This window comes from Amycolatopsis sp. MJM2582 (assembly GCF_000754115.1).
Lineage (GTDB): Bacteria > Actinomycetota > Actinomycetes > Mycobacteriales > Pseudonocardiaceae > Amycolatopsis > Amycolatopsis japonica.
In genome coordinates this window covers 1,111,726-1,167,757 of record NZ_JPLW01000002.1, presented here as the reverse complement: position 1 = coordinate 1,167,757, position 56,032 = coordinate 1,111,726, and the positions used below count along the sequence as shown (strand labels likewise).

Here is a 56,032-nt window from a genome sequence, read left to right as displayed (position 1 = left end):
GCCCCGAGAAGCGCACCGAATGGCTCGCGGGTATCGAGCGCTACACGCAGCAGGTGCGTAGCGAACCGGGCAACATTTCGTTCGACTACTACCAGAACGCCGGCGACGAGAACGAATTCGTCCTCGTCGAGGTCTTCGCCGACAGCGCCGCCGGTGACGCCCACGTCGCCACGCAGCACGCACAGGAGTTCTTCCCGTTCATGGCGACCGTCGTCGCCGAGAAGCCCCGGATCAACTACCAGAACCTCGACGGCGACGCGTGGTCGGAGATGGCCGAGGTCACACCGGTCGACTAGCGGCCTCCGTGGCGGTGCGGTCGATGATGGCGGCGAGCGTCGTGGCCGCTTCTTCGGGCACCCAGTGGCTGACACCGGTCAGGATTTCGAGCCGGTAGGCGGCGTCGACGTACTGGCCGGCGAGTTCGGCGCTGCGCCGGGACAGGGCGGTGTCGCCGTCGCTCCAGACGTGGGTGGTCGGCACGGTGACCCGGGCGCGGAGGGCGGCCGGGTGGTTGAAGACCATCGCGCGGTACCAGTTCAGTCCGCCGGTGAGGGCGCCGCCGCGGACGATGTCCTGGCGGACCTGGTCGATCTGGGCGGGTGTCATCCCGGTGCCGGCCAGCGTGCGTTCCAGTACGCGTGGCCGGCTCCGGATGGCGAGTTCGGGCAGCCAGGGGAGCTGGAAGAGGAACATGTAGTACGACCGGATCAGCTGATCGCTGCCGAGCATCGCGCGGAGGAACGCCCCGGGATGGGGGACCGACACGGTGGTCAGGGAGGTGACCAGGTCGGGTCGCCGGGCCGCGGTCGACCAGGCGGCGACGGCACCCCAGTCGTGTCCGACGAGGTGGACCGGGCCGGTGCCGAGGGTGTCGATGAGGGCGACGGTGTCCGCCACCAGACGGCTGGATCGGTAGGCGAAGCGGCCCCGCGGGCGTGCGCGGGGTGAGTAGCCGCGCTGGTCGGGCACGATCGTGCGGTATCCGCGCTGGTGGAGCAGGGCGGCGGTGTCGGCCCAGGAGGCGCCGGTCTGCGGGAAACCGTGCAGCAGGACGACGACGTCGCCGTCGAGCGGGCCGGTGTCCCGGACGTCGAAGACGAGTCCGTCGTGGTCGAAGGTGGCGATGCGGCGGGGCGCGGTCATGGGCGGATTTCCCCTTCTTTCGTGGACTGCTCGTATATGTTACCTTGAGTAACAGTGAATCGCGGTAACAGGTAGCCGCGCACTCTGTCGACGTCGTCAGGGAGGTCCGTATGACCAGCACCGATGTGCCACGAACGGCCGGGGCAGGCCGCCACGAGACCGCGCAGCGGCTCCTCGATTCGTCCGCGATGCTGTCCTACGACCCGGCCACCGAGGTGGACTGGGAGACGCCGCTGGACAAGGACTTCCACGGCGCCAGCCCGGAGTGGAGCACCCTCTACGGCACGAGCTACTGGGCCGAGATGAGCCCGGAGCAGCAGAAGGAGCTCACGCGCCAGGAAGCCGCTTCCGTGGCGAGCACCGGCATCTGGTTCGAGATGATCCTGCAGCAGATGGTGCTGCGCGACTTCTACGCCAAGGACCCGACCGATCCGGCGTTCCAGTGGGCGTTGACCGAGATCGCCGACGAATGCCGTCACTCGATCATGTTCGCCCGCGGCGCGGCGAAGCTCGGCGCGCCGCCGTACCGCCCGCGCAAACTCGCCGTCGAACTCGGCCGGATCTTCAAGGCGACGGCCGGCGGCGAAGCGGCGTACGCGGCGATCCTTGTCGCCGAGGAAGTCCTCGATGTCATGCAGCGCGACTGGATGCGCGACGAGCGCGTGGTCCCGTTCGTGCGCACCATCAACAACATCCACGTGGTCGAAGAGTCCCGGCACATGAAGTTCGCCAGGGAGGAGACGCGTGAGCAGCTGGAGGGCGCGGGTTTCCTGCGCCGCCGGATCAACGCGCTGGTCATCGCGATCGCTTCGTACTTCATCGTCAGCAGCATGATCAACCGCGACGTGTACAAGCACGCGGGACTCGACACCAAGCGCGCCTTGCGCGAGGCGAAGGCCAACGAGCACCACAAGTCGATGATGCGGTCGAGCTGTGCCGGGCTGATGGAGTTCCTCGGCTCGTGCGGCCTGCTCACCCGCCCCGCGCTGGTGTTCTACAAGCGGGCGAACCTGATCTGACATGGCCTTCGCGATCACCCAGACCTGCTGCAACGACGCCACCTGTGTGTCGGTCTGCCCGGTCAACTGCATCCACCCGACGCCGGACGAGCCCGATTTCGGCACCACCGAGATGCTCTATGTCGATCCGGACACCTGCATCGACTGCGGGGCGTGCGCGGACGCCTGTCCGGTGGACGCCATCTTCCCGGCGGATCTGCTGACCGGACCGCTCCAGGTCTACGCGGGAATCAACGCGGCCTTCTACGCCTCCCGCGAGCCCGTCGCCTCGGTGGATCCGGCACCGAACTTCCACCGGTGGAGTCCGCCGACGTTCGACCGGGCCATCCCGAGCGACTTCGCGCCGCCGGACATCGCCGTCGTGGGCACCGGCCCGGCCGGTATGTACGCGGTGGAGGACCTGCTTCTCCACACGAACGCGCGGGTCACGCTGATCGACCGGCTGCCGGTCGCCGGCGGGCTCGTCCGCTACGGCGTCGCCCCTGACCATCCCGCCACGAAGCGGATCGGCGAGACCTTCTCGCGTCTTCACGAGCATCCGCGGCTGAAGATACGCCTGGGCACCGAGATCGGGCGCGACGTGTCGGTGGACGAGCTGGCCGAGCGGCACGACGCCGTCGTCTACGCGGTCGGCGCCTCGTCCGCGCGCCGGCTCGGCTTGGACGGCGAGGATCTGCCCGGCAGTATCGCCGCGACCACCGTCGTGGCCTGGTACAACGGCCATCCGGACGTGCCCGCGAACGCGGTCGACCTGTCCGCGGAACGTGTCGTGCTGGTCGGCACGGGCAACGTCGCGCTGGACGTGGCCCGGATCCTCACCGCCGACCCCGACGACCTCGCCGGGACGACGATCGCCCCGCACGCCCTGGAACGCTTGCGCACCAGCAAGATCCGGGAGGTCGTACTGCTCGCCCGGCGCGGACCGGAGGACGCGGCCTACACGTCACCGGAGCTGCTCGCCCTGGCGGGACGCGACGGTGTGCCGCTCGTCGTCGATGACGCCGACCCGCGCACCACGGCCGCGATCGACGCGGGCACCGGCAAGGCGGCGCTGCTGCGCGACGTCGGCCGGGAGACCGTCGACTGGACCGTTCCGCCGGGTTCGGACGCTCGCCGGATCGTCCTGCGGTTTCACTCCGCGCCCACCGAGATCGTGGGCGACACCCAGGTGCGGGGCGTGCGCGTCACGGGGCAGGAGGGGCCTGTGGAGATCGCCGCCGGTCAGGTCGTCCGCGCTGTCGGCTATCGAGGTGTGCCGGTGCCAGGGCTTCCGTTCGACGACGACCGCGGCACCATCCCGAACACCGCCGGTCGCGTCGACGGGCGCAGCGGCGCGTACGTGGTCGGCTGGATCAAACGCGGTCCCTCGGGCGGGATCGGCGCGAACCGCACTTGTGCGCGGGAGACCGTGGCGACGTTGCTGGAGGACATCACTTCCGGCGCGCTTCCGGTGCGGGCGCGGCGATCGCCGGTGGCCGCGCTGGCCGCACGGTTCCGTGGACGGTGACGCGACGGTTTCGACGTCCGATGTCGCTGCGGGTTTGATGCGCGGGCGGCGATGTCGCGTGACTGGATGGCCGACACGTGTGATCAGGTGGACGACACGCGTGTCCAGGCGGACGGCTCGGCGCCAGGCCACGGCCACGCGTGTGTCGTCCGTCCAGTCACGCGTGTCGTCCGCCTGAGCACGCTTGCCGTCCTCTGTACCTACTGGTCCGGAGTCCGTGAAGGCCTCCTTGAGGGACCCAGAGTCCCTCAAGGAGGCCTTCACGGACTGGGCGCACAGGACGCGGCGTGAGCGGAGGCGTGACTCACGTGATTAGAGACGTGACTCGCGTGATTGGACGCCGCACTCGGTGTTCCGCCTCTGATCACGCGAGTTTCGGCTTCGATCACGCGTGTGCGGCTTTCGTGACGCCGACCTGACCGGGTCCGACAAGACTCGCTCGACATCTGGCGGAATCGGCCACATCATGGGCGGATGGATCCACTCGATCTCCGCATCATCGGCGCCCTGCAGGTGGACGGCCGGGCGTCGTGGCGGCGTATCGCCGAAGCGCTCGGCGCCCCCGAGCGCACCGTGGCCCGGCGCGGGGTTCGGTTGCTGGAAACCGGGATCGTCACGGTGACGGCGGTGACGCCCTACGGCGTGCCGATGCTGGTGCGCGCCAAATGCACCGCCGGGCTCGCCAGGACGGCCGCGACCGCGCTGGCCCGCCGCGCCGAGGCGAGCTTCTGCTACCTGCTCACCGGTCAGGCCGAGGTCGCCGCCGAGGTGTGCTGCTCGCGCGAGCGGCTCGCGGCCTATCTGTCGGAGGACATCGCCACGACCCCGGGACTGCACGAGATCACCGCGGATCCCATCACGAAGTACTACCGGACCGTGCACGAATGGCAGCCGGGGATCCTGACCTCGGCGGAAGTGGCCGAACTCAGCGAACTTCCCCAGCTGACGCCGCAACCCCGGCATCCGGACGGTGACGTCTTCACCCCGGACGAGCGCGCGCTCGTCCGGGCGTTGCGCGAGGACGGCAGGCGGACGCACGAGGAACTCGCCCGGCTGGTCGGGGTGTCGGAGTCGACGGTGCGCCGCCGGGTGGAGTCGCTGCGCCGGAGCGGGGAGATGTTCATCCGCGCCGTCGTCGAACCGGCGGTGCTCGGTCTGCCGATCGAGGCCTTGCTGTGGATCCGCAGCCGTCCGTCCGATGTGGACGGACTCGGCCGGGAGCTGCTCGCCTCGCCGTACGTCCGGTACGCCGCGGCGACCATGGGGGAGCACCAGCTGATGGCCGACGTGACGTTGCCCGATTTCGAGACCCTGCACCGGTTCGTCGCCGAATCGGACTGGGCGCGGTTCGCGGTTTCCGTGCACACCGGGCTGGTGACGAAGGGCCTGAAGCGGAGCAGCGTGCTGACACCCGAGCTACAAGGCTGAAGCTGGGCTCTTGAGCCGGACCGGTAGCGATCGATGGCCGTTGGAGATGAACGAGTCGAGATGCCGTAAGGCCTCCGGTGGCGTCGCGAGAGTCATGTCCGGGAAACGCTCGAACAGGGCCGGTAGGGCGATCGCCGCCTCCAGCCGGGCCAGCGGCGCGCCGATGCAGAAGTGCGCGCCGTACCCGAACGCGATATGCGCTTTGTCCTTCCGCGTCACGTCGAACGCGTCGGCGTCGTGCCCGTGCAGCGCCGGGTCCCGGCCGGCGGCGGCGTAGCCCGCCAGAATCGCGTCGCCCTGCCGGATGACCACACCGGCGACGGCGATGTCCTCGACGGCGTAGCGCAACGGCAGGTTCGCCACGGGAGCCTGCCACCGCAAGGTTTCCTCGATCGCGTCGGTCCAGGGGAGCTGCCCTGCGCGCAGCAGTGCGAGCTGATCGGGATGGGTCAACAGCGCGGTGATGGCTTGGTCGAGGAGATTCACGGTGGTTTCGTGACCGGCCGAGATGAACAGGATCAGGGTGTCGATCAGTTCGGTTTCGTCCAGCCGGGCGCCGTCGTCCTGTGCCGCGATGAGCGCTGTGGTGAGATCCTCGCCGGGGTTCTCCCGCTTGGCGGCGACGAGCTCGGTGAAGATCGAATGGATGTCCTGGTACGCGGCCAGCATCGCCTCCTGGCTCGCCGAAGTCCGGAAGAAGACGTCGACCGAGTGCCGCAGTCTGCCGCGGGCCGAGTCCGGTACGCCGAACAGGTGGCAGATCACTTCGATGGGCACCGGATAGGCGAAGTTCTCCCGCAGGTCCACGGGTTCGTCGGTGGGCAGGGCCGCGAGCCCGTCCAGCAGATCGGTGACGATCCGGGTGATCCAGGGCTCCAGCGTGGCGATCCTGCGCGCTGTGAAGGCCTGCGTCACCAGCGAGCGGAGCCGTCTGTGGTCGGCGCCGTAAGCGGTGAACATGTTCCGCACGTTGACCCACACCAGCAACGGCCAGTCCGCGCTGACCTCGGCCAGCGCCGGCCAGTGCTGCCGGGCGTCCTTGGACACCCGCAGGTCGCTGAGCAGGTCACGCAGGAGTTCGTAGCCGGTCACCGACCAGGCCACGACACCGCCAGGCAACTCGACCTGGGTGATCGGGCCTTGTTCGCGAAGTCGTTCGTTCTCGGCGTGGATGTCTTGGCCGTTCGGGTCCAGAACCAGGGGACGCGTCACCGGGGATCACCCTTTCTCGGCGGAGCGGACCGGGTCCAGCGTGCCAGCGGCGGCCGTCGCCCGGCTATTCGCCAAACGGTGGTCGCCCAAACGGTGGTCGCTCAGTACAACTCGATGACGAGCCGGTCGGTGAGCGCGCGCGAAACGCAGAGTGCCATCTGGCCCTCGCGGTCGGCGGCGGTCAGGCAGTTGTCCCGATGATCCGGGGTGCCTTCGAGCACGCCGGACACGCACGAGCCGCAAATCCCTTCCTCGCAGGACTTGAAGACCTCGATGCCGTTGTCCTCGAGCACCGCCAGGATCGATTTCCCGGCCGGTACCTCGAATTCCTCGCCGGTGTCGAGTTCGACGGTGAGGGGACGGTCGCCGGAGGTGTCCACCTCGGCGGCTTCGAAATGTTCGACGTGCACGTGGTCCGCGCCGACGACCGGGCCGAGCACGTCGCCGACCTGTCGCATGAAACCGTCGGGTCCACAGGTGTAAACGTGGGTCGACGGGGTGAGGCCCTCGGCGATCGTCCGCAGTACGGCGGGATGTCCGGCGCGGGGGACGCCGAAATGAAGCCGGACGCGGTCGGCGAACTCGACCCGTTCTTCGAGAAGTTCCACGAACGCCGCGGTTTCCCGTGAGCGCGCGAAGTAGTGCAGCTCGAATTCGCTGCCCCAGGTGTAGAGCTCGTAGGCCATCGAAAGCAGCGGCGTGATGCCGATGCCGCCGGCGACGAGGACGTGCCGCTCCGCGTCTTCGGCGACGGTCAGCAGATTGCGCGGCTCGCTGATCTTGAGGTGGTCGCCGACCGAGACCTGGTGCATCGCCACGGATCCACCGCGCGAGGCCGGTTCCCGTTTGACCGCGATCAGGATCGAGCGCGGGTCGTCGGGAGCGCCGCACAGCGAATACTGCCGCAGCACCCCCGTCGGGCCGACCACGTCGACGTGCGCCCCGGCCCGGTAACGGACGCGCAGCGGCTCGTCGTCCTGCCGGACCAGCCGGAGGGTACGGATTTCCGGTGTCTCTTCGATGATTTCGACGACGCGGAAGAGGACGTTCGTCATCTGGATGCCTCCTGGTCAGCGCATGAACAGGCCGCCGTTCGCGTCCCAGCAGGCGCCGGTGACGGAGGCGGCTTCGGGGGAGGCGAGCAGCGCCACCATCTCGGCGATGAACGTCATGCTGCCCAGCCGTCCGACCGGGATGCCCGCCGTCAGCTTCGCGAGGTTCTCCTCACCGACGATCCGGTGGACCATGGGGCTGTCCTGCGGTCCGGGGGAGACCGCGTTCACGGTGACTCCCCGTGCGGCGAGCTCGCGGGCGAACACCTTGGTCGCGGTCAGGATCGCGCCCTTGGAGGACGCGTAGTGCCCGCCGGTCGAGGTGCCGCCGTTCTGCCCGGCCAGCGAGGCCAGGTTGACGATCCGGCCGTACCCGGCTTCGGCCATGTGCGCGCCGAACAGCTGGCAGGCGTGGAAGGTGCCGTTGAAGTTCACCGCCATCACCTCGTCGAGCTCCTGCGGCGTGATCTCCAGCAACGGCCGTGCCTGGGTGCGGGCGGCGTTGTTGACCAGCACCTGGACGCCGCCGAAATCGCCGAGCACCGACGCGAGCAGTTGGTCGATGTCCGGGCGGCTGGCGACGTCCACGCGGTAGCTCTGGGCGTGCGCCCCGGTCCGGTCCAATTCGGTCGCGAGCCGTTTCGCGGCCGCCTCGTCGAGGTCGGCGATCGCGACGCGGTGGCCGCCGCCGTGCAGGCGCCGGACGATCCGCTCGCCGAGCCCGGTCGCCCCGCCGGTGACCACGGCGACCGGCGCGTTGCCGCTCACAGCAGGAATCCCGCGGCGGGAACGGCTTCGTCGGCGTTGATCAGCCGGACGACCTTGCGGGCGAAGCGGTCTTCGTCGGCACTGGCGCCGAGGCGGACGACGTAGTCGACGTCCGCGGCCCAGAGGTCGTGACGGCCGCGTTTGTACGCCACGATGATCTGGGCGGCCTTGAGCGTGACCGACCGGTCGTCGACGTCCGTGGGGATGAAGCGCGAGACGGTCCGCACGGTGATCGCCGAGTCCACCGCGGCGATCGCGTAGCCCTCGGTCATCCGCCGTACCCGCAACCCGCGCATCCGGGCGTCGTCGTTGACCATGTTGAGGACGTCGTCGAAATCCTCGGCGTCGCGTTCGATCGGGATGACGTACATCGCGTCTTCGGCGTAAAGCCCTTGCCAGGTCTCGTAGTCCTTGCCGTCCAGCAGCGCGGCTTCGCGCCAGGCCAGCTCGATCGCGCGGACCACCCGCGGATCGGTGAGGGTCTCAGTCATCGCTCATCATCCGCTTCCATTGGGCGTACGCCGCCCGCATCCCGGTCTCGTCGGTGACATGGCTGGTCGGCCAGCCTTCGGCGGAGGGCTTCTCGCGACCCAGACCGCGGTTGACCATGATCGGCAGCTCGGGCGCGCCCTGGGCGCCGCGCTGCACCCGGTCCCAGCCCTCGGAGTCGTCCGGGGTGCCGAATCCGAACGGACCCTGGAAATGTTCGTGGGCGCGCAGCCGCTCGCGGTTGACCGGCCCGACGATCTCGGCCGGGCCGTCGCTGCCGAGGGCGACGTGCTCGATGACGGTCTCGTCGACGCTGATCGGCCGCAGCACCCGGAAGAACGAGATCGACATCGACACGTTCGGGAACAGGTTGAGGTTGAACCCCGTCCCGTGCACGGCGCGGACGAGCCTGCGGATCTCGGCCTCGCCCGCCCCGGCCTCTCTGAGCCGGGCGACCAGGCCGTCGAACCGCGGCTGGAGCGGCTCGCTGCCGTCGTCCGCCTCCAGATCGGAGTGTTCGGGGACCATCTGCATCACCGAGTGGCCGTTCCCCAGATCGTGGGTGACCGCCGTCGGATCGGTCATGAACGACATCATTTCGGCGGTTTCCGCGTCGACCGAGGCCATCCAGGACCGGTGCACGATGGGGAAGTGGTACCCGTCGGTGGTGTTCTCCAGCTGGATCTTCCAGTTGCCCCGATAGGTGAACCGGTGGGTCCCGAGCACCTTCACCGGATAACCGCCGCCCTGCGCCATGAAGCGATCGATCCACAGCTTGACGTCGCCGAGGAAGTCGGTCAGCGGCTCGGCGTCGGCGTTCAGGGTCGCGAAGATCATCCCGCCGTAGGACTCGGTGCGCAGGGTCTTCAGCCCGAGATCGACCTTGTCCATGACGCCCTCGTACCCGTCGGGGTACGGGATGCCGCGCAGTTTGCCGTCCAGCCCGTAGGACCAGGCGTGATAGGGACAGGTGAAGCCGTTGGCGTGGCCGGTCTTCTTCTCGCAGAGTGACGCGCCCCGGTGGCGGCAGCGGTTCACCAGCGTGCGGATCTCGCCCTTGCGGTCCTTGGTGACGATGACCGGATGCCGTCCGACATGGGTCGACTTGAAACTGCCCGCCTTGGGCAGTTCCGATTCGTGGGCGACCCAGATCCAGGACCGCTCGAAGATCTTCGTCATCTCCTGGTCGAAGATCGCGGGGTCGGTGTACATCCGGCCGGCGACCCGGTCGCCGAGGACGAGGTCCGCGGGCGGCAGGTCGTATACGGTGGCGGCGGTGAAGTCGGTCATCGCGATCAGCCCCGGTATTCGCGCGGAGTGAGGGCGCGGCCGATGCGCGCTTCGATCTTGGCGTACTTCCACAGCTTCCACGGGCTGTCGCCGACGGGTGTGGTGCGCAGGAAGTCGCACGCCTTCTTGACGGTCTCTTGCGTGTCGACGTCGCAGAGCAGGTAACAGGTCCACGGCCACCCGTCGGACGGGCCGACCATATGCGAGTCGTCGTCGATGTCGCCGATGAAGTCCACGCCGGGCAGGCCCTTGATGCCGTCCATCAGCGCGACGAAGGCGGTCCAGACGTCACCGGCGGCGACGCCGCCATCGGGCAGGTCGAAGAAGTTCTGGTTGATACCGATGCAGAACAGCACGCGCAGCGGGGTATCGCTCATGGTGGTGGTCCAACTCCTCGTCAGCGGTCGGTGGTGGGTCACTGGAAGCCGGGAACGGTGGGCGGATGGCCCATCAGCACGGCACCCGCTGCGTCGTACATGGCCGGACCCAGGAAGGCGTGCTGCTGCGGGACGAGGGCGTCGCCGAGCAGCCATTGCAGCGGGTGGTCGTCGGCGATGGCGCCCGTCCCGGACAGGCCGATGACCCGGTTGACGGTGTCGGCGGCCGTCTTCGCGAGATGGGTCGAGGCCAGCCGGAGATGGGCGTTCTGGTGCGGCGCCACGGGATCGCCGCTCAGCACGGTCTGCCACGCCTCGTCGGTGACCTCGTAGAAGTACGCCCGTGCGGAACGCATCGTCGCCTCGGCTTCGGCCAGTCCCGTCCGGTAGTAGGCGCGGTCGGCGAGTTTCGGCGCGCCCGTGACACCCGAACGGCCGCTGCCGACCTCGGTCGCGAAGTCGAGCGCCGCGCGGGCGACACCCGCGCCGACGACCGCCAGCACCTGTGAGGCGTACGCGAGCGTGGGATAGCGGTACAACGGCTCGTCGATGGTGGGCTCACCGCCGCGGATGAACGTCCATTCGCGTGGCACTTCGACCTTGTCGACGACCAGGTCGAAGGAACCGGTGCCCTTCATCCCGACGACGTCCCATTCCTGGACGATCTCGACCTGCTCGGGCCGTAGCAGCGCGGTGCGCGGCTTGCCGGCGGTCGTGTCGTCGCCTGGGATCCCGACGCCGAGGATGTCCGCACCCATGCAGCCGCTCGCGAACTTCCAGCGCCCGTCGACCAGGAAACCGGAGGCGGTCGGCTCGGCTCGTTGGACGGGGAAGAGACCACCGGCGAAGCACACGTCGGGACCATCGGCGTACAGCTCGGCCTGCGTCTCGACGGGCAGCGCCGCGAGGTACACCAGCGCGGAGCCGAAACTGGCCACCCATCCGGTGGATCCGTCGACGACGGAGATCCGCTCCACCATCCGCAGGAATTCCGCCGGGGGTAGGGGCCTGCCGCCGAACCGTCCGGGCGTCGCGGACCGGTAGACGCCTATCGCCTTGAGCCGGTCGACGAAGTCGCGGGAGACGTACCTCTGGTCCCGGAACTCCTGACGGCGCTCGAGGAGTTCGGCCAGGACATCGTCGAGTGTCACGGCCGGGCTCTCCTGGATCTGGGCCATCGGGCGCTCCTCGCGTCGTAGGGAAGATGTCTCCGACGCTAGGGATCATCGCCGCGTGTGGCCATTGGTCATTGCCTGCCGGTGGCCGGGGAATCCCACGCAGAGGGGTAGGGGAAATCCTTACCGGAGGGCCCGGCGGCGAACTCCTATGCTGAGGCCGTGGAGGTCGACCCGATCGCGCCCGAGCTGGCCACCGGCGACTTCGTGGCGATGATGAACGCCTCGAAGGTGTGCGTGCTGGTCCACGACGCGGCGACCAAGAACATCCTGTGGGCCAATCCCGCCGCGTGCGAAATGCTCGAATTCAGTCTTTCCGAGCTGCGCCCGCTCAAGGCCAACCACATGAGCAGCTCCGCCCAGCAGTACGACCGGGTGATCGGGCGGGCGTGGCTCCAGGCGGCGGTGGAACACGGTTCGAGCCGGATCGTGTGGCACTACCGGAGCAAATCCGGCCGGGTCATCCCCACCGACGCGGTCGCCATCCGGGTCGAACTGGAGCGCGGGCCCGCGGTGATGGTCCAGTTCCGCGACATCCAGCGCGCGGAGGAGATCGAACGAGAGCTGAAGCTGACGACGTCGTACGTCGACGCGCTGGCAAGGCACACCTCGACCGTGGCGTTCATGCTCGACGCCGCCGGCGCGGTGCGGTTCGCGACGGACAGCGCGCTGACGTTTCTCGGCCTGACCGGCGACGACGACCGCCTGGCAGGCGAGCCGCTGACCGCGTACGCACGGTTGTACCTGGGCGGCAGGCCGGTGCGCTGGGCCGAGGTGGTCGCCGGTGCCGATCCGGTCGGGCCGGTGCAGCTGGAGTTGCCGGGGGAGAGCTCGACCTGGCTGGAAGGGAGCCTGGAGCGGCTTTCCGAGTCCGAGGTCGACGCGTATCTGATGATCCTGCACGACGTCTCCGAGCGCGTCCGCGGTGAAGCACGGCGAGAGCTGGAACTGCGGCACGAGAACTACTTGGCGCGCTACAACGCCATGGGGGACATGGCGATGGCGATCGCGCACGAACTCGGGCAGCCGCTGGCCGCCGCCGCGAACTTCATCGCGGGGATCCGCGCGCGGGCCGCCACGATGGCGGACGGCGGTGCCGTCCGCGAGCAGATGGGCTACGGCCTGGACAGCGTCGCCCGCCAGATCGACCGGGCCAAGGACATCGTCGGTTCACTGCGGTCCTTCGTCGGGCACCTGGAACAGGTCGAGCAGGTGGTCGACCTGAACGAGATCGTCCGGGAGTGCCTGTACTTCATCGAGCTGAGCGCCGCGCCGAACTCCGTCGCCGTCGAGGTCCGGCTCGATCCGGCGCCGGTGCTGGTGCGGTGTGAACGCGTCCTCACCGGGCAGGTGGTGATGAACCTCTGCCTCAACGCGATCGACGAGACCACCGAATGCGAACCCGTGCAGCGACGGATCACAGTGGGCACCGAGGCCAAGGAAGGCGTCGGCGTCCTCACCGTCGACGATCACGGCCGTGGCGTCGCCCGGGATCCGTTCGCCGAGTCCTTCACCAGCAAACCCGGTGGCAGCGGGATCGGGCTGGCGCTGAGCCACCGCATCATCACCCGGCAGCACGGGAGCATCTGGGCCGAGCGGCGGGACGGCGGGGGCTCGCGGTTCGGGTTCGCGCTGCCGCTGGACACGTAAGGGAAATCCTCAGGCGGCGCGGTGGAAGTCGGGATATCGCCGGTTTCGGCCCCGGCTCTAGCGTCGAGGTATGCCCGATGAGCTGACCACCACCCAGCGACGGTTTCGCGCGGCGATGGCGAACCTTTCGACGGCTGTCAACATCGTCACCACCGACGGCGTCAGCGGCCGCGCCGGCATCACGGTGAGCGCGGTCTGCTCGGTCACCGACTCGCCGCCGACGCTGCTGGTCTGCGTCAACCAGTCGAGCTACACGCACGACATCTTCCGGACCAACGGCAGGATGGCCATCAACGTCCTGGCCCCCCAGCACGAGGACCTCGCCCTGCAGTTCGCCGGGGCGACGGACGTGCCGATGCTCGACCGGTTCCGGTTCGAGGTCTGGGACCACGACAGGTTCCGCATCCCCGTCGTCCGCGACGCGGCGGCCGTCCTCATCGGAGGAGTCGGCGCCGAGTTCACCCAGGGCACGCACACGGTGCTCTTCGTCGAGGTCGAGGACGTCTTCGTCGACGAGGACGCCGGGGGCCTCGCCTACTTCCGCCGCGAGTTCCACCGGATCGCGCCATGAGCGAGCGCACGACGTTGATGTGTTACAACGACAACCACGGGTACGGCTGGCGCCACGTGGACCTGTTCGTGCACGACGCCGAGGGCCGTGAGCTGAACTGGGTCCATTGGCAGGCCCCGGCCGACGGTCCCGACGCCGCCGACGAGGTGACGGCGCGGGTCGAACCCAGGCTGAAGCGGACGTCCGAGTGGCGGCACGCGGTCAGCGCCGGCGGTGTCGACTACTGGGAAGCGGATGCCGCTTGGGAGGATGAGTGAACCTCAGGCGCCCGTGGTCGCTGCGGGAACTCGTCCAGGACCTGCGGCAGGGGCGCACCACTCCGGAGGCGGCTTCGCAACGCGCGCTCGCCCGGATCGCCGAAACGGACGCGGAGCTGCGCGCCTGGGTGGACCGGACGGACTTCCTGCCGGGCGCGGGTGTGCCACTCGGGGTCAAGGACATCATCGATCTGGCGGGTGTGCCCACCCGTTGCGGTTCGACACTGCGCGCGGAGGCCGTTCCGGCGACGGCGGACGCGGCGATCGTGACCGCGTGGCGCGCGGCCGGGATGGCTCCGCTCGGAAAGACGGTCACGACCGAGTTCGCGTTCTTCGCGCCCGGCCCGACCCGGAATCCCGCGGCTCTCGGCCATACCCCGGGCGGCTCGTCGAGCGGGTCGGCCGCCGCCGTCGCGTCCGGGCAGGTGCCGTTGGCGCTCGGTTCGCAGACCGCCGGGTCGGTCACCAGGCCGGCGTCGTACTGCGGGGTCGCGTCGCTGGTGATGAGCCACGGCCGGTACCCGGTCACCGGGGTGACGGGATTGAGCCCCAGCTTGGACAGCCACGGCGTCTTCGCGGCCACGGCCGCCGACCTCGCGCTCGCGTGGTCCGCGCTGACCGGCGATCCCGCACGCGAACCGCGTCCGCCGCGGATTCTGGTGTGGTCCGCCGACGCGCTCGACGTCGTCGAAGCACCGATGCGGCATGCGCTGACCCAAGCGGCGAAGCGTCTGCAGGACGCCGGGGCGACCGTCGAGCCGTTCCGCGAGGAACAGCTGATGGTCGAGCTCACGGCCGCGCATCCCGTCGTGATGGCCTACGAAGCAGCGCGGGAAAGGGCCGCGGAACTCGCGGTGGCCGAGCGCTTGAGCGCTCCCTTGGCGCGGTTGCTCCAGATCGGTGCCGCGACCTCGGCCGACGAATACGAAACCGCCCGCGCCACCATCGCCGACGGCGCCGTCCGTCTGGCCGACGCCTTCGACGTCGTACTCGGCCCGGCCGCGCCCGGCGCGGCGCCACCCGGACTGGACGCGACCGGGAACCCGGTGCTGAGCCGAGGCTGGCAGGCGCTCGGCCTGCCCGTGGTCACCATTCCCGGATTCACCGACCCGGCAGGTCTGCCGCTCGGTCTGCAACTCGTCGGCCGTCACGGCGGGGACGACGAACTGCTCGGGCACGCGTGCTGGGCGGAGCGGGTGCTCGCCGGGGATTCATGGTAAGGAGCTCTCCATGGTCACCACCGATTCCGCGTCCGGCGGCGAGACGTCGCCGGTGGTCTACATCGTCGACGACGACGAGGCCATCCGCCAATCCCTGGTGTTCCTGCTGGAGAGCGTCGGGATTCAGGCGCTCGTCTACCCGGACGGGCCGACGTTCCTGGAGGAGTTCGACCCCGACGAGCCGAGCGTGTTGATCATCGACGTCCGGATGCCGGGGCTCAGCGGCCTGCAACTGCAGGAGAAGCTGGTCGCCCGCGAATTCCCGGCCCCGGTGATCTTCTGTTCCGCGCACGGCGACATCCCGATGTCGGTGCGGGCGCTGCGCCTGGGTGCCGTCGACTTCCTCGAGAAACCGTACGAGCCGCAGCGGATGCTGGAGGTCGTCCAGGCGCAGCTGGTGGTCGCGGCGGAACGATTCGCGGAGGCCGCGTGCCGCAAAGCCGTCGCCGAGCGGATCGCGACGCTGACCCCGCGCGAACGAGAGGTGCTCCGGCTGGTGATCGACGGCCTGCCCAGCCAGCTGATCGCGCGGCGGCTGGGCACGAGCGTGAAGACCGTCGACGTGCACCGGGCCCGGATCAAGGCCAAGACCGAGTCGGACAGCCTCGGCACTCTGGTGCGGGATGTCCTTCAGCACCAGGTCACCGTGTAGGTGCGAGCGGGAATTCACGGACTTGGGCACACAGGACGCGCGGCGTGCGGAAAGGCGTGACTCGCGTGATCAGGGACGTGACTCGCGTGATTGGAGGCGGCACTCGGGGTGTTCCGCCGCTGATCACGCGAGTTCCGGCTTCGATCACGCGAGTTTCGGCTTCGATCACGTGAGTGCGGCCGATCGGTCCAGGTGGTCGTGAGTGGCGTTTCGGGTTAGAACACGAATCGCCACTCACGACACGCGATCAAGCCATCAGTACCGAAGTCGCCGGGAAGTCCGAAGCGAACCCCGCGGGCAGCGGCGCGATGAAGACGTTCTCGGTGCGCGTGCGGGTGATCAGCCAACGTCCGTCCTCGCGCCGGAACGCGTTGTTGAGCCTGCTCGACCGCAGCAGCCCCGTCCCGTCGGCGTACAGCCACGGCTGGACGTGGATCCATTGCCCGTCGGCCCGGTCGCCGTCGACGTGGATCTGTTCCGAGGTCAGGTAATGGGCGTTGAGGACCAGCGCCGGGTCCCGCTTCTCGCCCCAGAATCGCCGGAAATGCGCCCGGATCGCGTCCTTGCCCACCGCGCGGCCGAACTGCCCGTTGTAGTGCTCGCCGACGCCTTCCCAGACGGCGTCCTCGGCGTAGAGCTCGAGGATCAGGTCGATGCGCCGGTCGTCGTCGGTGACGCAGTACTCCGGGCACGGCGTGTCGCAGAGGAACATGTAGCGGGCCTGGACGCGGCGTATCTCGGCCTCGGCCTCCAGCACCTCGACGCGGCGCCGGAGTCCGGTGAGTTCGTCGTTCATCGGTGGGTCCTCACGGGTGCGGTTTCGGGAAGGGCCAGCAGGCAGACGACGGTCAGCGCCATCCCGCCCGCCAGGTAGTAGCCGACCGACGTCGACGTGCCCGTCCATTCGATGAGCCGGTTCGCCATCGACGGCGCGAGACCGCCGCCGAGTACCGCACCGATCTGGTACGCGAGCCCGGCGCCGGACTGCCGTTGTTCGGGCGTGAACAGTTCTGTCAGGTAGGTGATCAGCGGGCCGAACAGGAACCCAGTGAGCGCGAAACCGACGGCGATGGCGAGCGCCCAGGCGGTCAGCGTGCCGACCCGCGCGATCGGGAAGAGCACGAACATGTACGCCAGGACCGCGACGGACGCCGCGAGCATCACGGGTTTGCGGCCCAGCCGGTCGGAGAGCCGGGCACCGAGCACGACCGTCACCGCGTGGATCGCGAGGCCGGGCAACGTGCACCACAGCACGTCCTGGATGTCCAGGCCGAGGCCCTTCGGCGCGGGCCCGGCGGCGTAGGAGAGCATGAATCCGGCCAGGACGAACATGACGCCGTTGAGCCCGGTGTTCGCGCCGGCGGCGAGCAACAGCCTGCCCCAGTTGTCGCGGATGACGTTCCAGATCGGGATCTTGACGATTTTCTCGTCCAGTTTGCTGGCCGCGAGCTCGTGGAAGACCGGCGATTCCTCAAGCGCGCGCCGTGCCCAGACACCGATGGCGAGGACGACCGCGCCCGCGATGAACGGGATCCGCCAGCCCCAGCTGGTGATGACCCCTTGCGGCAAATAGAAGATCAGCACGAAGGCGAGGTTCGCCAGCAGCGCGCCGAGCGGCGAGCCCAAGGCGACGAAGGCACCGAACGCCGCCCGTCGTGACGGCGGCGCGTGCTCGACGGCCAGCACCGACGCTCCGCCCAGTTCACCACCCCGGGAGAAACCGTGCACCAGGCGCAACAGGACGAGCAGGAACGGCGCCGCGACCCCGATGGTGGCGTAGCCGGGCAACAGTCCCATCAGGACGGTGGCCGCGCCCATGAGGTAGAAGGTGATGAGCATGGCGCGACGGCGGCCGTAGCGGTCGCCCACCCAGCCCATCACGATCGCGCCGAGCGGCGCGACGACGTAGCCGATCGTGTAGGTCGCCAGGCTCATGAACGAGGCGAACCAGGGATCGGTGTCGCCGGAGAAGAACACCTTCGGGAAGACCAGCGCGGAGGCGACCGTGTAGATGGAGAAGTCGAAGAACTCCAGCGAGGTCCCGGCACCCGCGCCGATCGCGAGCCGGCGGGTCTGGGTCGAAGTGGTCCTGGATGGAGCGGTGGATGCTGTCATGCGCGCTCTTCCTTGAACGGTGACGGGCGGTCGACGTTGCGCCCCTCCCCGGCAACGTTCGTCCCAAGGTAGGAAGGCCGGGATGCCGCGCCTATTGGAGGAAACTGTTGGCGCACTGAAGGATTTCCCTACCGTGGTCCATCTGGAGCCAGAATCGGCCACGGATGTGGCGATAACGGGCAGTTCCCCGCCGCTTCTTGTCCGAAAGGGCCATCGGGTGCGATGGTGTGCGTCGTGAGCGCGATCAACGATCTGCCCGCCACCGTTCAGGCCGGACTGCTGGCCTCCGGAGAGTTGTCGGCGAGGGAACTGCTCGACGCCACCCTCGATCGCGTGGCGGCGGTGAACCCGGTGCTGAACGCCGTCGTCAGTATCGACGAGGAGCGGGCGTGGGCCGCTGCGACGGCGGCCGACGAGGCACGGGCCGCCGGTCGGTCGCTCGGGCCGCTGCACGGGCTTCCACTCGCGATCAAGGACCTCCACGCGACGGCGGGGATGCGCACCACCCTCGGTTCGCCGGCGTTCGCGGACAACGTCCCCGACGCCGACGAACTCGTCGTCGCCCGGATGCGCGCGGCCGGGGCGATCGTCTTCGGCAAGACGAACGTTCCCGAGTTCGGCGCTGGTTCGCACACCTTCAACCCGGTGTTCGGCCTGACCCGCAACCCCTACGCGCCGGACCGTTCAGCGGGCGGTTCGAGCGGAGGCGCGGCCGCCGCGCTCGCGGCCGGGATGACCTCGCTGGCCGATGGCAGTGACATGGGCGGATCGCTGCGGAATCCCGCCTCCTTCTGCAATGTCGTCGGCCACCGGCCGAGCCCGGGGCGGGTCCCGACCTGGCCCGCCAAGGACGCCTGGTTCACCCTCGGCGTGCAAGGCCCGATGGGGCGCACGGTCGCCGACACTGCGCTGCTGCTGTCCGTCCAGGCGGGCCCCGACGAACGCGCCCCGCTGTCGCTGGCCGAACCCGGCAGCGTGTTCACCGCCGGATTGCCGACCCGGTTGGACGGCTTGCGGATCGCGGTTTCGTCCGATCTGGGCGGCCTTGTGCCCGTGGACGCCGACATCGCGACGGTCGTGGAAGGACAGGTGGACGTGCTGCGCCGGCTCGGCGCCAAGGTCGTCTCCGGCTGCCCGGATCTGACCGGGGCGGAGGAGGTGTTCCAGACCTTCCGCGCGCTGAACTACGCGCAGTCCGTCGGCGACCTCGTCGACAGCGAGCCGGACAAGGTCAAGGAGACCGTCCGCTGGAACGTCGCGAAAGGACGCGCGCTCACCGGAGCGGACGTCGCGACCGCCAACCGGCTGCGCACCGAACTGTTCCACCGCGTACGCGCCTACTTCGCCGATGTGGACGCCGTCGTTCTTCCCGCCAGCCAGGCACTTCCGTTCGACGCGGAGCTGGAGTACCCGAAGACCGTCGGCGGGATCGAGGTCGATAACTATCTGCACTGGATGCGCGCGGCCTACCTGATCACGGCCACGGAATGCCCGGCCACGGCCGTCCCGGCGGGGTTCACCGCCGACGGGCTGCCGATCGGGGTCCAGGTGGTCACCCCGCATCATGCGGATTTGCGCGCGCTGGGGATCGCCCACGCGCTGGAGCAGGCGACCGGTCACACCGCTCGCAGACCGGCCTGACCGTCTCATGGTGGTGCCAGCGCTACCACGAATCCTCCCTCACGCGGGATCGATCACCGCCCTCGCCGCCCGTAGGTTTTGGCGAGAGAGATCACCACCGCTAAGGGGAAATGATGAATTCAGGGGGCGCATGCGCCTTGACGCTGGAATCCGTGAGCAAGGTCTACGGATCCGGTGATGGCGCGGTCACGGCTTTGAACGGGGTGACCGTCGATGTGCGCCGGGGCACGTTCACCGCGGTGATGGGACCGTCGGGCTCGGGCAAGAGCACCTTCCTGCACTGCGCGGCCGGGCTGGACAAGCCCAGCTCGGGCCGGGTGCTGCTGGGGGACACGGAATTGAGCAGGATGCGGGAGAAGGCGCTCACCGAGCTGCGGCGGACGCGTATCGGGTTCATCTTCCAGGCCTACAACCTGTTGCCGTCGCTGAACGTGCTGCAGAACATCACGCTGCCGCTGCGGCTGGCCGGGAAGAAGCCGGACCCGCAGTGGCTGCGCGAGATCGTCGAAGGCGTGGGGATCGCGAAGCGGCTCGAACACCGTCCGTCCGAACTGTCCGGTGGCCAGCAGCAGCGGGTCGCGATCGCCCGCGCGCTGGTCACCCGGCCGGAGGTCGTCCTCGCCGACGAGCCGACCGGGGCGCTGGACACCCGCACCGCGAAACAGGTCCTCGACCTTCTTCGCTCCATTGTGGACGGTATGGGGCAGACCGTGCTGATGGTCACCCACGACCCGGTCGCGGCGTCGGCCGCGCACAGCGTCCTGTTCCTCGCCGACGGCAGGCTGGCCGGTCACCTCCCGGCGCCGACGCCGGAGCGGGTCGCCGAGCGCATGACCCACCTCGGGGAGTGGTGACGTCATGTGGGATTTGGCCTGGCAGACGACGAAAACCCGCTTGAGCGGTTTCGTCGGCGCGTTCGTCGCGATCCTGTGCGGGACGGCGCTGGTCGCCGGCTGCGGCGTCCTGATGGAATCCGGTCTGCGCGCCGGTGTCCCCACCCAGCGGTACGCCGACGCGGCGGTCGTCGTGGGCGGCGGGCAGGCGGTCGCCCCGCCCGGGACCGGTGCGCTCGACGGCCAGCAGGTCGCCGAGCAGGCGACGGTGCCGGTGAGGCTCACGGGCGCGATCACCGCGGTGCCCGGCGTGCGTGGTGTGGTGGCGGAGCAGAGCTTCCCGGCCACCGTGGTGACCGCCGACGGCCGGCCGTTGACCGGGCCGGAAGGCGGCCAGTCGCTCGGTCACAACTGGGACGCCGCCGTGCTGGCGCCGTTCTCCTTGCGCGACGGCCAGGCGCCCGCCGGTGCCGACGACGTGGTCCTGGACGCGGACCTCGCGTCACGGAGCGGCGTGACCGTGGGGCAGCGGGTGAAGATCGCCGTCCGCTCGGCACCGGTCGAGTTCCGGGTCTCCGGGATCGCCGCCCCGAAGACGGGTGACGGTCTCACCCGGCAGTCCGCGCTGTTCTTCTCGCCGGAGAAGGCCACCGAACTCGCCGGGATCCCCGGACAGGCGCACGCGATCGGCGTACTGGCGGAGCCCGGTGTCACGCCGGGCGACCTCGCCGAAAAGATCAGCGCCGCGGTCGGCGACAAGGTGACGGTGACGACCGGGGTCGAGCGCAGCACGGTCGAGTTCCTCGACGTCAGCCAGACCCGGATGCTGCTGATGGCGCTCGCGGGCTCGTTCGGCGGGTTCGCGCTCCTCATCGCGGTGTTCGTCGTGGCCAGCACCCTGGCGCTCGTCATCAACCAGCGCCGCCGGGAGTTCGCCCTGCTGCGGGCGATCGCGGCGACACCGCAGCAGATCCGCAAGCTCATCGGCGCCGAGACGATGATCGTCGCCTCGGTCGCGGGGGTCCTGGGCAGCGGTCTCGGGGTCGCGGTGGGCTTCGGCCTGCGGAACGCCTTCGGCGCCATCGGGGTGATCCCGCCCGACTTCGAACTGGCGATCAGCCCGATCCCGCTCGTCGCCGCACTGGTGCTGGGCCTGGGCACGGCGCGGTTGGCCGCCTGGTCGGCCTCGCGGCGTCCGTCGTCGATCCGGCCGGTGGAGGCACTCGGCGAGGCCGCGGTGGAGCGGCGCGAACTCGGCCGGGTGCGCCTGATCGTCGGCTGCGCGCTGATGGCGGTCGGTCTCGCCGGGGCGATGGTCCCCATCTTCGTGCGTGGTGAGGCGGGATTGGCGGCTTCGGGCAGTTCGGCGCTGGTGATCGTGATCGGGCTGGGCGTGCTCGGCCCGAAGGTGGTCGCCCTCATGACGCGGCTGATCGCCCCGGTGCTGAACCGGACTTCGCGGATCAGCGGCTACCTGGCCGCCGCGAACAGCCAGGCCAACGCGCGGCGGCTGGCGGCCGCGGTGACGCCGGTGATGCTGGCGGTCTCGTTCGCGCTGACGATGTTCTACAGCCAGACCTCGGCGGCCGCGGCACGCCAGGAGGAGACCGTCGAGTCGACGACGGCGGACTACGTGCTCGCCAGTGGCACCGGCGGGCTGTCCCCGGAGGTCGCCGAGGCGGCACGGCGTGTCCCCGGTGTCTCCGCCGCGACGCCGGTCGTGCGCACCGAGGTGCTGAACACGGTGCAGGAGCAGGACAAACTGCGCGTCGAGCGGTACGCGGCGCAGGGGCTGGACGGCGCGCAGGTCCGCGGGAACCTCGATCCGGGTGTCGTGTCGGGCAAGATCACCGACCTGACCGGGAACACCGTGGCGATGAGCGAATCGGAAGCCGACTGGTACGAGAAGAAGATCGGCGACGAGGTCGAGTTCTTCTTCGGCGACGGCGCTCCGGCGAAGCTGCGGCTGGTCGCCACGTACACCCGTGAGCAGGCTTTCGGCCGGTACGTGCTGCCCGCCGAGCTCGCGAGGGCGCACACCGGCGACCGGATGGACGATTCGGTGCTGGTGCGGCAGCAACCCGACGCGGATTCCGCCGCCGTGACCGCCGCGCTGAACGAACTCGCGGTCCGCTATCCGGGGCTGGCCGTGACACCGGCATCGGCGGTGGCCGCACCCGCGAACGGGCAGCAGGACGCCCAGTTCTACGTGAACCTGGTCGCCGTCGGGGTCATCCTCGGCTACGTCGTGATCTCGGTGGCGAACACACTGGTGATGAGCACGGCACAGCGCTTACGGGAGTTCGCGTTGCTGCGCCTGATCGGCACGACGAAACGCCAGGTGGTGCGGATGATGCGCTTCGAAGCACTGGCGACGGTCGGGGTCGCGGCCCTGCTGGGCACCGTGGTGGCGGGGATCCCCCTGATGCTGCTGAACCTCGGTTTGCGCGGGACACCGCTGCCGTCGGGCACGGTCACCGTCTTCGGCGGGGTCATCGCCGGGGCGATCCTGCTCGGGCTGGTCTCGCTCGGCCTCGCCACCCGTGTGGCGCTGCGGTCGAAGCCGATCGAAGCGATCGGTCTCCGCGAATAGCCGCTCCCTGTCGTCCGGTCAGCCCTCCGCGGCGGGCCGGACGGCGGGGATCTTCCCGCCGCGGAAGGCGTCCACGAACAACCGGTGGTCGTCCCGCGACTGCTCGGCGTAGGCCATCCCGAACTCGGTCAGCGTGCGGACGAACTCGTCCTCGCGATCGCCGATGACCGCGGCGATGGCCTCTTCGCTCTGGAAATCGACCAGCGTCTGCTCGGAGTCCGAATCGGACACGCAGTGCATCTTCGCGGTGGCGCGGCCGAGATAGTCGAGGACCGGCCCCATCTCCGACGGTTCGGTCAGCTCGGACCAGTCCAAGTCGTCGACGTAGGGCGACAACTCCGAGACGACGAACCCGGTCCCGTCGATCTCCGTGTACCCGAGCCACGGGTCCGCGTGCGCCTGCAACGCGCGCTGGGAGACGGCGGTGCGATGCCCCTCGTTGGTGAAGTAGCCGCGGATGCGCTCCTCGGCGACGATGCGGCTCGGCGCCGCGACGTTCCCCTGTTTCATCGACAGGACGACGTCGTTCTCGAGCGCCTGGGTCCGTCCTTCGACGAGGATGTTGTACGCGGGCAACCCGGCGGAACCGATCCCGAATCCGGTCCGGCCGACGATGTCCTTGACCCGGTAGGTGATGCTGCCGAACCGCTTGTTCTCCGGGATGGTGTCCAAATAGGACTCGAAGGCCCGGGTCGCGATTTCGCGTTCGGCCTCGTCGAGGACGCGGACGCCCGGACCGTGCCGGAACCTGCGGTCGTAGTCCTCCACGGTGGTCAGCTCGTCGAGCAGGTCGATCCGGGTTTTGAGCCGGGCCCTGAGCAGGACGTTGTGCAGGACACCCTCGGTGCTGTCCAGCTGGAGCCGGACGAGTTCGTCGCCGGGCCGCTCGGCGTACTCGCGCACCTGTTTGACGTAGGCGCGCAGATAGGTGCCGATCAGCGTCTCGATGTCGTCGTCGGAGATCGCCTTGCTCCACGCCAGTAGCGCGACACTGGCGGCCAGCCGTTTGAGGTCCCAGGTGAAGCAGCCGAGATAGGCCTCGTCGAAGTCGTTGACGTCGAACACCAGCGTCCCGGACGAATCCATGTAGCTGCCGAAGTTCTCGGCGTGCAGATCGCCCTGGATCCACACGCGGCCGGTCTCGGCGTTCGACCACGGATCGTCCTCGTCCGCCATGTCCGCGTAGAACAGGCACGCCGAGCCCCGGTAGAAGGCGAACGGCGCGGCGGCCATCTTGCGGAACTTGCGGCGGAACGCGTCGGCGTCCGCGCGCATGAGGTCCTCGAAGGCCTCCACCAGCACCTCGACGATCCGCGCCTGACGAGCGTCCTCGCCCTGCTCGCGGATCGACTCGACCACACCTGCCATCACGACCTCCCGACGTCGTTCACGGTGCCACAGGTCGCTTCGCCGGGCAGATCAGATCTTGCGGAAACGCGCGTCCAGGAGCGCGAAAGCGCCGAACGCGGCGATGCCCGCCGAGAGCGCGAGGAGCATCGGACCGCCGTACGGCTGAGCGGAGAGCGTCTTCAACGCGGCGTCGAGGCCGCTCGCCTTGGCCGGGTCGAAGGTGACCGCGGCGACGACCGTCAGCACGCCGATGGTGCCGTACGCGGCGGAGAGCGCGATCCAGCCGATCTGCCCGAGCCGGATCGTCACGGTCCTGGCCGTCCCGGTGGCCCCGCCGAAGTCGAGTTCCCGTACGAAGGTCTTCCGGAAGCCGCGCTGGGCGAGGAACACCGCCACCGCCACGACGGCGACTCCGGCGAGGGTGACCAGTACAGGCCCGTAGGACTCCGCGAGGATCCCGGCCACGAGGGAACCTTGCCCGTCGTCGGCGCCCGCGAGGGCGATCTTCACCGCGCTGTAGGAGACGAGGCCGTACAGCACGACCTCGATCCCGCTGACGATCCTGCGCACGGTCCGCCGCCGCGTCTTCACGTGCCGGTGCCCGGTGATCGCCTCGCCGAGCTGCCACATCGCCAGCACGGCGAGACCGGCCGCGATCAGCCACAGCAGCCACGCGCCCCCTTCGGCGACGACCATCTGCAGGGCGCCCGCCTTGTCCGCCCTCGCGTGATCGCCGAGCGCGACCTGCGCCGCGAGCCAGGCCACGAGCAGGTGCACGACCGCATAGCAGACCAGCCCGCCCCGGGCGATGAGGCCGAACGTCTTGCTGTCGCGCATCGGGCGATCCTCGCCGAGCCGACGTCCGCCCGCCAGGCCCGGCCGGAGCAATGTGCCCGAAATGTCGGGCAGGTCACTCTTGATCTCCACCGAGGTCGAGGGTGAAGGCTGGGTTCATCACCGGCTTTCGAGGAGTGAACATGAGTGAGGACAAGGGTTTCTACTCGATCATCGAGTACGCGGTCGACGGACCGGAGACCCAGGCGGCGTTGGTGGAGGCCTTCGCCGAGATCCAGGACCGCTGGGTGCGGTTCTACCCGGGCTACGTGTCGGCCCGGTTCCACGCGAGCGTGGACGGGACGCGGGTCGTCAACCTGGTCAGCTGGGCGAGCGAGGCGGACTACCGGCATTTCGAGGAGACCTCCGACACCGAAGGCCGGCTCGCGGCCATCCATGCGGCGCTCGACGGGCTGCCCGGCGAGGTCGAGTCGCGGGTCAGCGCGAACCCCCGTTACCGCGTCGTCCGGGAGACCGGCCCCGGCCCGCGGGTGGGTGACTGAGGGCCGAAGGTCCCGAACCGGAAAGGACCACGGCCACTTACGGTCCCGGCGCCCGCGCGAAAGGCTGAGGTGACCTCCACGGGCTAGGGAGCCGCGATGATCCTCACCGAAGCACCGGTCGTCACCGCCGCGCTGGAGGCCGCCGTCCGGGCACCGTCACCGCACAACACCCAGCCGTGGCTCTTCGAGGTCGGACCGGACGTCATCGGCGTCGTCCTCGACGAGGATCGCGTGCTCGAGGTCTGCGACCCGGATCGCCGTGAGGCGCGGTTGTCCTGCGGCGCGGCGTTGCTGAACCTCGAACTCGCGATCGCCGTCGCGGGGCGGTCCTGCGACGTGGAGCTCCTGCCGGAGAAGGACCGGCCGGAACTGCTGGCCAGGGTGGGGATCGGGCCCCGGCACCGGGCGAGCGCGGCGGAGCAGCGGCTGGCGGCGTCGATCCGCGTGCGGTACAGCAACCGGCGGCCGTTCGCCTCGACCCCGGTGCCCGCCGGAGCCCGGCACGCGGTGCGGCGGGCCGCCGGGGAAGAGGGCGCGAAACTGGTCCTGCTCGACGAAGTGGGTCTGCTGGAGGCCGTCGCGGGACTCATCCGGCGGGCGGATCACCTGCAGACCCTCGACGACCGCTTCCAGGCGGAACTCCGGGCGTGGACCAGGGAAAGCGGGGGCAACGACGGCGTCCCGGCCTACGCGGGCGGACCGCGTCCCTCGGGCGGCTTGCTGCCCGTCCGGCATCACGGGGAGAGCGAGCAGTCCCGGGAGTTCGAACGCGATCCGGTCGTCGCGGTGCTGACGACACCGACCGACGGGCCGCTCGCCCAGATCCGGGCCGGGCGGGCGATGCAGCGGGCGTTGCTGACGGCGACTTCGCTCGGCCTCAGCGCGTCGTTCTACTCGCAGCCGATGGAGATCCCGTCCGCTCGCACCGTGCTCCGGTCACTGCTCGGCGAAAACGCGCATCCGCAGGCCGTTTTCCGTCTGGGCTACGGCTTCCCGGGGTCCACCACACCTCGCCGCCCGGTCGGCGACGTCCTCCGGATCATGCGGTAGAGCGCTCGGATCCCGAAGGCCACGAGCAGCCCGAGGACGGCCAGCCCGAACGGGCGCAGCGTGATCGTCCAAGGCCACGCTTCGCCGTCCAGCGCGAGATGCCCCGTCTCGTACTCCAAGGTTCTGGCCGTCCACCGCGTGGTCGCGGTGTCGGTGGTACGCACCAGGTCTTCGAGTACGGCGTCGAACGGGAACCCGGGCCCGGCGTGCAGGTACACCGGTGAAAGCGCGGAGTACCGGTCGGCGGCGTGACTCGCGGCGGCCTCCGCGCCGGGCACGACGAGCCGGTCTTCAGCCGCCGGCGTGCCGCGTGGGACGAAGGTCAATCCGTGCCGGGACCGGATCGGCTCGCCGTCGAGACCGACGGCCGTGGTCTCGACCGCCAGCGACTGGCCGTAGGTGTCGAACACCGCGGCGAGTTCGAGCTCCCGGACCCCGGGAGTCAGCAGGACCCCCAGCATCGGCTTGTCCCACCGGAACGCTGTGTTGAACCCGACGACGGTGTCCGCCGCTTCGAAGCTGTTCTGCGTCATCGGCGCGCTCGAACCGGGGGAGTAGTGGGTCCAGCCGACGGCTTCGGCCGCCGTTCGCGCGACTTCGGTGCCGGCGAACCGCTCGGTGACGTGGAGCGCCCCATCGATCCCGGAGAGGATTCCGGCCGTGGTCACGATGTTCCCGTCGTCGACGTAGCGCGTGCCGCGGATCCAGTCCACGGCGGGGAATTCGTCGTCGAACCCGCCGATGCGGATCCAGTGCGCGGTGGCCTTCCGCCCGTCGAGGAGCCCGGCCGAAGCGAGGACACCCGAACCGTTGCAGACGCTCATGAGCAGCGAGCCCCGTGACGACTGCCGCTTCAGCCACTCGGTCACCGGCCGCGTGGTCGGCTCGCCGAGATCCGGCAACGCGGGGACCACCACGACGTCAGGGGCTTTCGACGAAAGCAACCGATCGAGATCGGCGAAACCCAGGTCCGGGCTCAGATCGAGACCGCCGGTCAAGGTGACCGGCCGGGCCTGCGGCGCGACGGTGTAGACGTTGAACGCGCCGGACGCCGCCAGGACCTCGTACGGTGCGAGCGCATCGGAGACGACGGCGCCTTCGTTCCCGACGACGACCACCGCGGTCGGCTTGGCGGGATCGTGCGCCTTGGATGTCGGCGGCGGCGCGACCCCGTCGGTTCTCTGCGTGTAGCGGTTCTCGAAGCTGGCGCTGAGCGTGACGGCGCCGAGCGTGACCGGGAGGGCCAGCGCGGCGACGGTGAACGCCAGCACGGTCAGCGTGACACGGACGAAGGAGCGCATGGTCAGGCTCCGTACTCGGCGCGGCGGCGGAACATGGCGGCGAGCATCGCGGGCACCATCAGCACGTGCCCGGCCGTCATCAGGGTCGATCCCGAGATCAGGCCGGTCCAGAAGAACGGCAGGAACAGCAGGTAGGGGACGTACATCGCGGCCGACATCTCCGCGATGGACGCCCAGCCGTGGCGCCGGATCCGCATCCACAGCGCCATGCCGAGCGACATGTTCGTCGCCATCACCAGCGCGTTCGCGGTCACGTTCCCGGCGAGGCCCGGCCACAGGAACGACCAGACCGGTTCGAGGACGATCATCCCGGCCACCATCGAGATCAGCATCTCCACGGCGTGGCGGGTGAAGTGCAGGACGGCCTGCTTGCGGGTCTTCTGTTCGGTCGTGTGGTTCATTTCCGGCTCCCTCGGTCGTTGCGACGGGAGCAATGTTCGGCCGCGGCGGGGCACGAGGGCAGGTGCCGGAAGTCATGCGCGAGGTCATGTGACCGGTGTTCGGATCGGTCCAGGTGGTCGTGAGTGGCGCTTCGGGTTCTAACCCGAAACGCCACTCACGACCACCTGCGCTCAGAACAGGCCGAGTTCCTTCGCGCGCAGGGCGGCCTGGGTGCGATCCCGCACCTGGAGCTTGGACAGGACACTCGTCACGAGGTTCTTCACCGTGCCCTCGGCGAGGAACAGCGTCTTGGCGATCTCGCGGTTGCTCCGGCCGTCCGCGAGGAGCCGGACGACTTCCAGTTCCCGTTCCGAAAGCGGTGTCGCCGACGGCCGGGGTGTCTCGGCGGGGAGCCGGGCCACCCGCGCGACGAGTTTCGCCGCGACGGAAGGCTGCAGCACCGACTCGCCCCGTTCGGCCGCCACCAGCGCCTCGACCAACCGCGTCGACGAGACGTCCTTCAACAGATAACCGACGGCGCCCGCGCGCAACGCGGCGAACACGTCTTCGTCGTCGTCGAACGTCGTCAGCGCCAAGACGCGCACGCCGGGCTGCTCGGCGCGAAGCCGCGCGGTGGCCGCGATTCCGTCCAGCACGGGCATCCGCAGATCCATCAGCGCGACGTCGGGGCGGAGTTCGGCGCAGAGCCGCACGGCCTCCTCGCCGTTCGCCGCCTCGCCGAGGACGTCGATCTCGGGCTGGACTTCCAACAGGGTCGCCAAGGCTTCGCGGAACAACGCCTGGTCGTCGACGATCAGCACGCGGACGGTCATCCTGGCACCTCCACGGTGAGTGTCAGGCCCTGACCTTCGGTGGAGTCGACCGAGACCCGGCCGCCGAGGCCGGCGACCCGCTCGCGGAGCCCGACGAGGCCGAAACCCTTGTCCGATGGGGAATCCGCGGCGATCCCGACACCGTCGTCACGGACTTCGAGGCGAACGAGATCGGCGACGGCGTAGTCGAGCACCACGGTCGCGGCCTTGGCGCGCGCGTGCTTGCGCACGTTGGTCAGTCCCTCCTGCGCCGCCCGGAACAGCGACTCCTCGACGTCGGGGCGGGTGTCGCGTGCGGTGCCCTTGATCTCGAACCCGGTCGGCACGCCTGCCGCGGAAGCCTCTTCCGCCAGCGTCCGCAACGCGTCCGTGAGCGGCTCGGAGCGCGGCTCACGCAACGCCGACACCGAGCGCCGGACCTCCGCCAGCGCCTCGCGCGATTGATCCTGCGCCTTGGCGAGCATCCCGTCGGCCCGCTCCGTGTCGCCGGTGCCGATCACCGCGCGGGCGGCCTGCAACATCATCTGGACGACCGTGAGGTGGTGGCCGAGCCCGTCGTGGATGTCGCGCGCGAGCCGGTTGCGCTCCTGGATCGTCGCGAGCTGCTCGGCCTGGGCGGCGTGATCGCGAAGACGTTCGTGTGCCTCGGCGAGCTCCTCCCGTGCCCGCTTCTCACGGACGACCAGTTCGGTCACCACGGCGGCGAAGACCATGACCGCCAGCGTCCCGAGCCCCTCGCGGAGGCCGTCCATCGGCGCCATCGGCAGGTGGATGAGCGGGATCACGACCGCGACCCCGAACGCCACCGGCAACGGCAGCAGCAACACGGTGTGGCAGACGAGGACCACGAGAAGCAGGACCGCCCCGACGGCGGCGCCCGAAAGCGAGAACAGGGTGAAGCCGAGCGGTAACTGAACGCAGACGTACGCGATCGCCCACGCGCGTCCGTGCTTCTGCACCCAGGGGAAGCCCACGACCGCGATCGCCGCGTAGACGAGCCCGGCCAGGAGCGTCGGCAGCACGAGCGTCTCGTACTTGGCCGAGCCGAGCGGCAACGTCACGTACGCGACGAGGGTCAGCACCGCCAGGGCCCGGTTCACGGACACACCATGCCACGCCTCCCGCATTTCGTCCGCTGAATGCGGTCCTTGCACACGCAACTACCGCATTCAGAGGACTAACCGCGGGGGTCAGGCGATGGTGCTGTTCCGGATTTCGAGCGAGAAGGGGGTCTGGACGTCTTCCGGTTCGAGGTCGCTCCCGCCCGCGATACGACGGCGCAGGAGGTCGACGGCGGCCCGCGCGATCGCGGCCTTGTCCGGCGCGATCGTCGTCAGGGACGGCAGGCTGTACGCGCTCTCCTCGTTGTTGTCGAAGCCGACGATCGCCATGTCCGACGGCACCTGGACGCCGCGTTCGGCCGCGGCGCGAAGGGCGCCGATGGCGAGGAGGTCGTTGAAACAGAAGACGGCATCGGGCGGTTCCGGCAGCGCGAGGAGATGCGCCATCGCTTCGGCGCCGTTGGCGCGGTGATACCGCAGCGCGGGCAGGACCAGTTCCGGGATGGGCGCCAGCCCCGCCTCGGCGAGCGCGGAGTGGTAGCCCTCAAGCCGCTGCGCGGCGGTGTGCCGCTGCGGATGCGCACCGATCGCGGCGATCCGGCGGCGGCCGAGCGAGATCAGATGCCGCACCGCGATCCGGGCGGCCTGGACGTTGTCGATACCGACGTGGTCGATCGGGACGTCGACGACGTGCTCACCGAGCATCACCAGCGGGACACCCGGCGCGAGATCCTCGAAATCGTTGGTGTGCAACGCCTCCGGGCTGATGATCGCGCCGTCGATCAGATGCGGGCCCAGCGCGGACAGCGTGTTGCGCTCACGTTCCCTGGTGCCGAGCGTCTGTTCGATGAGGACGTTCCACTCGTGCTCCTGCGCCGCCTGCAGCACCAGGCCGGCCAGCTCGCCGAAGTACGGGATGCTCAGCTCGGGCAGCATCAGCCCGAGGAACCCGGTACGCCCGCGGCGGAGGTTCCGGGCGCCGAGATTGGGCCGGTACCCGGTCGACGCCAGTGCCTCCTCGACGCGTTTGCGGTTCTCCGGCTTGACGAAGTCGTAGCCGTTGACCACGTTCGACACGGTCTTGACCGAGACGCCCGCAAGCTTGGCGACGTCCTTGAGCGTGGCCACCCTCGCTCCCCTCCGCAGTGCTCCGGTACAGATCCGGCACAGCCTAGCCGCGCGAACGGCGGATTTACAACGTTGTACCAACGATGTAAATCTGGCATCGTCCCTATGAGTGACATGGGTCACCGCAGATCCGTGTGCTCGACTTCCCCGAGGAGCGATCGATGTCCCTGCCCATCCGCCGCACCCTGCTCCTGGCGACCGGCCTCGCGCTCGCGCTGACGGCCTGCACCAGCCGTGAGACCCAGCAGTCCGCCCCGTCGGGGGCGGGGCCCGCCGCTTCGGCGGCGCCGAACCAGGCCGCGGGGCCGGGCTGCGCCCGCGAGAAGACCGGCTACCCGCAGGTGGACGTGAAGAACGCGGTCATCGGCTTCTCCCAGTCGGAGAAGGAGGCGAACCCGTTCCGGATCGCCGAGACACAGTCCATCAAGGACGAAGCGAAGAAACTCGGTGTCCCGGACGACAAACTCCTGGTCACCAACGCGCAGAGCGACCTCAACAAACAGGTCAGCGACATCAAGTCGTTGCTGGACCGGGGTGCGCAGCTGCTCATCGTGGCCCCGCTGAACTCCGACGGCCTCCAGCCCGCCCTCGACGCGGCGAAGGTCAAGAAGGTTCCGGTCATCACGATCGACCGCAAGGTGACGTCGCAGCCGTGCACCGATTACCTGACCTTCATCGGCTCGAACTTCGTCGAGCAGGGCAAACGCGCGGCGCAGGAGATGGTGAAGGCGACCGGCGGCACCGGCAAGGTCGCGATCCTGCTCGGCGCGTCCGGCAACAACGTCACCACCGACCGCACCAAGGGGTTCAAGGACGAGATCGCCGCGACCACGGGCATCCAGGTCGTCGCCGAGCAGACCGGCGAGTTCGACCGCTCCAAGGGACAGGCGGTCATGGAGCAGCTCATCCAGAGCAACCCCGAGATCACCGCGGTCTACGCCGAGAACGACGAGATGGGCATCGGCGCGGTCACCGCGCTCAAGGCCGCGGGCAAGACGCCGGGCAAGGACGTCAAGATCGTTTCGATCGACGGCACCCGCAACGCCGTCCAGCTCATCGCCGACGGCAGCTACAACGCGGTGATCGAGTCCAACCCGCGTTTCGGTCCGCTCGCCTTCTCGACGCTGCAGGACTTCGCCGCGGGCAAGGAGATCCCGCCGACCGTCGTGATCTCCGACGACCAGTACGACTCGGCGAACGCCGCGCAGAAGCTTGGAAACGCGTACTGACGATGGAACCGGTTCTCGAGGTCGAAGGCGTGACGAAGACGTTCGCCGGGGTGCGCGCGCTCGACGACGTGTCGTTCGCGCTGCGGCCGGGCGAGGTGCACGCGCTGGTGGGCGAGAACGGCGCCGGCAAGTCGACGCTGATCAAGGTGCTCACCGGCGTGCACAAGCCGGATTCCGGCACGATCCACGCGCGGGGTGCGATCTCCACGATCTACCAGGAGGTCAACCTCATCCCGCTGATGAGCGTGGCGAGCAACGTGTACCTCGGCCGGGAGCCGAGGAAGCGGTTCGGGCTGGTCGACTGGGCGCGGATGAACTCCGACGCGGCGGCCCTGCTTGCGGACTACGGCATCGACGCCGACGTCCGCCGTCCACTCGGGACACTCGGCGTCGGCGCGCAGCAGATGGTCGCGCTGGCCCGCGCGGTGTCGGTCGACGCCGACGTCGTGATCATGGACGAGCCGACGTCCTCGTTGGAACCGCGTGAGGTCGAGACGCTGTTCGAGGTCATCGGCAGGCTGCACGAACGCGGGATCGCGATCGTGTACGTCAGCCACCGCATGGACGAGCTGTACCGGATCTGCGAACGCGTCACTGTGCTGCGGGACGGCAGGCGAGTCCACACCGGACCGCTCGCCGACCTGCCGCGGCTGGAACTGGTGTCGATGATGCTCGGCCGCAGCGTCGGCGACATCCGCTCGCACGGCGCGACCGCCTTCGAGGGCGACCATGAGGCAGGCCGGGAACCGGTGCTGCGCGCGGAGAACCTCACCAGCGGCAACCGGCTGGGCGGTGTCTCGGTGGAGATCAAACCCGGTGAGATCGTCGGCCTCGCGGGGCTGCTCGGCTCCGGCCGCACGGAGACCGCGCGGGCGATCGTCGGCGACCTGCCGCTGTCGGGTGGCACGGTGCTCGTCGGCGGAAAGCAAGTCCCGCAAGGGAATGTGGCGGCCGCGATGCGCGCGGGCGTCAGCATGCTCGCCGAGGACCGCAAGACCGAAGGCATCATCCCGCATCTGTCCGTGCGGGAGAACATCGTGCTCGCCGCGTTGCCGAAGCTGTCCCGCTTCGGCCTGGTCAGCCGGGCCCGGCAGGACAGGATCGTCGACACGTTCGTGAAACGCCTGCGGATCAAGGTATCGAGCCCGGACCAGAAGGTCGCCGAGCTCTCCGGCGGCAACCAGCAGAAGGTGCTGCTGGCCCGCTGGCTCTGCACCGAGCCGAAGGTGCTGCTGCTCGACGAGCCGACCCGGGGCATCGACGTCGGCGCGAAGGCCGAGGTGCAGGCGCTCATCGACGAGCTCGCCAAAGAAGGGCTCGCCGTCCTGCTGATCTCGTCGGAGATGGAAGAGCTTCTCGACGGAGCGGACCGGCTGGTCGTGCTCAAGGACGGCGCGGTGGTCGGGGAACTCGCGGGGGAGCAGCTGACGCAGGACCACGTGCTGGCCGCGATCGCTTCGGGCGGCGCGGATGACTAGCACTCAGCGGAGAACGGAGGAACCGGGACCCACCATGACGGACACGGCGAAAACGGTGGACCGGACCCGGGTGGCGCGGTGGCTGCAGGAGTACGGCGTGTACGTCGCCGTCGTCGCGCTCGTGCTGTTCAACATCGCGTTCACGGCGAACTTCCTGACCGTCGGCAACTTCCGCACCCAGCTCATCCAGGCCGCGCCGGTACTGGTGGTCGCGCTCGGGATGGCGCTGGTGATCGGCACCGAAGGCGTCGACCTGTCGGTGGGCGCGGTGATGGCGCTCTCGGCCGCACTCGTCCCGCTGTACCTCGGCGCCGGGACCCTGCCGGCGGTGGCCGTCGCGCTCGCGGCGGGGCTGGCCGCGGGGACGCTGAACGGGGTCCTCGTCGCCAAGGTCGGGATCCAGCCGATCGTGGCGACACTCGCCCTGCTCGTCGGCGGTCGCGGGCTCGCGCTCGTCCTCGCCGACGGCCAGCTGATCCAGTTGCACGATCCGGATTTCCTCGCGCTCGGCAACGGCGAGGTGCTCGGGATCCCGGTGAGCGTGCTCATCGCGGCCGTACTGGCGGTCCTGGTGGCGGCGCTGGTCGGGAAGACGGCGTTCGGCAGGCGGCTGGTCGCGATCGGCGGCAACCGGCGGGCCAGTGTGCTCGCCGGGCTGCCGGTCAACCGCGTCCTCATCGGCGTCTACGCGATCTGCGGCTTGCTTGCGGCGTTGGCCGGGGTGCTCTCCACCGCACGGCTCGGCGCCGGCGACCCCGCGGACGCCGGATTGCTGATGGAACTGTCCGCGATCACCGCGGTCGTGGTCGGCGGCACCCCGCTGACCGGCGGCCGTGTCCGCATCCTCGGCACGGTGATGGGTGTCCTGCTCATGCAGCTCGTCCGCGCCACGCTCATCAAGCACAACCTGCCGGATTCGACCGCGCAGATGATCCAGGCCGCGATCATCGTCGGCGCGGTGTACGTCGCACGGGAACGGAGCAGCCGATGACCGCGGCGCCCACGATGGCCGCCCAGGACTCCACCCGGCGCGAGCTCATGACCGGGGTCCTGCAGAAACAGGGCGCGGCGATCGCGCTGGTGCTCATGGTCGCCGTCGCGTGGCTGCTGTTCCCGCGGTTCGGCAGCCTGGACAACCTGCGCGACATCGCGTTGCAGAGCTCGTTCCTCGCGATCATCGCGCTCGGGATGACGTTCGTGATCATCACCGGCGGGATCGACCTCTCCGTGGGGTCGGTCTACGCGCTCGGCGGGGTCCTCGCGGCTTACGGGTCGCAGTGGGGTTTCCTTGTCGCGCTCCTGCTGCCGTTGGCCGTATGCGGGTTGATCGGCCTGATCAACGGGTTGCTCGTCGCCAAGACCGGGATGGCACCGTTCATCGTCACGCTGGCGTCGCTGCTGTTCGCCCGCGGACTGCTGCTCGCGATCACCACCGAGGGCGCGACGACGTACAAGATCCCGGAGGGCGAGGCTTTCGTCGAACTCGGGCGCGGCACGCTGTTCGGGTTCGGCTATCCGGTGTTCATCGCGGCGGCGCTGTGCCTGATCGGCGGGCTCCTGTTGCGGCGGACCCGGTTCGGGCAGGCGGTGTTCGCGACCGGCGGCTCGGAGCAGTCCGCGAAGCTGATGGGGCTCCCGGTGGCCCGAACCAAGATCACCGTCTACGTGATGAGCGGGGTGCTTTCCGGGCTCGCGGGCGCGCTGACCGCGGCCTACCTGCAGTCCGGTGTCACGGTGATCGGCGTCGGCCTCGAACTGGACGCCATCTCCGTCGTCGTCATCGGCGGCACCCTGCTGACCGGCGGGATGGGCACGATTCTCGGAACGGTCATCGGCGTGGGCATCCGAACGGTCATCCAGAACGTCATCAACCAGATAGGAACTCTCGACAGCAACTACCAGTCGGTGGTCAGCGGTGCGTTCCTGCTGGTGGTCGTTGTGCTGCAGCGGTCGCTGGCGCGCACGACCGCCAGGAGATAGGGGAGATCGCATGCACCGAAGAACCGCGCGCGCCCTGAGCGTCGTGGCCGGTCTGCTGGCCGCCGCGACGACACTAGTTCCCGTCGCCCAAGCCGCTCCCGTCCCGCTACCGACCCCGTGGACGGACCAGGTCTCGCCGTCGAACGCGCTGCCCGAGTACCCGCGCCCGCAGCTGGTGCGCTCGGAATGGCTCAACCTCAACGGAACCTGGGGTTTCACCGGGGCGCCGAACCTGAATTCGCCGCCGATCGGCAGGCCGTTGAGTGAAAACGTACTCGTGCCTTACCCGATCGAGTCGATGCTTTCGGGGATCAAACGGCATGAGGACAACATGTTCTACCGGCGGACGTTCACCGTTCCGTCCACTTGGGACGGTCGCCGGGTGAAACTCAACTTCGGCGCCGTCACCTGGGAGACCAAGGTCTGGGTCAACGGGACGTCGATCGGGAGTCACACCGGTGGTTTCGACGCTTTCTCCTTCGACATCACCCCGGCGCTGAAGGCGGGGGAGAACGAGATCGTCGTCGGCGTCGCGTCGCCGGTCGACGGCAGCCGGTACCCGGTGGGGAAGCAGCGCAAGAGCCCAGACGGCATCTTCTACACGGCGGCGTCGGGGATCTGGCAGACCGTCTGGCTGGAACCGGTCCGGGCGGAGCACATCACGCGGCTCGACACCACCCCCGACGTCCCCGGCGGCGCGCTCGACCTCGTCGTCCAGGGCACCCCCGGGCAGCAAGCGACCGCCGAAGTGCTTTCCGGCGGCCAAGTGGTCGGCACCGCCACCGGTGCCGTCGGGTCCCATCTGCGGGTCCCGGTGCCGAACGCGCGGCTGTGGTCGCCCGACGACCCGTTCCTCTACGACCTGCGCGTGCGGCTGCCGGGCGGCGACGTCGTCACCGGATACTTCGGTATGCGTTCGCTGGGCAAGGCGATGGTCGGCGGCGTGATGCGGCCGCTGCTCAACGGCAAGTTCGTCTTCCAGCTGGGCACGCTCGACCAGGGCTACTGGCCCGACGGCATCTACACCGCGCCGACCGACGAGGCACTGCGGTTCGACCTCGAACGCCAGAAGGCCCTGGGCTTCAACATGGTCCGCAAGCACATCAAGGTCGAGCCGGCGCGGTGGTTCTACCACGCCGACAAACTGGGGCTGATGGTCTGGCAGGACATGCCGTCGCTCGACTCGATCGACGAAGTCCCGAACGGGCACGCGAACTACGAATCCGAACTGCGTCGGATGATCGAGCAGCACAAGGGCATCACCTCGATCGTGCAGTGGGTGCCGTTCAACGAAGGCTGGGGCGAGTACGAAGCCGGCCGCATCGTGGATCTGGTCCGCTCGATCGACGACACCCGGCTGATCAACCACAACTCCGGGTCGAACTGCTGTGTGTCCGATCCGGATCCGGGCAACGGCGACGTGATCGACGACCACGCGTATCAGGTTTCCACCGGCACGAGGCAACCCGACGCGCGAAGGATCGCGGTGCTGGGGGAGTACGGCGGCCTCGGACGGCGCGTCACCGGGCACGAATGGGAGCCGGGCAAGGGCTTCGCGTACGGCGCGCTGTATCCGGACGAGACGTCGCTGACGAACCGGTACGTCGAGATCACCAAACAGGTCGGGCGGTTCGTGCACGGCCGGGGGCTGTCCGCGTCGGTCTACACCGAGCCGTACGACGTCGAGAACGAGGTGAACGGCTTCTACACCTACGACCGACGCGTGCTAAAGATGACCGAAGCGCGGGTTCGCGAGATCAACCAGAAGGTGCTCGACATCGCCAAGGGCACCGAGGTCGGACGCGGCGAACTCCTGTCGCTTCGGGTCACGACGGCCGGGTACACGGATCGCTATCTGCGGCACCAGGACGATTTCGTCCGCACGGACGTCCTCGGTGAAGGCAGTGCGGACCTCGGGAAGAAGGACGCGACGTTCTGGGCCCGGCAGGGACTGGCCGACGCGTCGTGTCTGTCGTTCGAGTCGCGGAACTACCCCGGGCACTTCCTGCGCCACGCGTCGTCGCGGATCCGGAAGGACGCGAACGACGGTTCGGCGTCCTTCGCCGGCGACGCGACGTTCTGCGCGCGGGAAGGCGCCGGGGGAACGGCGCTGGAGTCGTTCAACCAGCCCGGTGCCTTCATCCGCCACTACGCCGCGACCGTCTACCTCGCGCGCAGCGGCGGGCCGAACCCGTGGGACACGCCGTCGAGCTTCGCGGCGGACACGACGTGGGCGGCGTCGGTGCCGCTCTGGCGCAGTGGCGCGGATCTGCCGCTGGACCAGGCGCGGTCGTTCAAGGTGACGACGCCCGGTTTCACGGACCGCTTCCTGCGGCATCGTGACGGCCTCGCGCGGACGGATGTGGTGACCGCGGGGAGCGCGGCGTTGCTGAAGGCGGACGCGACGTTCGTCGTGCGGCGCGGTCTCGCGGATCCGTCGTGCTACTCGCTCGAGGCGCGGAACTATCCGGGCAATTTCCTGCGGCACGCGGACTTCCGGGTGCGGCTGAGCGGGAACGACAACACCGACCTGTTCCGGAAGGACGCGACGTTCTGCGCCCAGCCCGGTGCCGGCGGCGTGCGGCTGGCGTCGGTGAACGAACTGGGGACGAACATGCGGCACTACGCCGAGGAGGTCTACGTCGCCACCAGCGGCGGCGGCCACCCGTTCGACAACCCGGTCTCGTACGACCAGGACGTCACGTGGGCGGTCTCCGCGCCCTGGGCTCCGTAGCCGGTCCGGTGGGTCGTGAGTGGCGTTTCGGGTTAGAACCCGAAACGCCACTCACGACCCTGCCGACCACTCCCGGTAACCTTGCCCCCATGACCGGCCCGGACACCCCCGCCTCCTTCAAGCTCGCGTACGTCCCCGGCGTCACGCCCTCGAAATGGGTCCGGATCTGGGACGAGCGGTCGCCCGACGTCCCGCTCGAGCTCGTCCAGACGACGGCCGCCAATGCGGTCGGGCTGGTCCGGGAACGTGAGGTGGACGCCGTCCTGCTGCGACTCCCGATCGACCGCGAGGGCCTGCACGCGATCCCGCTCTACACCGAGACGACGGTCGTGGTGGTCCCGAAAGACCACCTGGTCGCCGCCGCGGACGAGGTCTCCGTCGACGACATCGCCGACGAGATCGTGCTGCACCCGCTCGACGACACGCTGGATTGGGACACGCCGCCGGGGAAGCCCGCGCTGGAGCGGCCCGCCACCACCGCGGACGCCATCGAGCTGGTCGCCGCCGGGGTCGGGCTCCTGATCGTCCCGCAGTCGCTCGCGCGGCTGCACCATCGGCGTGACCTGACCTACCGTCCGATCTCCGGCACTCCGGAGTCCGGGGTCGCGCTGTCCTGGCCGGACGACGAGACCACCGACCTGATGGAGCAGTTCATCGGGATCGTCCGCGGCCGGACGGTCAACAGCACGCGCGGTCGGCAGCAGGCCCAGGAAAAGCAGGCCCAGGAAAAGCAAGCCCCGGCGAAGAAGGCGCCGGTCAAGGGCAACCGTCCCCAGGCCGGCGGCCGGAAGCCGCAGTCGGGGAATCGCCGCGCTCCTCAGGGTGGGAAACGCGGCAAACCCCGTCGTCGCGGCTAGCTTTCGCTGCGGGCGGCCTTGAGCCGCGCCTCCTCCTTGCGGACCTCGGCCTGGGTCTCGCGCTCCCGCTGCAGCCAGTCGGGGTTCTCGGACTTGATCGCGTCGATCTCTTCGGTGGTGAGGGCGCCGGTGATCCCGCCGCGCGCCAGACCGCTGATCGACACGCCCAGCTTCGCCGCGATGACCGGACGCGGATGCGGCCCGTTGCGGCGCAGGTCCCGCAGCCACTCGGGCGGCTCGGCCTGCAGTGCGTTCAGCTCGTCGCGGGAGACGACACCCTCCTGGAACTCCGCCGGGGTCGCCTCCAGGTACACACCCAGCTTCTTCGCCGCTGTCGCGGGCTTCATCGTTTGAGGGGTTTTCTGCGACGTCATTGCCTCAGGGTAACGCCCTGTGATCAGGTGCCTTTCTCGGGCAATGCCACGACGCCGAATCCGGTGAGCACCGCGGCCACCGCGACCGCGCCGAGGACGACCCACGCGATCGGATGCCCGAGGTTGAGCGTCCAGTAGGTCCCGACCCGCCGGTGCACCAGCAGCGCCGGATCGTTCCGGTTCAGGTAGACCATCCCGGCCGCGTACCAGTGGCGGTCGTCGTCACGCTGTTCGTAGCGGGTCTCCGGCTCGTCGCCGGCGCGCGGCAACCGGTGCCCGGCGTCGCCCGCCCGGACGGTGAAACCGATCCACGCGATGAACGCGGCGGCGAGCGGAAGGTACGCCACGATCGTCACCGGCACCGTCGTGTCGACGACAGCCCACAGCTGAAGCGAGACGACGAGCAGGGTCGCGTTGACGCAGCCCGCCGAGATCAGCAGCAGTGCGAGCACGCCGTGCAGGTACTCCCGGTACCGCGAGGCCGACGCCGACGGCTGCGCGGCGTCGATCTCCGGTCTGGCCCGTGAGATCGCGACGGCCATGAGCGAGGTCAGCACGATGACCAGGATCTGCGCGAAGACCGTCGAGAAGCCCGTCGCGCCGGTGAACCATCCGCCGGCCGCCGTGGCGAACGCGAGCACGACGGCGGGAGCCAGAAGGATCCACTGTGGACGGACTGGATCCGTGCGCAGCGACGTGTCGGTGCTGACCGCCTGCCGCGTGCCGGAATACCAGCCTTCCTCGCGTTTGGCGGCCGCGATCGAGCGGTGAGCCAGGCAGCCGAGCAGGGAGTACGCGGTGGCGAGAACGAGCAGGACGACCTCGGGCGCGAGCCAATCGAAGAGAAGTACGACGCAGGCCACGATCGCCCCCGCGCCGATGCCCCGGTTGTAGCGACGCCGGGCCAGGAGGACGACGGCCTCGCCGCAACGCCGGGCCGGGATCCGGACGCCGAAGGGGAGTGTCGGCCGGGCGAGCGCGGGCGCGGAGCCGAAGGCCGCCGCGGTGAACGCGATCAAGGCCAGGTGCAGCCAGATCATCGCCGCGCGCTCACCGCGAAGGAATCCAGCACCGTTTCGCAGCGGCTCGTCACTTCGCGCGGGCCCACGCCGAGCGCGACGGCCTCGGCGAGCAGGGTGCGGAGGCGCTCCTGCCACTCGTCCGCGTAACCGTCCTCCGCCGGACCGGAGGTCGCGTCCCGCCGGACGACCGCGCCGGTCTTGCGGTTGATGCGGATGAACCCCTGTGTCCGCAGCAGGTCGTAGGCCTTGTTGACGGTGTGGAAGTTGATCGCCAGGTCGGCGCCGAGCTGACGGGTGGAGGGCAGGGCGCTGCCCTCGGCGAGCGTGCCGTCGGCGACGGCTTCGACGATCCGATCGCGGATCTGCTGGTAGATCGGAACCTCGCTGTCGAGGTCGAGAGTCAGCAACACCCGGTCAGGATATCTGCTATACACTTGCTATAACAACTACATCAGCTGGCTATGCAGGGGAAGGTGGTCATGATGGCGACGATCGACATCGCCGATGGCGGAATGCGCGTGAGGTTCTCGCCCTGGGAGCGGCTGGCCGTATGGCGTGACGAAGCGGTCGTGCCGTCGTCGGCGATCAAGGCCGTCGAGTTCGTCGAAGAGCCCGTGCGACGGACACGCGGGGGACGGGCCGGGGTGCTGATCAGTGGGGTGCTGAAGGTGGGTTACTGGGGGCTGGGGACGGGGACGCGTCAGCTGGTGTCGGCTCGCAGGGGTGTGTCAGGGCTGCGGATCGAGCTCGATCGCGCGGTCGCCGGGCTCCCCTTCGACGAGGTGCTCGTCAGCGCGCCGAACGCGAAGGATCTCGTCGGCGTGCTCGTCTAGAGGTAGTCGAAGAACCTGTCCCACCAGGAAGGTGGCCGATCCGGCGGATACAGCGCGTCGAATCCGCTGATCCCGGTGTACTTGGTCCACAGCGGATGCTCGGAGACGGGCAGGTAGCCGAGCGCCTCCAGCTCGTCTTCGACCTGTCTTCGGACCTGCGCCGGGAAGAACTCGCGTTCCTCGTCTTCGTCGTAGCTGCCCGGATTTCCCAGTGTCACCGCGACGAGACCGCCGAAGTTGCTGACCGTCACGGTGACCTGGTCCAGTGCGGCGGTCGCGTCCGCCGGGATCACGATCCGGCCGAGGTGGCTGGCGTCTTGGACATGGCGGTCCACTTCGCAGGAACAGTCGAACAGCCGCTCCAACCGTTCGGCCAGTCGCTCGAATCGAGCTCGCTCGGCCGGTCCGTCGAAGTCGTGGGGCACCTCCCAGTGGCCGGGTTCGTCCAGCTCTCGCAGCAGTGCCCAGGTCTGCTGTTCGTCGAGGGGCATCGTCGCCTCCCGGCCTCGGGTGGTCTAGTCCACTTACCGGACTGACCTTAGCCAGCCACGTCCCGCGCGGACAATGGTGGGACGAATTCCGGTCGAAAATTTTCGTGGGGTAGCGCCAGCACCACCCCGGATCCGGGAGCCTGCACTGCTGATCTTCGCGCCGGCCTCGGCCACAGTTGTCACTGTCGATCTCGTCGGAGAAGGAGTGGGAATGACGGTACGCAAAGGTGTGGTGGTCCTGACGGTGGCGGGGCTGATGGGCGCGGCGTGGACGACGGCGGCGGACGCGGCGCCTGCCAAGGGAGCGGAGCTGCGGAAGAGCCTCGACTCGTTGGTGCGTCAGGAGAAATTCCCCGCCGCACTGGTCGCCGTGTCCGACGGCAGGCGGACGACGTCGCTGGTCGCGGGCTCGTCGCGGATCGATCGCCAGGTGCCGGTCCCGCGTGACGGCAGGGTGCGCGCGGGCAGCAACACCAAGACGTTCACGGCGGTCGCGGTCCTGCAACTGGTGGCCGAGGGCAAGGTCGAACTGGACGCGCCGATCGAGAAGTACCTGCCCGGCATCGTGCGCGGAGAGGGGATCGACGCCACCAAGATCACCATCCGGCACCTTCTGCAGCACACCAGCGGGTTGCCGAACTACACCGAGTACCTGGGACTTCAGGATTTCGAACAGGTACAGCACCGGTATTTCCCCACGCACGAACTGCTCGCCGCGGCCTTGAGTCACCCGGCGAAGTTCGCGCCCGGCACCAAGTGGGAGTACAGCAACACCGGGTACCTGCTGGCGGGCATGGTGATCGAGAAGGTCACCGGACGCCCGCTCCAGGAGCAGATCACCGAACGCGTGATCAAGAAGGCGGGTTTGAAGAACACCTACTGGCCGCAAGTCGGTGACCAGACCATCCAGGGACGGCACCCGCAGGGCTACGCCATCGGCAACTCCGCCACCGGCAAGGTGATCGACGCGACCGAACTGGATCCGTCCTGGGGCGGTGCCGCCGGTCAGCTGATCTCGACGCCCAGTGACCTCGGCGAATTCTTCCGCGTGCTGCTCGAAGGCAGGCTGCTCCCCGCCGCGCAGCTGGCCGAAATGCGGAAGACGGTCGACGCGCCCTTGTTCCCGGGGACGAAGTACGGGCTCGGCCTGATGAGCAACCCGCTCAGCTGCGGCGGCGTGTACTGGGGCCACGGCGGGGACATCCACGGGTTCGAAACCCGCGGTGGCGCCACGGAAGACGGCCGCACGGTCGGGCTCGCGGTGACCGCGATGCCGGGGACCTTCGGCGACGGGGAGAAGGGCTCGAACGCCGTCATGGCCACTGTGGACACCGCGTTCTGCAAGTGACGACGCGAAGGCCACTTTCGCAAGGTTGTGAAAGTGGCCTTCGCAACGCCTCACCCCTCAAGATTCCCGATCGCGGTCCGGAATCCCTCCAGTGCCGCGCGATAGAAGCGTGGGCCGTACGACACCCGCGCCACACCGAGTTCGCGGAGCGCGGCGAGGTCCAGTTCCTCGCCGACGTTCCCGTTCACCGGGCACGCGAGTTCGGTGACCAGCGCGGCGAGATCGTCCCGGCGCCGGACCCCGATCGGATACACGCAGTCGGCACCGGCATCGCGGTAGAGCCTGCCGCGCCGGACGGCCTCGGCGAGTCTGTCGGGCTCCGGGACCCCGCGGTCGCCCAGGAACGTGTCGACCCGCGCGTTGACGACGATCGGCACCCCGGCGCCGGTCGCGGCCGAACGGATCTCCGCGATCCGCTCGGCGTGCTCGTCCGCGTCGGCCAGTCCGCCCGACCGGTGATCGGTGTCCTCCAGATTGCAGCCGACGGCTCCCGTTTCCAGCAGCCGCTCCACGAACTCCCGCGGCGCCAGGCCGTAGCCTGCCTCCGCGTCCACGGTGACCGGTACGGAGACCACGCGGGCGATCCGCGCCGCCGCGGCGAACATCTCCTGCCATGGCGCGCCTTCGCCGTCGGGGTACCCGAGCATCGCCGAGACGGCGGCGCTCGCCGTGGCGACCGCGGGGAAGCCCGCCTCTGCCACGATTTCGGCGCTCGCCGCGTCCCAGACGTTCGGCAGCACGAGCATTTCCCCGTTGTGCAGGCTTCGAAGTGTTTCGGCCAGCGTCTTCGGATCGGTCATCGGTTTCCTCCTCGATCGGTAGTGGTCAGGGCGGCCGGCATGCGCAGGGCGACGAGCATGCCGACGAAGGCGAACGCGACGACAGCGGCCATCGCCGCCGTGAAGCCGCTGCCGAACTCCTCCGGGGACAGATGGCTTCCGGCACCGGCGAAGACGGCGACCACCACCGCCACCCCGAAGACGCCGCCGAAGATCCTCAGCGTCATGAACGCGCCGGACGCTTGGCCGATCTCGGCGGGCCGCACCGCTCCGACGGCCGAGCGCTGTGCGGCGGGCATGGCCGACGTGATCCCGGCGCCGCTGACGATCAGCCCCGGCAGCAGGAGGGCGTAGCCCGCGCCGGGTTCGGCGACCAGCACGATCCAGCTCATGCCGATCGTCTGGAGCAGCAATCCGACGGCGACGAACATCCGCGCGCTGTACCTGTCCGCCAGCTTGCCGGCGAGCGGCGCGCAGATCATCAGGGTCGCGGTCCACGGCATCATCCGCAGTCCCGCCTCGAACGGCCCGAGACCTTGCGCGGTCTGGAAGTACTGGGGCAGGAAGAACAACGTGCCGTACAGCGAGGCGAAGACGCAGAAGTTCGCCGCGTTGGCCGTCGAGAAGGCTCGCAGCCTGAAGAACCGCATCGGCAGCATCGGCGCTTCGCTGCGTCGCTCCCACCACACGAAGGCGATCACCAGCGCGACGCCGAGGGCCAGCGAGCCCAGGACCTCGGCACTGTCCCAGCCCGCGAGGTTTCCGCGGACCAGGCCCCACACGATGCCCAGCGATCCCAGTGACACCAGGACGACGCCGCCATGGTCGAGCCGGTGACCAGGGCCGGTGCTCTCGTCGACGCGCCGGAGCGTCAGCAAGACCGCCACCACGCCGACCGGCAGGTTGAGCCAGAAGATCCACTGCCACGCCAGCCCTTCGGCGATGACACCGCCGACGAATGGGCCGCTGAACGTCGCCAGCCCGGTGAGCCCCAGGTAGAGCCCCATCGCCTTGCCCCGCCGCTCGGGCGGGAAGATCGCGCTGATCAGGGTGAGCGACAGCGGCAGCACCATCGCGGCACCGGCGCCCTGCACCGCCCGCGCGACGATCAGCGTGCCGATGTCCCCGGACATCGCGCAGCCCACCGAAGCGAGCGTGAAGACCGTGAGACCGGTGACGAACATCCGGCGGCGGCCGAACCGGTCGCCGAGCGCCGCTCCGGTGAGCAGCAGGACGGCGAAGCTGAGGTTGTAGGCGTTGACGATCCATTCGAGTTGCTCGATCGACGCGGACAGATCCTCGCGGACCGTGCTCAGCGCCGTCGTCACCACCTGGCTGTCCAGCGCCATCATGAAGGACGCCACTGAGGCGAGCGCCAGGACCCACGCCTGTTTCGGGGTCAAGATTTCTCCTTGGTGGAAGGGTTTCCGGGCATGACGAGGCACACGCCCGGCGGGGCGTGGCCAGGGAAGTGCGGGCGTCAGCCGCGCAGCGAGCGGGGCAGCCCGAAGGCCGCGAGCAGTGAGTTGTCGAGGAACCGGGTCACCGCGGTGACCCGATCGCCCGCGAGTTCCAGGACGAGCACGCCGTGCGCGTGGCCGATGGGCGTCCTCGGGTCGCGGAGGTAGCAGCCGAAGGCGGGCTGGCCGTTGGCGCGGGTCGGGATCAACGAGTACCGGCGGCCGTCGCAGAGCGCGACGGTCGCCAGGAAGTGCCCGACGGCCTCCGGGCCTTGGTATTCAAGAGGAAGCGGGGGCATGGTCAGCCAGGCGTCGTCGGTCAGAAGCGCCACGATGGCCCCGACGTCGCCGTTCTCGAAGGCACGGGTGAACTCGTCGACGATCCGGCGTTCCCGCGGCGAATCGGGCAGGGGAGCGGACTCCCGGTCACCCGGCGGCATCTCCCCGGCCAGCGCCGAACGTGCCCGGTTGAGCGCGCTGGTCACGGCATTCTCGGTGGTGTCGAGGATGCCGGCCACCTCGGCCGCGCGGAACCCGAGGACGTCGCGCAGGACCAGGACGGCCCGCTGCCGGGGAGGAAGCCGCTGGAGCGCCGCCAGGAACGCGAGCGAGATCGACTCCCTGGCCTCGTAGCGCGCCTCCGGGCCGGGCACCCGGTCGGCGATCTCGGCGAGCAGCAGATCCGGGTACGGCTCCAGCCAGCTGGGTTCGGGGCGACGGCGCGTCGGCTCGGGCAAGGGGACCTCCGGTCGGTAGGCCGCGTGGTCGTGCGGGCGGCGGGCACCCGCCCGCAGCGCGTTGAGACAGCGGTTGGTCGCGATCCGGTACAGCCAGGTCCGGATGGACGCGCGTTCCTCGTACGCGTCGATTCCGCGCCACGCGGCCAGCAGCGTCTCCTGCAGCAGGTCCTCGGCGTCCTGCACCGAGCCCAGGATGCGGTAACAGTGCACCTGCAGTTCACGGCGGTACGGCGCCACGAGATCACGGAACGCCTCGCCGTCACCGGTTTTCGCCAGGGCCAGCAGTTCGTCCACCCGCATACCGGGTTCCCTCCTCTTGTGGTGTCTCTCGAAGGGATGGACACCGCCGTCGCCGGAAACTTGTCGGTCGCCGACCAGTTTCCCCCGAATTCGCGGAAAACCGGTTCGCGGTCCACAGCGGAGTGGCTACACTCGCCACGAAATCACCCCGGCGAGGAAGGACAGGACCGTGCGTCATCACCGCGCCGTCGTCGTCCCCTCGGCTCGCTACGAGGTGATCCTGGTGTCTCCGCGCACCCGGTGCCGGCCGCGCGGCTAGCACCGGCCCGTCTCACGAACGCCTGACCTCTTCCCGTTGCCGCGCAACGGTGGTTGATGCCTGCCCGCGTTCGCCGAATCGCGCCGTCGGAGTTCCGCCAGTTCAGCCCGAAAGGCCCGCGCCATGCGCACCGTACCGCTGTCCGCCGTCCGCAACCTGGGCATCCTCGCCCATGTCGACGCCGGCAAGACCACCCTCACCGAACGGATCCTGTACGTCACCGGCACCACCTACAAACGAGGTGAGGTCCACAACGGCACGACCGTCACCGACTTCGATTCCCAGGAGCGAGACCGTGGCATCACCATCTTCGCCGCCGCGGTCAGCTGTTCGTGGGACGGCCATCGCGTCAACCTGATCGACACGCCCGGCCACGTCGATTTCTCCGACGAGGTCGAGCGGTCGCTGCGGGTCCTCGACGGCGCGATCGCCGTGTTCGACGGCGTCGCCGGGGTCGAGCCGCAGAGTGAATCGGTGTGGCGTCAGGCCGATCGGCACGGCGTGCCGCGGATCGCGTTCGTCAACAAACTCGACCGCGCGGGTGCCGACCTCGACGCGGCCGTGGCGTCCATCCGGGAACGGCTGCATCCGCGTCCGCTGGTGGTCCAGCTGCCGATCGGGGCGGAAGACGGCTTCGTGGGCGTCGTCGACCTGCTGCGGATGCGGGCACTCGTCTGGGCCGATGGCGCCGAGACCGCCGAGGAAGGACCGATTCCGGAGTCCCTTGTGGACGAAGCGAACCGGCGACGGCGCCTGCTCGACGAGGCCGTCGCGGAAGCCCATCCTGGGGCGCTGGAGGAGTTCTGCGTGTCGTCGGCGGTGTCGACGGACACGCTGGTCTCTGCGCTGCGTGAGCTCACCCGGACCGGTGACGGCGTCGTGGTCCTCTGCGGCTCGGCCTACCGCAACCGCGGGGTGGAGCCGTTGCTGGAAGCCGTGGTGGCGTACTTGCCCGCGCCGTCGGATGTTCCGCCGGTGCGAGGTGAGTACGAGGGCACGACCCAGGAACGTCCCGCCGATCCGTCGGCGCCGTTCGCGGCACTGGCGTTCAAGGTGACCTCGACCGCCACCGGGCGATTGACGTTCCTGCGGGTGTATTCGGGCACGATCCGGACTTCGGAGGCGGTGATGGACGTGGGCAGCGGCCGTAGCGAGCGCGTCGGCCGCATCCTGCGGGTCCAGGCGGACCGGCACACCAGGGTGGACAGCGCCGTCGCGGGCGACATCGTCGCGGTGGTCGGGCTCAAGACGGTCCGTCCCGGCGCGACGCTGTGCACGCCGTCGGAGCCGATCCTGCTCGAGCCGCCCGTCGCGGCCGACCCGGTCGTCTCGGTCGCCGTCGAACCGCGGAAGGGCACCGACACGGAACGCTTGATGTCGGCGCTGGCGCGGCTGGTCGAGGAGGATCCGTCGCTGGTCGTCCGGACCGATCGTGAGACCGGTCAGACCCTGTTGTCCGGGATGGGCGAACTGCATCTGGAGGTGGCGGTGGAGAAGATCCGGCGCGACCACGGGCTGGACGTCGGCGTCGGACGGCCTCGGGTCGCCTACCGCGAGACGGTCGCGCGCGGCGTGTCCGGTTTCGTCCACCGGCATGTCAAGCAGGACGGCGGCGCCGGGCAGTTCGCCCACGTCGTCATCGACACGGAACCATTGGCGGAAGGGGAGTTCGCGTTCGAGTCCACTGTGGTCGGTGGCCGAGTGCCGAGGGAATACGTCCGTGCCGTCGAAGCGGGTTGCCGTGACGCGCTGGCGGAAGGCCCGCTCGGCGGGCATCCGGTGACGGGTGTCCGGGTCACGCTGACCGACGGGGCGACCCATCCGAAGGACTCTTCGGAGCTGGCGTTCCGGGCGGCAGGCAGGTTCGCGCTCCGGGCCGCATTGGCCGCCGGCGAGATGACACTGCTGGAGCCGATCGCCGAGGTGACCGTCACGGTGCCCGAAAGCGCCGTCGGCGTGGTGCTCGGCGACCTCGCCGCCCGGCGTGGCCGGGTGCTGGGGTCGGTGGTGCGCGCCGGAACGACCGTGGTCACCGCGACCGTGCCGCTGGCCGAACTGTTCGGCTACGCGACGCGGCTGCGGAGCCGGACCCAGGGCCGGGGCACGTTCACCGCCCGGCCGGTCGGCCACGCTCCGGCGCCGGAGGGCCTGCCGGTCCGGTAGTTCGCGCCGGTCCGAAGCCCGACGATGGCCCGCCCACGACACTGTGGGCGGGCCAACGCCCGAATCGCTGTCACCCGGCTATCGGGCGCCGGGCGGCAGCCGTCTTCATCCGGTCACACCGAAGGCCACGGAGGACGGCAGTTCTGCCGCGGCAGCGCGTGCGATCCGTTGGTGAACACGCCGTCCGCGATCGTGTCCTCCATGATCGAACGGTGATCGGTGGGACGGGCCCACTGGTAGCAGAGGTGCTGGGCGAAATAGCCGCCAGGCGCCTCGACGGTGTCGAAGTGGCAGACACCGTCGGTTTCGATGCAGTAGCGGATGAACGGGATGCCGCCGAAGTCGGTGCGGCCGGGCCCGAACGACACGTAGCCGCCGAACGGCGACGGTGCCCCGGTCCCCGCCGGGAGCACCGCGCTGATCCCGCGTCCCGGAGGACCGACGGGCTGCATCGGATCGGCGAAGATCTTCGCCCGGAACCGCGACTTGTCCACGGCCAGTTTGCCGTCGGCGATGTCGTTCAGCACCAGGTTCGCGACGAGGGCGCCCTGCGAGTAGCCGACGACGGTGAACTCCGCCCCGGGGTTCTCGTCGAAGGAGCTCTGGACGACACGGCGGGCCTCTTCGTGCCCGCGGGCGACGCTCTGGTCCATGGGCGTCTGGTCGCAGTTGGGTGCACCGGCGGCCCCTGCCGGGTAGTGGACCACCTTCTTGATCCCGCCCCGCAACCAGGCGTCGTTGTACACGGTCGCGGCCCCGTCACACGTGCCGCCGACGAGGATGTAGTAGCGCGCCTGGTCGGCCTGGGCCGTCGGCGCCATGACACTGATCAAGCCGGTGGCCAGTGCGGCCGCCGCCAGGACCCCCCTGAGCTTCTTCACATTCATCGTCCTTTCGTTCGACTACGGTGCGTGGTCGAACGCTAGGGACGAGTCATGAAATTTCGATGAAACACCCTCGGACGTCAGCGGTGGGACAGGACGTTGACCACGTGCCCGCTCGGATCCCGGACGAAGAACCGCCGGACACCCCACGGCTCGTCGGTCAGTTCGTGCACGATCTCGGCACCGGATGCCTTGGCGGCCGCGTACCTCGCGTCGACGTCGTCGACCTCGATCGAAGCGATCGGCACGACGGGCGCCGTCTCGTCATGGGTCATGAGGCTCAGCTGGACCTCCGGCCGCTCCGGATCGGCCAGGGTCACGATCCAGCCGTGATCCATCACCACCTCGAAGCCGAGAACCTGTACGTAGAAGGCCTTCGCTTCCGGCAGCGTCTTGGTCTCGAGGTCGGTGACCACTCTCTTGATCGACATACCCGGATACTGGCACAGGGGTCCGACGGTTTCGGGGGAGCAGGAGCGGTGTCGCCAGCATGAGCGCCCCGGCGATGCCGACCGCGGCGCGCGGGCCGGTGAACACGGCGAGCAGGCCCCACAGCGCGGTCAGGCCGGCGGTGGTGAGCTTCCCGGCGATCGACCAGGCCGACAGCGTGCGGGCCGCGCGATCAAGGGGTACCTGTTCGAGCCTGCTGGTGGCGAGCACCGGGTTGAACACGCCGATACAGGTGATCAGGCACAGTTCGACGACGATGACCAGGACCAGGCCGGGAACACCGGGCTGGACGAAAACGAGCCAAACAGGCCAGCAGACCCGCAGCCACCCGAAGACGAAGAGGACCTTGTCCCGGCCGTACCGGGCGACCAACGGCCGGGAGAGCCGCGCCCCGATCAACCCGCCGAGACAGGGCACCGCGAAGGCGACCGCGTACTCCCAAGGCGCGAAGCCGAGTTGCCCGAGCATCAGCACGGCGAACAGCGGAGCGGTCGCCATGATCAGGCCGTTGACCACGATCGTGTTGACGAAGAGCGGCCGCAACAACGGATGGGCGAGGATGAATCGCCAGCCTTCCCGTAGGTCGCGGCCGGTCAACCGGGCGCCTTCCGGCTTCGCGGGCGGCGGCTCCGAACCACCGGCGGCACGGATCCCGAGCGCCGAAAGCAGATAGCTGACCGCGTCGGCGGCGATCGTGATCACCGGCCCGAACAGACCGACGGCGAAACCGCCGAGCGGCGGCCCGAGCACGGTGGCCGTCCAAGTGGTCGACTCGAACCGGGCGTTCGCGACCAGCAGGTCTTCGGGGGGCAGCAGGGTTTTGAGGAAAGCACCGCTGGCGGCCAGGAACGTGATGTCGGCCGCCGCGACGACGACGGACACCGCGAGAAGCTGGCCGAAGCCGAGCAGCCCGAACGAGTACGCCACCGGGACGGTCAGCAGCGCCGCGCACCGGACGAGGTCCATCGCGATCATCACCGGCCGTTTGCGGCGGAACTCGACCCAAGGGCCGAGCGGCAGCGCGACCACCGCGCCCACGACGAGACCGGCGGCCGCCAGCAACGAGACCTCGGCGGTGCCCGCGCCGAGTACGACGATGGCGATCAGGCTGAACGCGTCGAACGCGAACCTCGTCCCGAACGCGCTCGCCGCGTATGCCGCCCACAGCCAGCCGAACCGTCGCCCCAGCGATCTCCCAGTCACGCGCGAGATCAAAGCAAGGCGGAGCCCCGAAGTCGAACAACGGGTCGTTGGCGGGTCACAACCGTCGGTTGTGCGACCCGCTCAGAGGTCCCCGAGCGCGGTGATCGGCGACTCGACACAGTCCGCGACGAACCGCAGGAACCCGCCCGCGGTCCCGCCGTCGCACACCCGATGGTCGAACGCCAGGGTCAGCTCGCAGATCTTCCTCGCCACCAGCTCGCCGTCGACCACCCAAGCGCGGTCGATGATCCGGCCGATGCCGAGGATCGCCGCCTCCGGGTGATTGATGATCGCGGCGGAGCCGTCCACCCCGAACACCCCGTAGTTGTTGACCGTGAAGGTTCCGCCGGTGAGGCCTGCCGGGCCGAGCTTCCCTTCCCTGGCCTGCGTCGTCCGGTCGCCGATCGCCGCCGAAAGCTCCCTTGTGGACAGTGAGCCCGCGTCGCGGACCACCGGCACGACGAGACCTCGGTCGGTCTGCGCGGCGAAACCGATGTTGATATCCCGCAGTTGGACGATCTCGTCGCCCTCGACGCGAGAGTTCAGCTCGGGGAACTTCCGCAGCCCCGCGACGGCGAACCGCGCGACGAGTCCGAGGAGACTGACCGGGCGATCCGGCGCCGAGGCGTTGAGCGACTTCCGCGCGGCGACGAGTCCGGTCGCGTCGACGTCGACCCAGACCGTGGCCTCGGGGATCTGACGCCGCGAGGTCGTCAGCTTGTCCGCGACCGCCTTGCGGACCCCGGTCAACGGGATCCGTGTCTCGCCGTCTCGCTGCTCCGGGACGGCGAGGGCCGCTTCGACGTCGGCGCGCCGGATGATGCCGCCCGGACCGCTGCCGGTCAGCTTCGTCAGGTCGATCTTGTTGTCCACGGCCATTTTGCGGACGAACGGCGAGATCACGCCCGGCGCTTTCGACGGTTTCTCCGGGGTGGCGACGACGGTGCGCGTCCGGCGGCGCCTGGTCGTGGTGGTCGTGCCGTAGCCGATGAGGACGTTGCCGCTGCCCTCGCTCGCGGTCGTCACGCCGGGTTCGGTGAACCCGGGTCCGATGGTGAGCAGGGGAGCGCCGACGGGCAGCGACTGGCCGGGTTCACCGTGGAGGCGGGTGACGACGCCGGCGAACGGCACGGGCACCTCGACAGCGGCCTTCGCGGTCTCGACTTCGACGACGGGCTGGTCGACGCCGACGGTGTCGCCTTCCGCGACGAGCCAGGTGACGATGGTGCCCTCGGTCAGGCCCTCACCGAGGTCGGGGAGCAGGAAATCAGGCACCGGCCACCACCGGTTCGTCGTTCCACTGCAGCCGGGCGACGGTGTCCAGGATCCGGTCGACGTCCGGAAGCTGATGGCGCTCCAGTTTCGGCGGCGGGTAAGGGATGTCGAGCCCGGTCACGCGCAGGACGGGCGCGTGCAGCTGATGGAAGCACTGTTCGGTGATCCGGGCGACCACCTCGGCGCCGTAGCCGCCGAACCCGGCCGCTTCGTGGACGACGACCGCGCGGCCGGTGCGGCGCACCGAGGCGGCGACGGTCTCGTCGTCGAAGGGGCTCAGCGACCGGAGATCGACCACTTCGATGTCCCAGCCTTCGGCGGTCGCGGCCTCCGCGGTTTCCAACGCGGTGGCGACCATCGGGCCGTATGCGATGAGCGTGACGTCCTTGCCCTCGCGGCGCACGACCGCGCGGTCCATGGCCGCGCCTTCCCGGGTGAAGGACACGGGCTCCTTCGACCAGTATCGGCATTTCGGTTCGAGGAAGATCACCGGATCCGGCGAGTCGATCGCGTCGCGCAGGAGGTCGTAGGCGTCCTGGGGAGTGCCGGGTGTGACGACGCGCAGGCCGGGCGTGTGGGTGTAGTAGGCCTCGCTCGAATCGCAGTGGTGCTCGACGCCGCCGATGTCGCCCGCGTAGGGGATCCGGATGACCATCGGCAGCGACAAGGCGCCGCGGGTGCGGTTCCGCAGCTTCGCGACGTGCGAGGTGATCTGCTCGAACGCGGGGTAGGCGAAAGCGTCGAACTGCATTTCGACCACCGGACGGAACCCGCCCATCGCCATTCCGACCGCGAAACCGACGATGCCGGACTCGGCCAGGGGCGTGTCGAAACAGCGTTCTTCGCCGAAATCGGCGGTGATGCCGTCGGTCACCCGGAACACGCCGCCGAGCGGGCCGACGTCCTCGCCGAAGATCAGCACGCGGTCGTCGTCCTTGACCGCGTCCCGCAGGGCGGCGTTGAGCGCTTGTGCCATCGAGAGCTCGGACATCAGGCCTCCAGTTCGGCCGCGACCAGCGCCCGCTGGGCGGCCAGCTGACGGGTCGGGACGGCGTACACGTGCTCGAACAGCGACAACGGATCCGGCTCGACGTCGGCGTTGAGGGTGTCGCGCACTCCGGCGGCGAACGTCTCGGCCTCGGCCCGGAATCGCTCGATGTCGTTGTCGGACAACAGGTTCTCGGTGGTCAGATAGGTCTGGAGACGGCGAACCGGGTCGGCCGCGCGCCACTTCTCGACCTCGGCCTGATCGCGGTAACGGGTCGCGTCGTCGGCGTTGGTGTGCGCGTCGATCCGGTAGGTGTGCGCCTCCACCAGTACCGGCCCGCGACCGGAACGCGCGTGCGCGACAGCGTCGTCCAGCACGGAAAGGACGGCGAGGGCGTCGTTGCCGTCGACCTGCTCGGAGCGGACGCCGTAGCCGACACCCTTGTACGCCAGGGCGGGCGCGGCGCTCTGCTTCTCGAACGGGACGGAGATCGCGAACCCGTTGTTCTGCACGAAGAACACCACCGGCGCCTTGAACACGGCGGCGAAGTTGAGCGCCTCGTGGAAGTCGCCCTCACTGGTGGCGCCGTCGCCGATGAGCGCGAACGCGACGGCGTCCTCGCCCCGGCGTTGCATCGCGTGGGCGAGCCCAGCGGCGTGGAGGGTCTGCGTCGCCAGCGGGGTGCACTGGGGAGCGACCCGCGTCTTGGCGGGGTCGTAACCGCAGTGCGCGTCGCCGCGGAGCAGCGTCAGGATCTCGCCCGGTTCAAGGCCGCGGGCGACCAGCGCGACCGAGTCGCGGTAGGTGGGGAAGAGCCAGTCGGCGTCGGTGAGGGCGAGCGCGCTCGCGACCTGGCAGGCCTCCTGGCCGGCGCTGGACGGATACACGGCGAGGCGGCCCTGTTTGGTCAGCGCGGTCGCCTGCGCGTCGAACCGGCGGCCGAGCACCATCAGCCGGTAGGCCTCGACGAGCCGTTCGGCCGGCGGCACGGTGTAGGCACCGTGCTCGTCGACGCGCGTGCCGTCCTCGGCGAGGAACCGCACCGGGATCCCGGACGGCAGCAACGCGGCGGCAGGGGTCTCCCGCGACATGGCGCAGCACCACCTTTCACAGACATATGATGCTGAGATCGTGGTTTCCGGAGTCCCAGTGTTCAAGAGGTGCGCGAAATGAGCGACAAACTGCCCGCAGAATCGGTTCAGCCGGACCGACCGTCCGGTAGTGGCGTGGCTCACGGGCCGGATCCGGGACGAACGGTCCTTGCCCTCGACGACATTGATCGCGCCATCCTCGCCGAGCTGACCGCGGACGGCAGGCTCGCCGTCCGGGCACTCGCGGAGCGGCTGCACATCTCGCGCACCAACGCCTACGCGAGGCTGGACAGGCTGATGTCCGAAGGCGTCATCACCGGCTTCGGCGCCCGGATCGACCCTCGGCGAGCCGGGCTCGGAACGAGCGCGTACATCCTGATCACCGTCGAGCAGACGTCGTGGCGCACGATGTCTGCCGAACTGCGGCAAATCCCGTTCGTCGAGCATGTGTCGCTCGTCGGTGGCGACTTCGACATCCTGCTGCTGGTGCGGACACCGGACAACGCTTCGCTGCGGGACGTCGTGCTGGAACGGTTGCAGGCGCTGGACGGCGTGCGCTCGACGCGGACGTGGCTGATCTTCGAGGAGCAGCCGGGCGTCGCCCCTCGTGAGTGGTGAGGACGTGGCACCGCACTCACGTGATCAAAGGCGGTACTCGCGT

At 69.4% G+C, this 56,032-nt stretch carries 53 protein-coding genes and 1 pseudogene (1 of these 54 cut by a window edge); 24 read left to right on the top strand and 30 right to left on the bottom strand.

What is annotated here, in order from left to right; all coding sequences use genetic code 11:
- On the top strand, positions 1-296 hold the 3' portion of the coding sequence (locus tag ED92_RS15615) for a putative quinol monooxygenase (RefSeq protein WP_037338511.1). Its footprint begins 31 nt before the window's first position; only the last 296 of its 327 coding nucleotides appear in the window; the start codon falls outside the window, past its left edge; the stop codon is at positions 294-296.
- On the opposite strand, the gene ED92_RS15610 is transcribed toward ED92_RS15615, so the two are convergent.
- Positions 280-1,143, bottom strand: coding sequence for an alpha/beta fold hydrolase (locus tag ED92_RS15610; RefSeq protein WP_037338509.1), 864 nt, complete (start codon positions 1,141-1,143; stop codon positions 280-282). The two genes, ED92_RS15615 and ED92_RS15610, sit on opposite strands and share 17 nt — an antisense overlap.
- A 110-nt stretch (positions 1,144-1,253) precedes the next feature.
- Here ED92_RS15610 and ED92_RS15605 point away from each other — a divergent pair, with 110 nt between their 5' ends.
- The 3 genes from ED92_RS15605 to ED92_RS15595 all read left to right on the top strand — a co-directional run bounded on the left by ED92_RS15605 (position 1,254) and on the right by ED92_RS15595 (position 5,097).
- Positions 1,254-2,162 (top strand): diiron oxygenase, encoded by a 909-nt coding sequence (locus tag ED92_RS15605; protein ID WP_037338506.1) that lies wholly within the window; start codon positions 1,254-1,256, stop codon positions 2,160-2,162.
- Between the two features lies 1 nt (position 2,163).
- Positions 2,164-3,669, top strand: coding sequence for an FAD-dependent oxidoreductase (locus tag ED92_RS15600; RefSeq protein ID WP_037338503.1), 1,506 nt, complete (start codon positions 2,164-2,166; stop codon positions 3,667-3,669).
- A gap of 474 nt (positions 3,670-4,143) precedes the next feature.
- A complete protein-coding gene (locus ED92_RS15595; RefSeq protein WP_037338500.1) occupies positions 4,144-5,097 on the top strand; it encodes an Lrp/AsnC family transcriptional regulator in 954 nt (317 codons plus the stop codon).
- On the opposite strand, the gene ED92_RS15590 is transcribed toward ED92_RS15595, so the two are convergent.
- The 7 genes from ED92_RS15590 to ED92_RS15560 form a co-directional block, all read right to left on the bottom strand.
- Positions 5,086-6,309: a cytochrome P450 gene (locus ED92_RS15590; protein ID WP_037338497.1), complete on the bottom strand. Its 1,224-nt coding sequence runs from the start codon at positions 6,307-6,309 to the stop codon at positions 5,086-5,088. The genes ED92_RS15595 and ED92_RS15590 overlap by 12 nt on opposite strands.
- Before the next feature lie 101 nt (positions 6,310-6,410).
- Positions 6,411-7,364: a PDR/VanB family oxidoreductase gene (locus tag ED92_RS15585; RefSeq protein WP_037338495.1), complete on the bottom strand. Its 954-nt coding sequence runs from the start codon at positions 7,362-7,364 to the stop codon at positions 6,411-6,413.
- A 15-nt stretch (positions 7,365-7,379) separates the two neighbouring features.
- Positions 7,380-8,129, bottom strand: coding sequence for an SDR family NAD(P)-dependent oxidoreductase (locus ED92_RS15580; RefSeq protein ID WP_037338493.1), 750 nt, complete (start codon positions 8,127-8,129; stop codon positions 7,380-7,382).
- Positions 8,126-8,620, bottom strand: coding sequence for an aromatic-ring-hydroxylating dioxygenase subunit beta (locus ED92_RS15575; RefSeq protein ID WP_037338491.1), 495 nt, complete (start codon positions 8,618-8,620; stop codon positions 8,126-8,128). The genes ED92_RS15580 and ED92_RS15575 overlap by 4 nt, the downstream gene beginning before the upstream one ends.
- Positions 8,613-9,908: a Rieske 2Fe-2S domain-containing protein gene (locus tag ED92_RS15570; protein WP_052120586.1), complete on the bottom strand. Its 1,296-nt coding sequence runs from the start codon at positions 9,906-9,908 to the stop codon at positions 8,613-8,615. Before ED92_RS15570 ends, ED92_RS15575 begins: the two co-directional genes overlap by 8 nt.
- Before the next feature lie 5 nt (positions 9,909-9,913).
- Positions 9,914-10,285, bottom strand: a complete 372-nt coding sequence (locus tag ED92_RS15565; RefSeq protein WP_037338488.1) for a hypothetical protein — start codon at positions 10,283-10,285, stop codon at positions 9,914-9,916.
- Between the two features lie 38 nt (positions 10,286-10,323).
- Positions 10,324-11,463: an acyl-CoA dehydrogenase family protein gene (locus ED92_RS15560; protein ID WP_037338486.1), complete on the bottom strand. Its 1,140-nt coding sequence runs from the start codon at positions 11,461-11,463 to the stop codon at positions 10,324-10,326.
- A 159-nt stretch (positions 11,464-11,622) separates the two neighbouring features.
- On the opposite strand from ED92_RS15560, the gene ED92_RS15555 reads away from it, so the two are divergent.
- The 5 genes from ED92_RS15555 to ED92_RS15535 all read left to right on the top strand — a co-directional run bounded on the left by ED92_RS15555 (position 11,623) and on the right by ED92_RS15535 (position 15,810).
- Entirely contained in the window at positions 11,623-13,110 is a 1,488-nt protein-coding gene (locus ED92_RS15555) for a PAS domain-containing sensor histidine kinase (protein WP_037338484.1), read from the top strand.
- A gap of 70 nt (positions 13,111-13,180) precedes the next feature.
- The gene (locus tag ED92_RS15550; RefSeq protein WP_037338480.1) at positions 13,181-13,681 is read left to right on the top strand and encodes a flavin reductase; all 501 of its coding nucleotides are present in this window, start codon (positions 13,181-13,183) and stop codon (positions 13,679-13,681) included.
- Positions 13,678-13,938, top strand: a complete 261-nt coding sequence (locus ED92_RS15545; RefSeq protein ID WP_037338477.1) for a hypothetical protein — start codon at positions 13,678-13,680, stop codon at positions 13,936-13,938. Before ED92_RS15550 ends, ED92_RS15545 begins: the two co-directional genes overlap by 4 nt.
- Positions 13,935-15,158: an amidase gene (locus tag ED92_RS15540; RefSeq protein ID WP_037338475.1), complete on the top strand. Its 1,224-nt coding sequence runs from the start codon at positions 13,935-13,937 to the stop codon at positions 15,156-15,158. Before ED92_RS15545 ends, ED92_RS15540 begins: the two co-directional genes overlap by 4 nt.
- Positions 15,159-15,168: 10 nt before the next feature.
- The gene (locus tag ED92_RS15535) at positions 15,169-15,810 is read left to right on the top strand and encodes a response regulator transcription factor (RefSeq protein WP_037338472.1); all 642 of its coding nucleotides are present in this window, start codon (positions 15,169-15,171) and stop codon (positions 15,808-15,810) included.
- 247 nt (positions 15,811-16,057) lie between these two features.
- Here the strand turns inward: ED92_RS15535 and ED92_RS15530 are convergent, their stop codons facing one another.
- Together ED92_RS15530 and ED92_RS15525 are read right to left on the bottom strand one after the other, a co-directional pair.
- Positions 16,058-16,606 (bottom strand): nuclear transport factor 2 family protein, encoded by a 549-nt coding sequence (locus ED92_RS15530; RefSeq protein ID WP_037338471.1) that lies wholly within the window; start codon positions 16,604-16,606, stop codon positions 16,058-16,060.
- Positions 16,603-17,925 (bottom strand): MFS transporter, encoded by a 1,323-nt coding sequence (locus tag ED92_RS15525; RefSeq protein WP_037338468.1) that lies wholly within the window; start codon positions 17,923-17,925, stop codon positions 16,603-16,605. Before ED92_RS15525 ends, ED92_RS15530 begins: the two co-directional genes overlap by 4 nt.
- Positions 17,926-18,159: 234 nt before the next feature.
- On the opposite strand from ED92_RS15525, the gene ED92_RS15520 reads away from it, so the two are divergent.
- From ED92_RS15520 to ED92_RS15510, 3 genes are all read left to right on the top strand, one after another.
- Positions 18,160-19,566 carry an amidase gene (locus ED92_RS15520; RefSeq protein WP_235213283.1) on the top strand — a complete coding sequence of 469 codons (1,407 nt, stop codon included), beginning with the start codon at positions 18,160-18,162 and terminating at the stop codon, positions 19,564-19,566.
- Between the two features lie 113 nt (positions 19,567-19,679).
- Positions 19,680-20,420, top strand: coding sequence for an ABC transporter ATP-binding protein (locus ED92_RS15515; RefSeq protein ID WP_037338465.1), 741 nt, complete (start codon positions 19,680-19,682; stop codon positions 20,418-20,420).
- Positions 20,421-20,424: 4 nt separating this feature from the next.
- Positions 20,425-22,992 carry an FtsX-like permease family protein gene (locus ED92_RS15510; RefSeq protein ID WP_081975804.1) on the top strand — a complete coding sequence of 856 codons (2,568 nt, stop codon included), beginning with the start codon at positions 20,425-20,427 and terminating at the stop codon, positions 22,990-22,992.
- A gap of 18 nt (positions 22,993-23,010) precedes the next feature.
- Here ED92_RS15510 and ED92_RS15505 read toward each other — a convergent pair whose 3' ends face one another.
- The gene (locus ED92_RS15505; protein WP_037338462.1) at positions 23,011-24,360 is read right to left on the bottom strand and encodes a DUF2252 domain-containing protein; all 1,350 of its coding nucleotides are present in this window, start codon (positions 24,358-24,360) and stop codon (positions 23,011-23,013) included.
- Between the two features lie 51 nt (positions 24,361-24,411).
- A complete protein-coding gene (locus ED92_RS15500) occupies positions 24,412-25,269 on the bottom strand; it encodes a DUF1206 domain-containing protein (protein ID WP_037338460.1) in 858 nt (285 codons plus the stop codon).
- A 50-nt stretch (positions 25,270-25,319) separates the two neighbouring features.
- Between ED92_RS15500 and ED92_RS15495 the strand changes: the two genes are divergently transcribed.
- The gene (locus tag ED92_RS15495) at positions 25,320-25,679 is read left to right on the top strand and encodes an antibiotic biosynthesis monooxygenase (protein WP_037338458.1); all 360 of its coding nucleotides are present in this window, start codon (positions 25,320-25,322) and stop codon (positions 25,677-25,679) included.
- A 96-nt stretch (positions 25,680-25,775) separates the two neighbouring features.
- The gene (locus ED92_RS15490) at positions 25,776-26,729 is read left to right on the top strand and encodes a nitroreductase family protein (RefSeq protein ID WP_037338456.1); all 954 of its coding nucleotides are present in this window, start codon (positions 25,776-25,778) and stop codon (positions 26,727-26,729) included.
- Here the strand turns inward: ED92_RS15490 and ED92_RS15485 are convergent.
- The 5 genes from ED92_RS15485 to ED92_RS15465 all read right to left on the bottom strand — a co-directional run bounded on the left by ED92_RS15485 (position 26,663) and on the right by ED92_RS15465 (position 31,433).
- Positions 26,663-28,030 (bottom strand): GlxA family transcriptional regulator, encoded by a 1,368-nt coding sequence (locus tag ED92_RS15485; protein WP_037338454.1) that lies wholly within the window; start codon positions 28,028-28,030, stop codon positions 26,663-26,665. The two genes, ED92_RS15490 and ED92_RS15485, sit on opposite strands and share 67 nt — an antisense overlap.
- Before the next feature lie 2 nt (positions 28,031-28,032).
- On the bottom strand, positions 28,033-28,431 hold the full coding sequence (locus tag ED92_RS15480) for a hypothetical protein (protein WP_037338452.1): 399 nt from the start codon (positions 28,429-28,431) through the stop codon (positions 28,033-28,035).
- 171 nt (positions 28,432-28,602) lie between these two features.
- Positions 28,603-29,244, bottom strand: coding sequence for a response regulator transcription factor (locus ED92_RS15475; RefSeq protein WP_037338450.1), 642 nt, complete (start codon positions 29,242-29,244; stop codon positions 28,603-28,605).
- Complete coding sequence (locus tag ED92_RS15470; protein WP_037340080.1) at positions 29,241-30,344, bottom strand: sensor histidine kinase; 1,104 nt, start codon at positions 30,342-30,344, stop codon at positions 29,241-29,243. The genes ED92_RS15475 and ED92_RS15470 overlap by 4 nt, the downstream gene beginning before the upstream one ends.
- Before the next feature lie 90 nt (positions 30,345-30,434).
- Positions 30,435-31,433, bottom strand: a complete 999-nt coding sequence (locus ED92_RS15465) for a LacI family DNA-binding transcriptional regulator (RefSeq protein WP_037338448.1) — start codon at positions 31,431-31,433, stop codon at positions 30,435-30,437.
- A 161-nt stretch (positions 31,434-31,594) separates the two neighbouring features.
- Between ED92_RS15465 and ED92_RS15460 the strand changes: the two genes are divergently transcribed.
- From ED92_RS15460 to ED92_RS15435, 6 genes are all read left to right on the top strand, one after another.
- Positions 31,595-32,662 carry an ABC transporter substrate-binding protein gene (locus tag ED92_RS15460; protein WP_037338447.1) on the top strand — a complete coding sequence of 356 codons (1,068 nt, stop codon included), beginning with the start codon at positions 31,595-31,597 and terminating at the stop codon, positions 32,660-32,662.
- 2 nt (positions 32,663-32,664) lie between these two features.
- Complete coding sequence (locus ED92_RS15455; protein WP_037338445.1) at positions 32,665-34,140, top strand: sugar ABC transporter ATP-binding protein; 1,476 nt, start codon at positions 32,665-32,667, stop codon at positions 34,138-34,140.
- Between the two features lie 34 nt (positions 34,141-34,174).
- The gene (locus ED92_RS15450) at positions 34,175-35,131 is read left to right on the top strand and encodes an ABC transporter permease (RefSeq protein ID WP_037338443.1); all 957 of its coding nucleotides are present in this window, start codon (positions 34,175-34,177) and stop codon (positions 35,129-35,131) included.
- Entirely contained in the window at positions 35,128-36,120 is a 993-nt protein-coding gene (locus tag ED92_RS15445) for an ABC transporter permease (RefSeq protein WP_037338441.1), read from the top strand. Before ED92_RS15450 ends, ED92_RS15445 begins: the two co-directional genes overlap by 4 nt.
- Before the next feature lie 10 nt (positions 36,121-36,130).
- Entirely contained in the window at positions 36,131-38,854 is a 2,724-nt protein-coding gene (locus ED92_RS15440; protein WP_037338438.1) for an AbfB domain-containing protein, read from the top strand.
- 89 nt (positions 38,855-38,943) lie between these two features.
- Complete coding sequence (locus ED92_RS15435; RefSeq protein ID WP_037338435.1) at positions 38,944-39,711, top strand: LysR family substrate-binding domain-containing protein; 768 nt, start codon at positions 38,944-38,946, stop codon at positions 39,709-39,711.
- Here ED92_RS15435 and ED92_RS15430 read toward each other — a convergent pair.
- Genes ED92_RS15430 through ED92_RS15420 form a run of 3 tightly spaced genes read right to left on the bottom strand, consistent with a single transcriptional unit; the run spans position 39,708 to position 41,517 of the window.
- Positions 39,708-40,085: a DUF5997 family protein gene (locus ED92_RS15430; RefSeq protein ID WP_037338432.1), complete on the bottom strand. Its 378-nt coding sequence runs from the start codon at positions 40,083-40,085 to the stop codon at positions 39,708-39,710. The genes ED92_RS15435 and ED92_RS15430 overlap by 4 nt on opposite strands.
- A gap of 23 nt (positions 40,086-40,108) precedes the next feature.
- Positions 40,109-41,125 (bottom strand): DUF1648 domain-containing protein, encoded by a 1,017-nt coding sequence (locus tag ED92_RS15425; protein ID WP_037338429.1) that lies wholly within the window; start codon positions 41,123-41,125, stop codon positions 40,109-40,111.
- Complete coding sequence (locus tag ED92_RS15420) at positions 41,122-41,517, bottom strand: GntR family transcriptional regulator (RefSeq protein ID WP_037338426.1); 396 nt, start codon at positions 41,515-41,517, stop codon at positions 41,122-41,124. Before ED92_RS15420 ends, ED92_RS15425 begins: the two co-directional genes overlap by 4 nt.
- A 72-nt stretch (positions 41,518-41,589) precedes the next feature.
- On the opposite strand from ED92_RS15420, the gene ED92_RS15415 reads away from it, so the two are divergent.
- On the top strand, positions 41,590-41,940 hold the full coding sequence (locus ED92_RS15415; RefSeq protein WP_037340078.1) for a hypothetical protein: 351 nt from the start codon (positions 41,590-41,592) through the stop codon (positions 41,938-41,940).
- Here the strand turns inward: ED92_RS15415 and ED92_RS15410 are convergent.
- Positions 41,937-42,431 (bottom strand): hypothetical protein, encoded by a 495-nt coding sequence (locus tag ED92_RS15410; RefSeq protein ID WP_037338423.1) that lies wholly within the window; start codon positions 42,429-42,431, stop codon positions 41,937-41,939. The genes ED92_RS15415 and ED92_RS15410 overlap by 4 nt on opposite strands.
- A gap of 211 nt (positions 42,432-42,642) precedes the next feature.
- Here ED92_RS15410 and ED92_RS15405 point away from each other — a divergent pair, with 211 nt between their 5' ends.
- A complete protein-coding gene (locus tag ED92_RS15405; protein ID WP_037338421.1) occupies positions 42,643-43,779 on the top strand; it encodes a serine hydrolase in 1,137 nt (378 codons plus the stop codon).
- 50 nt (positions 43,780-43,829) lie between these two features.
- On the opposite strand, the gene ED92_RS15400 is transcribed toward ED92_RS15405, so the two are convergent.
- The 3 genes from ED92_RS15400 to ED92_RS15390 all read right to left on the bottom strand — a co-directional run bounded on the left by ED92_RS15400 (position 43,830) and on the right by ED92_RS15390 (position 47,058).
- Positions 43,830-44,579, bottom strand: a complete 750-nt coding sequence (locus ED92_RS15400; RefSeq protein WP_037338418.1) for an isocitrate lyase/phosphoenolpyruvate mutase family protein — start codon at positions 44,577-44,579, stop codon at positions 43,830-43,832.
- A complete protein-coding gene (locus ED92_RS15395) occupies positions 44,576-45,961 on the bottom strand; it encodes an MFS transporter (protein WP_037338414.1) in 1,386 nt (461 codons plus the stop codon). Before ED92_RS15395 ends, ED92_RS15400 begins: the two co-directional genes overlap by 4 nt.
- A gap of 77 nt (positions 45,962-46,038) precedes the next feature.
- Complete coding sequence (locus ED92_RS15390) at positions 46,039-47,058, bottom strand: sigma-70 family RNA polymerase sigma factor (RefSeq protein ID WP_037338410.1); 1,020 nt, start codon at positions 47,056-47,058, stop codon at positions 46,039-46,041.
- 382 nt (positions 47,059-47,440) lie between these two features.
- Between ED92_RS15390 and fusA the strand changes: the two genes are divergently transcribed.
- Entirely contained in the window at positions 47,441-49,480 is a 2,040-nt protein-coding gene (gene fusA, locus ED92_RS15385) for an elongation factor G (protein WP_037338407.1), read from the top strand.
- 113 nt (positions 49,481-49,593) lie between these two features.
- Here the strand turns inward: fusA and ED92_RS15380 are convergent, their stop codons facing one another.
- The 6 genes and pseudogenes from ED92_RS15380 to pdhA all read right to left on the bottom strand — a co-directional run bounded on the left by ED92_RS15380 (position 49,594) and on the right by pdhA (position 55,371).
- Complete coding sequence (locus ED92_RS15380) at positions 49,594-50,367, bottom strand: PE-PPE domain-containing protein (protein WP_037338404.1); 774 nt, start codon at positions 50,365-50,367, stop codon at positions 49,594-49,596.
- Positions 50,368-50,444: 77 nt separating this feature from the next.
- Positions 50,445-50,720: pseudogene (locus ED92_RS15375) on the bottom strand (VOC family protein); the annotation flags it as partial.
- Positions 50,629-52,017 carry an MFS transporter gene (locus ED92_RS15370; RefSeq protein ID WP_081975856.1) on the bottom strand — a complete coding sequence of 463 codons (1,389 nt, stop codon included), beginning with the start codon at positions 52,015-52,017 and terminating at the stop codon, positions 50,629-50,631. The gene ED92_RS15370 and the pseudogene ED92_RS15375, both read right to left, overlap by 92 nt.
- Positions 52,018-52,098: 81 nt before the next feature.
- Positions 52,099-53,292: a dihydrolipoamide acetyltransferase family protein gene (locus ED92_RS15365; protein ID WP_037338401.1), complete on the bottom strand. Its 1,194-nt coding sequence runs from the start codon at positions 53,290-53,292 to the stop codon at positions 52,099-52,101.
- A complete protein-coding gene (locus ED92_RS15360; protein WP_037338398.1) occupies positions 53,285-54,283 on the bottom strand; it encodes an alpha-ketoacid dehydrogenase subunit beta in 999 nt (332 codons plus the stop codon). Before ED92_RS15360 ends, ED92_RS15365 begins: the two co-directional genes overlap by 8 nt.
- The gene (gene pdhA, locus ED92_RS15355; RefSeq protein ID WP_037338394.1) at positions 54,283-55,371 is read right to left on the bottom strand and encodes a pyruvate dehydrogenase (acetyl-transferring) E1 component subunit alpha; all 1,089 of its coding nucleotides are present in this window, start codon (positions 55,369-55,371) and stop codon (positions 54,283-54,285) included. The genes ED92_RS15360 and pdhA overlap by 1 nt, the downstream gene beginning before the upstream one ends.
- Positions 55,372-55,449: 78 nt before the next feature.
- Between pdhA and ED92_RS15350 the strand changes: the two genes are divergently transcribed.
- Positions 55,450-55,989 (top strand): Lrp/AsnC family transcriptional regulator, encoded by a 540-nt coding sequence (locus tag ED92_RS15350; RefSeq protein WP_235213282.1) that lies wholly within the window; start codon positions 55,450-55,452, stop codon positions 55,987-55,989.
- Positions 55,990-56,032: the final 43 nt, after the last annotated feature.

What these genes read in the sequence shown, in the direction of transcription:
- ED92_RS15455 (WP_037338445.1), top strand. Translation starts at nt 32,665, where the DNA reads ATGGAACCGGTTCTCGAGGTCGAAGGCGTGACGAAGACGTTCGCCGGG.
- ED92_RS15605 (WP_037338506.1), top strand. Translation starts at nt 1,254, where the DNA reads ATGACCAGCACCGATGTGCCACGAACGGCCGGGGCAGGCCGCCACGAG.
- ED92_RS15585 (WP_037338495.1), bottom strand. Translation starts at nt 7,364, where the DNA reads ATGACGAACGTCCTCTTCCGCGTCGTCGAAATCATCGAAGAGACACCG.
- ED92_RS15600 (WP_037338503.1), top strand. Translation starts at nt 2,164, where the DNA reads ATGGCCTTCGCGATCACCCAGACCTGCTGCAACGACGCCACCTGTGTG.
- ED92_RS15450 (WP_037338443.1), top strand. Translation starts at nt 34,175, where the DNA reads ATGACGGACACGGCGAAAACGGTGGACCGGACCCGGGTGGCGCGGTGG.
- ED92_RS15390 (WP_037338410.1), bottom strand. Translation starts at nt 47,058, where the DNA reads ATGCGGGTGGACGAACTGCTGGCCCTGGCGAAAACCGGTGACGGCGAG.
- ED92_RS15435 (WP_037338435.1), top strand. Translation starts at nt 38,944, where the DNA reads ATGACCGGCCCGGACACCCCCGCCTCCTTCAAGCTCGCGTACGTCCCC.
- ED92_RS15480 (WP_037338452.1), bottom strand. Translation starts at nt 28,431, where the DNA reads ATGAACCACACGACCGAACAGAAGACCCGCAAGCAGGCCGTCCTGCAC.
- ED92_RS15495 (WP_037338458.1), top strand. Translation starts at nt 25,320, where the DNA reads ATGAGTGAGGACAAGGGTTTCTACTCGATCATCGAGTACGCGGTCGAC.
- ED92_RS15525 (WP_037338468.1), bottom strand. Translation starts at nt 17,925, where the DNA reads ATGACAGCATCCACCGCTCCATCCAGGACCACTTCGACCCAGACCCGC.
- ED92_RS15535 (WP_037338472.1), top strand. Translation starts at nt 15,169, where the DNA reads ATGGTCACCACCGATTCCGCGTCCGGCGGCGAGACGTCGCCGGTGGTC.
- ED92_RS15445 (WP_037338441.1), top strand. Translation starts at nt 35,128, where the DNA reads ATGACCGCGGCGCCCACGATGGCCGCCCAGGACTCCACCCGGCGCGAG.
- ED92_RS15610 (WP_037338509.1), bottom strand. Translation starts at nt 1,143, where the DNA reads ATGACCGCGCCCCGCCGCATCGCCACCTTCGACCACGACGGACTCGTC.
- ED92_RS15380 (WP_037338404.1), bottom strand. Translation starts at nt 50,367, where the DNA reads ATGAATGTGAAGAAGCTCAGGGGGGTCCTGGCGGCGGCCGCACTGGCC.
- ED92_RS15485 (WP_037338454.1), bottom strand. Translation starts at nt 28,030, where the DNA reads ATGCGCTCCTTCGTCCGTGTCACGCTGACCGTGCTGGCGTTCACCGTC.
- ED92_RS15425 (WP_037338429.1), bottom strand. Translation starts at nt 41,125, where the DNA reads ATGATCTGGCTGCACCTGGCCTTGATCGCGTTCACCGCGGCGGCCTTC.
- ED92_RS15550 (WP_037338480.1), top strand. Translation starts at nt 13,181, where the DNA reads ATGCCCGATGAGCTGACCACCACCCAGCGACGGTTTCGCGCGGCGATG.
- ED92_RS15360 (WP_037338398.1), bottom strand. Translation starts at nt 54,283, where the DNA reads ATGTCCGAGCTCTCGATGGCACAAGCGCTCAACGCCGCCCTGCGGGAC.
- ED92_RS15405 (WP_037338421.1), top strand. Translation starts at nt 42,643, where the DNA reads ATGACGGTACGCAAAGGTGTGGTGGTCCTGACGGTGGCGGGGCTGATG.
- ED92_RS15400 (WP_037338418.1), bottom strand. Translation starts at nt 44,579, where the DNA reads ATGACCGATCCGAAGACGCTGGCCGAAACACTTCGAAGCCTGCACAAC.
- ED92_RS15460 (WP_037338447.1), top strand. Translation starts at nt 31,595, where the DNA reads ATGTCCCTGCCCATCCGCCGCACCCTGCTCCTGGCGACCGGCCTCGCG.
- ED92_RS15475 (WP_037338450.1), bottom strand. Translation starts at nt 29,244, where the DNA reads ATGACCGTCCGCGTGCTGATCGTCGACGACCAGGCGTTGTTCCGCGAA.
- ED92_RS15560 (WP_037338486.1), bottom strand. Translation starts at nt 11,463, where the DNA reads ATGGCCCAGATCCAGGAGAGCCCGGCCGTGACACTCGACGATGTCCTG.
- ED92_RS15575 (WP_037338491.1), bottom strand. Translation starts at nt 8,620, where the DNA reads ATGACTGAGACCCTCACCGATCCGCGGGTGGTCCGCGCGATCGAGCTG.
- ED92_RS15490 (WP_037338456.1), top strand. Translation starts at nt 25,776, where the DNA reads ATGATCCTCACCGAAGCACCGGTCGTCACCGCCGCGCTGGAGGCCGCC.
- pdhA (WP_037338394.1), bottom strand. Translation starts at nt 55,371, where the DNA reads ATGTCGCGGGAGACCCCTGCCGCCGCGTTGCTGCCGTCCGGGATCCCG.
- fusA (WP_037338407.1), top strand. Translation starts at nt 47,441, where the DNA reads ATGCGCACCGTACCGCTGTCCGCCGTCCGCAACCTGGGCATCCTCGCC.
- ED92_RS15515 (WP_037338465.1), top strand. Translation starts at nt 19,680, where the DNA reads ATGAATTCAGGGGGCGCATGCGCCTTGACGCTGGAATCCGTGAGCAAG.
- ED92_RS15410 (WP_037338423.1), bottom strand. Translation starts at nt 42,431, where the DNA reads ATGCCCCTCGACGAACAGCAGACCTGGGCACTGCTGCGAGAGCTGGAC.
- ED92_RS15545 (WP_037338477.1), top strand. Translation starts at nt 13,678, where the DNA reads ATGAGCGAGCGCACGACGTTGATGTGTTACAACGACAACCACGGGTAC.
- ED92_RS15530 (WP_037338471.1), bottom strand. Translation starts at nt 16,606, where the DNA reads ATGAACGACGAACTCACCGGACTCCGGCGCCGCGTCGAGGTGCTGGAG.
- ED92_RS15510 (WP_081975804.1), top strand. Translation starts at nt 20,425, where the DNA reads ATGTGGGATTTGGCCTGGCAGACGACGAAAACCCGCTTGAGCGGTTTC.
- ED92_RS15415 (WP_037340078.1), top strand. Translation starts at nt 41,590, where the DNA reads ATGGCGACGATCGACATCGCCGATGGCGGAATGCGCGTGAGGTTCTCG.
- ED92_RS15430 (WP_037338432.1), bottom strand. Translation starts at nt 40,085, where the DNA reads ATGACGTCGCAGAAAACCCCTCAAACGATGAAGCCCGCGACAGCGGCG.
- ED92_RS15565 (WP_037338488.1), bottom strand. Translation starts at nt 10,285, where the DNA reads ATGAGCGATACCCCGCTGCGCGTGCTGTTCTGCATCGGTATCAACCAG.
- ED92_RS15440 (WP_037338438.1), top strand. Translation starts at nt 36,131, where the DNA reads ATGCACCGAAGAACCGCGCGCGCCCTGAGCGTCGTGGCCGGTCTGCTG.
- ED92_RS15350 (WP_235213282.1), top strand. Translation starts at nt 55,450, where the DNA reads ATGAGCGACAAACTGCCCGCAGAATCGGTTCAGCCGGACCGACCGTCC.
- ED92_RS15570 (WP_052120586.1), bottom strand. Translation starts at nt 9,908, where the DNA reads ATGACCGACTTCACCGCCGCCACCGTATACGACCTGCCGCCCGCGGAC.
- ED92_RS15505 (WP_037338462.1), bottom strand. Translation starts at nt 24,360, where the DNA reads ATGGCAGGTGTGGTCGAGTCGATCCGCGAGCAGGGCGAGGACGCTCGT.
- ED92_RS15595 (WP_037338500.1), top strand. Translation starts at nt 4,144, where the DNA reads ATGGATCCACTCGATCTCCGCATCATCGGCGCCCTGCAGGTGGACGGC.